Source organism: Corallococcus carmarthensis, from assembly GCF_003611695.1.
Lineage (GTDB): Bacteria > Myxococcota > Myxococcia > Myxococcales > Myxococcaceae > Corallococcus > Corallococcus carmarthensis.
This window is the reverse complement of sequence record NZ_RAWE01000038.1, coordinates 1-56,668: the sequence shown is the minus strand read 5'-3', so window position 1 is coordinate 56,668 and position 56,668 is coordinate 1. Positions and strand designations below refer to the sequence as shown.

The 56,668-nt window shown below is 70.1% G+C and carries 49 protein-coding genes and 1 other RNA gene; 31 read left to right on the top strand and 19 right to left on the bottom strand.

The annotated features are described in order from the left end of the window. Positions 1-3: 3 nt before the first annotated feature. Positions 4-555, bottom strand: a complete 552-nt coding sequence (locus D7X32_RS13510) for a RusA family crossover junction endodeoxyribonuclease (RefSeq protein ID WP_244238993.1) — start codon at positions 553-555, stop codon at positions 4-6. 85 nt (positions 556-640) lie between these two features. Here D7X32_RS13510 and D7X32_RS13505 point away from each other — a divergent pair, with 85 nt between their 5' ends. Further along, the gene (locus D7X32_RS13505; protein ID WP_120602948.1) at positions 641-850 is read left to right on the top strand and encodes a hypothetical protein; all 210 of its coding nucleotides are present in this window, start codon (positions 641-643) and stop codon (positions 848-850) included. 5 nt (positions 851-855) lie between these two features. On the opposite strand, the gene D7X32_RS13500 is transcribed toward D7X32_RS13505, so the two are convergent. Further along, positions 856-1,560 (bottom strand): DNA-methyltransferase, encoded by a 705-nt coding sequence (locus D7X32_RS13500; RefSeq protein ID WP_120602947.1) that lies wholly within the window; start codon positions 1,558-1,560, stop codon positions 856-858. Between the two features lie 118 nt (positions 1,561-1,678). Between D7X32_RS13500 and D7X32_RS13495 the strand changes: the two genes are divergently transcribed. After that, complete coding sequence (locus tag D7X32_RS13495) at positions 1,679-2,017, top strand: hypothetical protein (protein WP_120602958.1); 339 nt, start codon at positions 1,679-1,681, stop codon at positions 2,015-2,017. Positions 2,018-2,335: 318 nt separating this feature from the next. Here D7X32_RS13495 and D7X32_RS13490 read toward each other — a convergent pair whose 3' ends face one another. The 4 genes from D7X32_RS13490 to D7X32_RS13475 all read right to left on the bottom strand — a co-directional run bounded on the left by D7X32_RS13490 (position 2,336) and on the right by D7X32_RS13475 (position 4,434). Further along, positions 2,336-2,527: a hypothetical protein gene (locus D7X32_RS13490; RefSeq protein WP_120602946.1), complete on the bottom strand. Its 192-nt coding sequence runs from the start codon at positions 2,525-2,527 to the stop codon at positions 2,336-2,338. Between the two features lie 38 nt (positions 2,528-2,565). Then, entirely contained in the window at positions 2,566-3,180 is a 615-nt protein-coding gene (locus D7X32_RS13485) for a hypothetical protein (RefSeq protein WP_244238992.1), read from the bottom strand. 52 nt (positions 3,181-3,232) lie between these two features. Beyond that, the gene (locus D7X32_RS13480) at positions 3,233-3,436 is read right to left on the bottom strand and encodes a hypothetical protein (protein WP_147450139.1); all 204 of its coding nucleotides are present in this window, start codon (positions 3,434-3,436) and stop codon (positions 3,233-3,235) included. A gap of 506 nt (positions 3,437-3,942) precedes the next feature. Beyond that, positions 3,943-4,434 carry a C40 family peptidase gene (locus D7X32_RS13475; protein ID WP_244238991.1) on the bottom strand — a complete coding sequence of 164 codons (492 nt, stop codon included), beginning with the start codon at positions 4,432-4,434 and terminating at the stop codon, positions 3,943-3,945. Between the two features lie 179 nt (positions 4,435-4,613). Between D7X32_RS13475 and D7X32_RS44960 the strand changes: the two genes are divergently transcribed. Further along, the gene (locus D7X32_RS44960; RefSeq protein ID WP_147450138.1) at positions 4,614-5,411 is read left to right on the top strand and encodes a hypothetical protein; all 798 of its coding nucleotides are present in this window, start codon (positions 4,614-4,616) and stop codon (positions 5,409-5,411) included. Between the two features lie 97 nt (positions 5,412-5,508). Here D7X32_RS44960 and D7X32_RS13470 read toward each other — a convergent pair whose 3' ends face one another. The 3 genes from D7X32_RS13470 to D7X32_RS13460 all read right to left on the bottom strand — a co-directional run bounded on the left by D7X32_RS13470 (position 5,509) and on the right by D7X32_RS13460 (position 6,665). Beyond that, on the bottom strand, positions 5,509-5,889 hold the full coding sequence (locus D7X32_RS13470) for a hypothetical protein (protein WP_244238990.1): 381 nt from the start codon (positions 5,887-5,889) through the stop codon (positions 5,509-5,511). Positions 5,890-6,180: 291 nt separating this feature from the next. Next, entirely contained in the window at positions 6,181-6,456 is a 276-nt protein-coding gene (locus D7X32_RS13465; protein WP_120602942.1) for a hypothetical protein, read from the bottom strand. Then, complete coding sequence (locus D7X32_RS13460; RefSeq protein ID WP_120602941.1) at positions 6,453-6,665, bottom strand: hypothetical protein; 213 nt, start codon at positions 6,663-6,665, stop codon at positions 6,453-6,455. Before D7X32_RS13460 ends, D7X32_RS13465 begins: the two co-directional genes overlap by 4 nt. A gap of 532 nt (positions 6,666-7,197) precedes the next feature. On the opposite strand from D7X32_RS13460, the gene D7X32_RS45445 reads away from it, so the two are divergent. The 3 genes from D7X32_RS45445 to D7X32_RS13450 all read left to right on the top strand — a co-directional run bounded on the left by D7X32_RS45445 (position 7,198) and on the right by D7X32_RS13450 (position 9,860). Then, positions 7,198-7,344 carry a hypothetical protein gene (locus tag D7X32_RS45445; protein ID WP_158625671.1) on the top strand — a complete coding sequence of 49 codons (147 nt, stop codon included), beginning with the start codon at positions 7,198-7,200 and terminating at the stop codon, positions 7,342-7,344. A gap of 400 nt (positions 7,345-7,744) precedes the next feature. After that, positions 7,745-8,311 (top strand): hypothetical protein, encoded by a 567-nt coding sequence (locus D7X32_RS13455; protein ID WP_120602940.1) that lies wholly within the window; start codon positions 7,745-7,747, stop codon positions 8,309-8,311. A gap of 19 nt (positions 8,312-8,330) precedes the next feature. Continuing rightward, positions 8,331-9,860, top strand: coding sequence for a terminase large subunit domain-containing protein (locus D7X32_RS13450; RefSeq protein WP_120602939.1), 1,530 nt, complete (start codon positions 8,331-8,333; stop codon positions 9,858-9,860). Between the two features lie 2 nt (positions 9,861-9,862). Here the strand turns inward: D7X32_RS13450 and D7X32_RS44955 are convergent, their stop codons facing one another. Next, positions 9,863-10,768, bottom strand: a complete 906-nt coding sequence (locus D7X32_RS44955) for a hypothetical protein (RefSeq protein WP_147450137.1) — start codon at positions 10,766-10,768, stop codon at positions 9,863-9,865. A 92-nt stretch (positions 10,769-10,860) separates the two neighbouring features. Between D7X32_RS44955 and D7X32_RS13445 the strand changes: the two genes are divergently transcribed. The 14 genes from D7X32_RS13445 (at position 10,861) to D7X32_RS13380 (ending at position 24,055) form a co-directional block, all read left to right on the top strand. Then, on the top strand, positions 10,861-12,225 hold the full coding sequence (locus D7X32_RS13445) for a phage portal protein (protein ID WP_120602938.1): 1,365 nt from the start codon (positions 10,861-10,863) through the stop codon (positions 12,223-12,225). Positions 12,226-12,253: 28 nt separating this feature from the next. Beyond that, complete coding sequence (locus D7X32_RS13440; protein ID WP_120602937.1) at positions 12,254-13,330, top strand: HK97 family phage prohead protease; 1,077 nt, start codon at positions 12,254-12,256, stop codon at positions 13,328-13,330. Positions 13,331-13,387: 57 nt separating this feature from the next. Next, positions 13,388-14,593, top strand: a complete 1,206-nt coding sequence (locus D7X32_RS13435) for a phage major capsid protein (RefSeq protein WP_120602936.1) — start codon at positions 13,388-13,390, stop codon at positions 14,591-14,593. A 39-nt stretch (positions 14,594-14,632) separates the two neighbouring features. Then, positions 14,633-15,067: a hypothetical protein gene (locus D7X32_RS13430; RefSeq protein ID WP_120602935.1), complete on the top strand. Its 435-nt coding sequence runs from the start codon at positions 14,633-14,635 to the stop codon at positions 15,065-15,067. Between the two features lie 85 nt (positions 15,068-15,152). Continuing rightward, entirely contained in the window at positions 15,153-15,809 is a 657-nt protein-coding gene (locus D7X32_RS13425; RefSeq protein ID WP_120602934.1) for a hypothetical protein, read from the top strand. Further along, positions 15,809-16,129 carry a hypothetical protein gene (locus D7X32_RS13420; protein ID WP_120602933.1) on the top strand — a complete coding sequence of 107 codons (321 nt, stop codon included), beginning with the start codon at positions 15,809-15,811 and terminating at the stop codon, positions 16,127-16,129. The genes D7X32_RS13425 and D7X32_RS13420 overlap by 1 nt, the downstream gene beginning before the upstream one ends. Beyond that, positions 16,129-16,533 (top strand): minor capsid protein, encoded by a 405-nt coding sequence (locus D7X32_RS13415; RefSeq protein WP_120602932.1) that lies wholly within the window; start codon positions 16,129-16,131, stop codon positions 16,531-16,533. The genes D7X32_RS13420 and D7X32_RS13415 overlap by 1 nt, the downstream gene beginning before the upstream one ends. 41 nt (positions 16,534-16,574) lie before the next feature. Continuing rightward, positions 16,575-17,009: a hypothetical protein gene (locus D7X32_RS13410; RefSeq protein ID WP_244238989.1), complete on the top strand. Its 435-nt coding sequence runs from the start codon at positions 16,575-16,577 to the stop codon at positions 17,007-17,009. Between the two features lie 13 nt (positions 17,010-17,022). Next, positions 17,023-17,481: a phage tail tube protein gene (locus D7X32_RS13405; protein WP_120602930.1), complete on the top strand. Its 459-nt coding sequence runs from the start codon at positions 17,023-17,025 to the stop codon at positions 17,479-17,481. 46 nt (positions 17,482-17,527) lie between these two features. After that, the gene (locus tag D7X32_RS13400; protein ID WP_120602929.1) at positions 17,528-17,920 is read left to right on the top strand and encodes a phage tail protein; all 393 of its coding nucleotides are present in this window, start codon (positions 17,528-17,530) and stop codon (positions 17,918-17,920) included. A gap of 14 nt (positions 17,921-17,934) precedes the next feature. Continuing rightward, positions 17,935-18,156 (top strand): hypothetical protein, encoded by a 222-nt coding sequence (locus D7X32_RS13395; protein ID WP_147450136.1) that lies wholly within the window; start codon positions 17,935-17,937, stop codon positions 18,154-18,156. Between the two features lie 18 nt (positions 18,157-18,174). Continuing rightward, positions 18,175-20,784, top strand: a complete 2,610-nt coding sequence (locus D7X32_RS13390; RefSeq protein ID WP_120602927.1) for a phage tail tape measure protein — start codon at positions 18,175-18,177, stop codon at positions 20,782-20,784. A gap of 27 nt (positions 20,785-20,811) precedes the next feature. Further along, positions 20,812-21,639, top strand: coding sequence for a hypothetical protein (locus D7X32_RS13385; RefSeq protein ID WP_120602926.1), 828 nt, complete (start codon positions 20,812-20,814; stop codon positions 21,637-21,639). Position 21,640: 1 nt separating this feature from the next. After that, positions 21,641-24,055, top strand: coding sequence for a fibronectin type III domain-containing protein (locus D7X32_RS13380; protein ID WP_120602925.1), 2,415 nt, complete (start codon positions 21,641-21,643; stop codon positions 24,053-24,055). A 433-nt stretch (positions 24,056-24,488) separates the two neighbouring features. On the opposite strand, the gene D7X32_RS13375 is transcribed toward D7X32_RS13380, so the two are convergent. Beyond that, positions 24,489-24,710, bottom strand: a complete 222-nt coding sequence (locus D7X32_RS13375; protein WP_120602924.1) for a hypothetical protein — start codon at positions 24,708-24,710, stop codon at positions 24,489-24,491. A 36-nt stretch (positions 24,711-24,746) separates the two neighbouring features. Continuing rightward, positions 24,747-25,031, bottom strand: a complete 285-nt coding sequence (locus tag D7X32_RS13370; protein WP_120602923.1) for a hypothetical protein — start codon at positions 25,029-25,031, stop codon at positions 24,747-24,749. 194 nt (positions 25,032-25,225) lie between these two features. Here D7X32_RS13370 and D7X32_RS13365 point away from each other — a divergent pair, with 194 nt between their 5' ends. Both D7X32_RS13365 and D7X32_RS13360 read left to right on the top strand, forming a co-directional pair. Continuing rightward, positions 25,226-26,047, top strand: a complete 822-nt coding sequence (locus D7X32_RS13365; RefSeq protein WP_147450135.1) for a hypothetical protein — start codon at positions 25,226-25,228, stop codon at positions 26,045-26,047. A gap of 548 nt (positions 26,048-26,595) precedes the next feature. After that, positions 26,596-26,895 (top strand): helix-turn-helix domain-containing protein, encoded by a 300-nt coding sequence (locus D7X32_RS13360; protein WP_120602921.1) that lies wholly within the window; start codon positions 26,596-26,598, stop codon positions 26,893-26,895. Positions 26,896-27,149: 254 nt separating this feature from the next. Here the strand turns inward: D7X32_RS13360 and D7X32_RS13355 are convergent, their stop codons facing one another. Together D7X32_RS13355 and ssrA are read right to left on the bottom strand one after the other, a co-directional pair. Next, positions 27,150-27,698 carry a hypothetical protein gene (locus D7X32_RS13355; protein WP_147450134.1) on the bottom strand — a complete coding sequence of 183 codons (549 nt, stop codon included), beginning with the start codon at positions 27,696-27,698 and terminating at the stop codon, positions 27,150-27,152. Between the two features lie 435 nt (positions 27,699-28,133). Then, positions 28,134-28,497, bottom strand: a transfer-messenger RNA (tmRNA) gene (ssrA, locus tag D7X32_RS13350). A gap of 158 nt (positions 28,498-28,655) precedes the next feature. Here ssrA and D7X32_RS13345 point away from each other — a divergent pair. From D7X32_RS13345 to D7X32_RS13335, 3 genes are all read left to right on the top strand, one after another. Beyond that, a complete protein-coding gene (locus tag D7X32_RS13345) occupies positions 28,656-29,663 on the top strand; it encodes a zinc-dependent alcohol dehydrogenase family protein (protein WP_120602919.1) in 1,008 nt (335 codons plus the stop codon). Positions 29,664-29,770: 107 nt separating this feature from the next. Beyond that, positions 29,771-31,135 (top strand): M16 family metallopeptidase, encoded by a 1,365-nt coding sequence (locus D7X32_RS13340; RefSeq protein ID WP_120602918.1) that lies wholly within the window; start codon positions 29,771-29,773, stop codon positions 31,133-31,135. Next, positions 31,135-32,724: a M16 family metallopeptidase gene (locus D7X32_RS13335; RefSeq protein ID WP_120602917.1), complete on the top strand. Its 1,590-nt coding sequence runs from the start codon at positions 31,135-31,137 to the stop codon at positions 32,722-32,724. The genes D7X32_RS13340 and D7X32_RS13335 overlap by 1 nt, the downstream gene beginning before the upstream one ends. A 21-nt stretch (positions 32,725-32,745) precedes the next feature. Here the strand turns inward: D7X32_RS13335 and D7X32_RS13330 are convergent, their stop codons facing one another. Then, positions 32,746-33,768 (bottom strand): DUF3616 domain-containing protein, encoded by a 1,023-nt coding sequence (locus D7X32_RS13330; protein ID WP_120602916.1) that lies wholly within the window; start codon positions 33,766-33,768, stop codon positions 32,746-32,748. 197 nt (positions 33,769-33,965) lie between these two features. Here D7X32_RS13330 and D7X32_RS13325 point away from each other — a divergent pair, with 197 nt between their 5' ends. Together D7X32_RS13325 and D7X32_RS13320 are read left to right on the top strand one after the other, a co-directional pair. Then, entirely contained in the window at positions 33,966-35,888 is a 1,923-nt protein-coding gene (locus D7X32_RS13325; protein WP_120602915.1) for an OmpA family protein, read from the top strand. A gap of 255 nt (positions 35,889-36,143) precedes the next feature. Beyond that, positions 36,144-49,955, top strand: a complete 13,812-nt coding sequence (locus D7X32_RS13320) for a non-ribosomal peptide synthetase (RefSeq protein ID WP_158625670.1) — start codon at positions 36,144-36,146, stop codon at positions 49,953-49,955. A gap of 39 nt (positions 49,956-49,994) precedes the next feature. Here D7X32_RS13320 and D7X32_RS13315 read toward each other — a convergent pair whose 3' ends face one another. Continuing rightward, on the bottom strand, positions 49,995-50,465 hold the full coding sequence (locus tag D7X32_RS13315; protein ID WP_120602913.1) for an FBP domain-containing protein: 471 nt from the start codon (positions 50,463-50,465) through the stop codon (positions 49,995-49,997). Between the two features lie 136 nt (positions 50,466-50,601). Here D7X32_RS13315 and D7X32_RS13310 point away from each other — a divergent pair, with 136 nt between their 5' ends. The 3 genes from D7X32_RS13310 to trxA all read left to right on the top strand — a co-directional run bounded on the left by D7X32_RS13310 (position 50,602) and on the right by trxA (position 52,712). After that, the gene (locus D7X32_RS13310; protein WP_120602912.1) at positions 50,602-51,291 is read left to right on the top strand and encodes a cadherin repeat domain-containing protein; all 690 of its coding nucleotides are present in this window, start codon (positions 50,602-50,604) and stop codon (positions 51,289-51,291) included. A gap of 87 nt (positions 51,292-51,378) precedes the next feature. Beyond that, positions 51,379-52,260, top strand: a complete 882-nt coding sequence (locus D7X32_RS13305; RefSeq protein WP_208752415.1) for a LysR family transcriptional regulator — start codon at positions 51,379-51,381, stop codon at positions 52,258-52,260. A 125-nt stretch (positions 52,261-52,385) separates the two neighbouring features. Continuing rightward, a complete protein-coding gene (gene trxA / locus D7X32_RS13300; protein WP_120602910.1) occupies positions 52,386-52,712 on the top strand; it encodes a thioredoxin in 327 nt (108 codons plus the stop codon). Positions 52,713-52,715: 3 nt separating this feature from the next. Here trxA and D7X32_RS13295 read toward each other — a convergent pair whose 3' ends face one another. Genes D7X32_RS13295 through D7X32_RS13285 form a run of 3 tightly spaced genes read right to left on the bottom strand, consistent with a single transcriptional unit; the run spans position 52,716 to position 56,218 of the window. Further along, positions 52,716-54,554 carry a DHHA1 domain-containing protein gene (locus D7X32_RS13295; protein ID WP_147450133.1) on the bottom strand — a complete coding sequence of 613 codons (1,839 nt, stop codon included), beginning with the start codon at positions 54,552-54,554 and terminating at the stop codon, positions 52,716-52,718. A gap of 24 nt (positions 54,555-54,578) precedes the next feature. Then, positions 54,579-55,157 (bottom strand): TlpA family protein disulfide reductase, encoded by a 579-nt coding sequence (locus D7X32_RS13290; RefSeq protein ID WP_171446573.1) that lies wholly within the window; start codon positions 55,155-55,157, stop codon positions 54,579-54,581. Next, positions 55,154-56,218 (bottom strand): CFI-box-CTERM domain-containing protein, encoded by a 1,065-nt coding sequence (locus D7X32_RS13285; protein WP_120602908.1) that lies wholly within the window; start codon positions 56,216-56,218, stop codon positions 55,154-55,156. The genes D7X32_RS13290 and D7X32_RS13285 overlap by 4 nt, the downstream gene beginning before the upstream one ends. A gap of 113 nt (positions 56,219-56,331) precedes the next feature. On the opposite strand from D7X32_RS13285, the gene D7X32_RS13280 reads away from it, so the two are divergent. Further along, a complete protein-coding gene (locus tag D7X32_RS13280; RefSeq protein WP_120602907.1) occupies positions 56,332-56,619 on the top strand; it encodes a hypothetical protein in 288 nt (95 codons plus the stop codon). The last annotated feature ends 49 nt before the right edge of the window (positions 56,620-56,668 follow it).

The window sequence follows — 56,668 nt, the reverse complement described above, 5'->3', positions numbered from 1 at the left end:
CGCCTACCCGACAGCGCCACCCACCCGGACCCGCTTCACCGCGGGCGTCGCCAAGTCCGCCAGCCGCTTCCGGGACACCTGCCCCTTCGCCTTCGCCGCGCGGTTCCGGTTCCGAGTGGCCCGCGCCTTCGCGGCCCTCTCCGCCCGGGCCTGCCGGTGTGCGGCGGCTTCCTCCGGCGTGGCGTGCCGCTTCGCCGTGGCCACGAGCTCAACACGAGGCGCCTTCGCGTCGTCCGCGCGCTCCGCGTGGATGGCCACCACCTGCTCGTCATCCAGCCAGGCCAGCCCGTTGAGCGCGTCCCCGAGCACCTTCAGCGTGTTGTCCAGGTCGCCCACGCGGCGCGGGCGGAACGCGGTGAGGGAGAGGCGCACGGGCCCGGCGAGCGGCTGGGCACCGGTGGCCGCCACCAGCCGGGCCACGGTCGCCTTGTAGGCCAGGGCCTCGCCGGAGGGCACCAGTCCGCGGCCCCGGGAGGGCTTCCAGTACGTGTTCGCACTGGGCGGGTACGGCAGCACCAGCCGCACCTCGCACGGCGTTGCGCTACTGCCGCTCACCTGGCACCCGTCGTGTTGTCCATGCCTGGACAGAAGGGGCGGCGCGACGAGTTGGCGGCACGCCTCCTGCTCTTCCCCTGGCCACATGGACACGACGACGAGGGAGGCGCTCGCGAGGCGCCTGGGGCGGGCGGAGCTGGAGTTGCAGCGGGCGCAGCGTGAGTCGGACGGAAGTCCAGCCGCGCGGACACGGCTGGAAGCAGCAAGGATTGAGTACCGCGCGGCCGAGCACCACGCCCAGCAGGTGCTCGGCGCACGCGTGGCGCTGGAGGTTGTGGAGCACCTCAGCGCGTAGGGGACTCAGGCCGCGAGGGACAGGGCGGTGCCAGCCTCCAGTCGGCGGGCGGCGGCCTCGCAGTAGCGCTCCTCGAGCTCCACGCCCACGGCGCGCAGCCCGAGCTGCTGGGCGGCCACCAGCGTCGCCCCGCTGCCGGCGAACGGATCCAGGACGAGTCCGCCCGCGGGGCAGGAGCGCTCCAGCAGGTAGCTCAGCAGGTTGACCGGCTTCTCGGTGGGGTGCGTGCGCGCACGCGCGGGCACCGGCGGGTAGCCATCGAGGACGGCGCCGTGCCGCTTGCCAGCGAGCGCGCGGCGCGTTGGCCCGGCCCCGTGCAACACCACCTCGTAGTCCGGCGCGAAGCTGGCGGCGCAGTCACCCATGCCGCCGCGCGCCTTCCACCACATCAGCGCGCCCTTGATCTTCAGGTGGGCGCTGGCCGCGTCGAAGAAGTCCGGCCAGCTCTCCCAGTGGCAGAAGACGAAGGCGTGCAGGTCCGGCTTCAGCGCGGGGCCCGCAGCCGTGAGCGCCTGGCGGAAGACGCGCATGCCCTGGCGGGAGCCGTCCGCGCGAATGGCGGCGCCGCTCTTCCCCTTGGCCTCGTAGGCCATCCCGTAGGGTGGGTCGGTGAGCAGCACGTCCACGGATTCGGACGGGAGTCCGGCCAGTGCGTCTCGGCAGTCGGCGTGGAACAGGGTGACGGTGTCGGTCTGGAAGTAGGACTTCACTCTGGGGGCCTCGTCGGGGGCGTGGAGCGAGGGTCGCACCACGCGCGCGCGTGGTGCACGAGGGATGCCGCCCCGCCTGTCCCTTGGCTCCCGTGCCCGTGCGTGCGAAGTCCGCCCGGTGCCCACCCACGACAAGACGAAGACGCCCCCGGAGCGGCGCAAGGCGCCCGCTGGGAGCACCGTCCGCATCGACGGACTGCACCTCTCCCGAGCCGCATGGACTCGGGTGGAAGCCCTCGCGGCCCAACTCCGCCGTGCCGGCATCCCGCGCGCCCATCCGTCCGGAGCGCTCGACCTGCTGGTGCTGCATCCGGAGGTGGCCGCCCAGGTCCTGGCCGGCGGCTGCCGCATCTACCTCTGCGCCACCTGCGGCGCGTGGATGGGAGCAGTTGGGGCTATCGCCCACCAGGACGCCCTGCCCAGTCACGAGGTGCAAGGATTCAGCGCGCCATCATAACTCCAAGGACCTTGCAACCTCTGAAAAGATGTGGCATAATCCCCCACGCAGCACCAATAACAACTAACCAATTAGGAGAAGTAATGATTAAAATCAAAGCGAAGTGCGCAGCATGCAGTCAGCCAATCACCGGAAGTTTGGTGAAGGTGTCCGAGAACCGCCGGATGCCTGATGGCTCAATCCTGGTGGTATTCAACTACTACCACCCTGGCCACGAGCCTCAGTAAGCGTAGCGCCTAAAACCAAGACACTAGAGGCCCGCCCGTCACAACGGAGCGGGCCTCATTATTTCTGGACCAGCGCACAACGAAATCTGCGTCACCAGCCGAACGTCCACCGCATGCCGGCGCCGACCATCCGCTCCCGCTGGTTGGCCTCTGCGAAGGCGAAGAGGCCCAGGTCCTGCCGGAGCCTCGCCCCACCCTCTAGGCGCGCGTAGGCGCCCGTGAGGGAAGAGGCACCAGCGGAGGCCTCCAGGTAGCCGGACTTCACCGGCACATCGCTCAGCACCCGCGACAGCCCCGCGGCGACTTCACGCCGCGGGGCATCTAAGGGACCGACGCCACCGCCGCCGTGGCGACCGGCTCCAGCGCGGCGGTGCTGCCGATGGCGCCCAGCGCCAGCTCCAGCGCCTCCGCGCGCACTTTCACGTCGGCCTTCTGCGCGCCGTGGATGGAGGCGAACTCCAGCTTCACCGCCTCCTGCTCCCAGGCCTTCAGCGGGCGCCAGCCATTGGCCTTCAGCCAGGAGTCCGCCACCTCCAGGCCCTTGGCCACCTTGTCGAGGGCGTTCTCCTCCTCGTCCATCGCGGCGAAGTCCTCCACCACATGGAAGGCGTGGAAGGCCACGGTCGCGACGATGCGCTTGCGCTTCGCGGTGAGCCAGGACCATCCCCCCGCGAACAGGCCGAGGATGCCGGTGATCGCGCCGATGCCGATGCCGATGTTGGTGGGCGTGAGCAGCTCCTTCCAGGAGCTACCGCCGGCCCCGGCGGACACCTGGGCCAGGACGGCCGGCGCGGCGTCCAGGGTGGCGAGCGCGACGGGAGCGGAGACGGGGGCCAGCTCCGCGCTGGTGGGCGTGGACGACTGGGCCAGAGCCAGGGGCGCGGTGAGGATGGCCGCGAGCGCGGCGGTGGTGACGATGGTGAGGCGCTTCTTCATGGTGCTGCTCCTGCGTGGTGCGAGTGGGACTGCACCACGCAGAAGGGGCGGCTCAGACGCGCGGCATCCAGTTCCAGCAGCCGTCCATGGGCGCCTCGGTGGCCGCCTGGCGGGCCATGCTCACCGGGAAGGGCAGCGCGTTGGGCGGCTTCACGAGCAGGGCCACGGAGCCGTAGCTGTTGACGACCGTGATGTCCGCCGCGCACACCAGGATGCCGTGCTGGTTGTGGACGGCGCGGCCGATGCTATGTGCCAACGTGGCCATCAGCCAACGGCGCTTCGCCGCCGCTGAACGGCCAAGCGCCTGAAGGAGCGGATCATGCGAACAGCTTCAATCCTGCTGGCTGTCCTAGGTATCCTTGCATTTCAGCCGTCGACCCCAAATTACGGAGCGCCAACGGAGGCCGGCCAGAAGGAAAGCGCCACGTCCGGCCAAGTAGTAGGGGGAGCCTGCACGCCCATCTCATACGCATGCGCACCAGGTAGTGGTGGGTGGCTGGTCTGTAACGCCCAGGGGGCATGGGTATATGGGGGAGATTGTCCTCCAGACACGAGCTGTTGGTTCTATCAGCCCTCCCTGAGCACGTATTGCGTTCCCCAAGGCTTCACACTGCCCTGATTGCAGTAAGCGCTCATGCTGCGCGTTGTTGCGTGCGGGTGGACTGCACGGCACCAGCAGGAAGGGGCGGCGCGGCAACCAGCGCGGATGGTCGCACTGGCCCAGGCGCTTGCCACACAGGCGGCATCGAGGAGGCGAGCCCATCAGGAGACGAAGGGCAGGCGCCGGAAGCCCAGCACGTCCGGCCGGTACGTCACGCGGGTGAAGGCCTTCACCTTCGCGTCATCGCGCGCCGCATCCTCCAGCGTGAGTGTCTTGCTGCCGCCTCCGGACGCGCCCACCACCACGCCCGCGCCTACGTGCACCATGACGTGGTTCGGGTCCACATCGGTCGGCGGGCTGCCGTGCAGCGTCGTGTGGCCCGCGCGGCCGTACAGCACCAGGTCCCCGGGCTGCAGGTCCGCCGCGATCGCCACCGGCACGCACTCCGCCCACAACCGGTCCGTGTTGTGCGTCGCCCGCCAGTCCTTCCCGCCCACCTGGTGGAAGGCCCACGTCACGAGGCCGGAGCAGTCGAAGAGGCGCGCGCCATCCTTCGAGACCAGCGCGCCCTTCGCGCCCCAGCGGTAGGGCGCGTGCATCTGCGCGAGGACGATGGCTAGGAAGGCGGCGCGCTGCGAGGTGATGATGGGCACGGCGGGCTCCGGGGACTTCGGGTGTTCACCGGAGAAGGGGCGCTTTTGGCTCGCACGACTGGCGGCGCTATTCTCGCGAAGCGGCACGCCCATTGACTTGGGATGAATGTGGGGGCTGCGGCCTCCAGCGACCGTTTCAGAGCGCACCCAGCAACCAAACCAACACACAAGGCACCAGATTGAGAACAGAGCCCAACGAAGTCCCAAGCCTCGATACCGTATTTCTTGTCGGCTCTGGCATCGACAAGAATGGATGGGCGCCGGTCCTCTCAGCAATCAACGAGTTCAGACCAGAAGCGCACGTTGGGACTGACCCCGACGCGGCAAACTACTTTTTCGCTACCCACGTCTACCAGAGGCGATTCCTCGAACAGAACAGGCGACATGAAAAGATCGATCAGACCATCAACAACCAGCTGATAACACAGTGGTCGGAATTCGACTTGTCACTAAAAAAGTCCATCTCACGGCACCTTGGCGACGCAACAGAGCGGCGAGAACTGCACCTTCGGAAGGAGTTTGTAGACATTTACAGGAACGGCCATTGGGGAAAGCACATATTCATAACCGCCAACTGGGACATGCTCCTCGAGAAGGATATTTGTTCGCCATCAGCGATTCTGCATATCCATGGAAGCATTGCAAATCCATCGCTCCTTTACCTTCCGAGCGAATGGACAGAAGAGCCGTTCAGGCCGGATGCAGAGCGAGCTGAGATGGCGCTCCGGATCACGACAATGTGGAAATACATTGCAAAGGCTCCAAGGCTCGTCATCTACGGACTGAGTCTCTCTGCGCTCGACGCGGAGCTTGGGCACATCCTGAGCGTTGGTCTCGGTGAGCACAAAAGCGAGAACCCATGCGAAGTGCTCATATATGACTGCGCCACTCAGGTTGAACGGGTGGAACGGCGGGCGCGGATGTTTCTTACAGAGGAGTCAACGGTGCGATTCGAGCGGCACCCGCTCTCGTGCTAGCAAATGGGCCCGTACCCGTATTGCCTGCGAGCCGCTGCGCAATGCGTCTGACTACCCAACACGGGCACGCCCGGCATGGTGCCGACTCGATGGCCTTTCACGGGATGCCAGAGCCCGTGTCCTTGGCCACCGCGTTCGCGGCATGCTGGAGCTGCCGAGAGGTGCGCTCCCCCATCAGTACCGTGACGTGGTTCACCACCTGGTGCAGCTGCGGCCGTGCGGTGCCCATCCAGTCCTCCAGGGCCCGGAGTCGCAGGTCCTGCGTCTGGAGCTTCGCGCCGTGCTCGTTCACCACGCGCAGGTCGGCCTTGATGTCGCGCACGTCCTGCGCCACCGCGGTCAGGGACTGCACGAGCAGCGGCACCTGATCCACGGCGGCTTCGTGCTTCGTCTGCCGGCGTGACAGCAGTCCGTTGAGGAGCGGCACGAGGAGCTGGCTCACGGCCAGGACGAGGACGGCGGCGAACTCAGGACTCATGGGGGGCATGCCCGGACAGAAGGGGCGCCTCCCCGCCGAGGCACGGCTTAACGGATTTCGTAATTCGTGAATCCGAGCCTCAGCCGGGAGCGCGTGGACTGCGAGGCGCGGCGGGCGCCCAGCGCGTCCACGCCCACCGGGACACCGCGCCGGGCGGGCCCGGGACGAGCTCACGGCGCCAGCGCCTGCCGTCCGGACCTCGGTGGAAGCCGCGCGGGAGCGCCACGCCTGCGGGGCATCCTGGCACCGGGCACGGCAGGTCCTCGCGCTCGCGGGGACAGGAGCAGGACGTCACTGCTCGTCGACCTGGCGCGGCGTGGCCTGCTGGTGCCGCCGGCACGCGCGCCACTCCAGGAGCGCCCGAGCCTGCTCCTCCAGCGCGTCGGTGGTGGTGAGCATCGCGGCGGTGAGCACGCCCGCGCCCAGCGCGACGAAGGTGATGGCGATGCGCCAGCCCTCCTCGGCTGGAATGCCGGATGCCCACAGCACCAGGCGCAGGAAGAGGAGGGCCGCCACCGTCGTCACCTGGAACCACGCCAGCCAGAGGACCACGACGAGCGTCTTCATCGCGCGGGCTCGCGGCTCAGCGTCATCACGCAGGCGTCCACCTGAACCACCGATGCCGCCGAGTCCGTGAGCAGTCGCGTGACCGTGGCGATGGCCTCGCGTGTGCCCTGCTCCTGGACCTGCCCCACGGTGCAGTTATCGCCCCATGCGGAATTCACCTTCACCTCGACGACAAGCCGAACCTTCACCGTCGCAGTCGCCTTGCTCATCCGCGGCTCCCCTCATGCTTGGTCATGCCCGGGAGAAGGGGCGCCCATGCCGCGCGACTTCGCCACCGCCCACTGGACTGGAAGTCGGGAGTGCCTCCGGACCAGTCCAACTCGGCGCCAGAGGGACGGCACCCCTGAGTGGACTAGGTCCGGGCACGGGCACCGAAAGTAGTCCACCCACCTGGAGGCGTCCGCGCTGGTCGCGTGCACGGGGCCGACTGACGAAATGAATGCATTCGATGATCGGGCCACCACGCGGAGAGACACCCCTTCCACCCGGGCATGCACGACACCGATGTCCGCCCGCCGCTGGTGCGCCTCATCCAGGCCACGTTCACGGGATGGGGTTGTCCTCCGCGTCGTAGTCGGTGGCACCCAGGCGCTGCCCGCCCGGCCTCATGGGTCGCGCTCCAGCCGGCGCCACCGTTCAATTCGCGGAGCGGTAAGCACAGCACCCACCTGCACAGTATCGGGGCGCCTCGCTAAACGATTAAGCCGAGCGTTCGACCTCTCCCTCGGCAAGGGGTCACACATGAAGATGGCCATCAAGGTCTTGCGGGAAGTCATCCGCGCCGCCAAGAACCTGAACGCACAGCAGATCAACGCCCTCATCGCGCTCTTCCTGACGGTTGCGATGGTGGTCGCGTTCTTCGCGATGCTCGCACACCAGCTCGCGTAGGCCGACAGGCGTGAAGCCGCGCTGGGAGCATCCTGCTGCTCCCAGCGCGGCGAGTGGCGTGCGTGCGCGGGGACTTACGGGCGCATCCAGCGAGGCCGTGACCTACGTAGGTCACGCCGGGGCAGGGGCATGTAGGACAAGGGCACATTACAACCCCATTGAATAGGTGACCCCTCCCCCTGGGGTGGGAAACCCACATCTGCGCCTGCCGGAAGGATTGCTCGGCGCGCTGCAATCCTGCGCTGCGGAAATCTCCCGGAAATCCCCGGCGATCTCTGAGACGACCCCCTGATTTTTTGGGCTCTGCGCGTTCCTGGCGGCCCGCTGGCGCGTCTTCTGCGCTCGCATGTGGGCTCGGGCGCCTCGAAGCGCGCGCGCACTGGCGCCCCTTCTGGAAGGCATGGCCCGCCACCGCGACTCCGGGGCCGAGCGCGAGCCCAACGAGGCCGTGAGTCTCGACCCGCTCCTGAACTACCGGCCCCTGGGCAAGCCCGGGCCGGTGACGACGCTGACGCCCCAGCTCGGCGCGCAGTTGTGCCGGCGCATCGCAGCAGGCGACACCCTGCGCGACGCAGCTGCCGCCGTCGGCACCACGGACACCGTCGTCCAGGGCTGGCGCACGCGCGGCGCGGAGGCCATCGAGCGCGAGACGGAGGACATCTACACGGCGTTCGTCATGGAGTACGAGGCGGCCGCCGCGCACTTCCGCCGCGTCCTCCAAGCAGCCGCGATGGAGAACATCGGCAACCGCGCCTTCAACGACAAGTGGCTGCGCTGGCGCCTGGGGTTGAGCGACCCGAAGAACTTCACCCTGCCTCGCACCGTGGGGACGACCAGTAGCGACGGTGGTGCCTTCGAGCTCGTCACCCCGGAGGAGGCGCAGAAGACGCTGGCTGACCGGCTGGCGCGGTTCCTCGACAACGAGGCCAAGAAGGCGATGCCAGCTCCGGCGGAGGCGGAGGAGTAGCCGCCCCTTCTCGGAGGGCATGGCCAAGGCCGCCGCTGTCACCGCCGGGAAGGACCTGCTCAAGGGCTTGCCCGTCATCCGCCCGGAGACGCACGGCCGGCACTCCGTCCTGGACCGGGTGGCGCTCCAGCTTCGAGCGGAGTTCGGAACCACCGAGGGATTCGCGGACCGGCTCGGCCTCTCCACCCAGGAGCTGCTCGTCCTCTACTACGAACCGGAGTACTCCCTCCGCCCCGCCCAGCAGCCCCCGGACATGGTGTCCGCGGAGTACGCCCGCTGGCGCACCTGGTTCCTCCTCGGTGGGCGCGGCGCCGGCAAGACGCACGCAGGCGCGGCCTCCGTCATCCGCGAGGCGAAGGTGGACCCCGAGGCGCGCATCCTCATCGTCGGCCCGACGTACACGGAGATTCAGAAGAACCAGCTGGAGGGCCCCAGCGGCATCCTCACCCTGGCGCCCCCGTGGTTCCGCCCTGAGCACCTGAAGTCGAAGAAGCAGCTCGTCTTCCCCAACGGCGTGAAGGCCGACTACCTGCCGGCAGCCGACGCGGACAAGTTCCGCGGCTACGGCTACACCTTCGAGTGGCTGGACGAGGTGGTGGCCTGGAAGAAGGACCCCGTCGCCGTCTTCACCGAGTGCGGTCGCGTCGGCCGCGGCACGTCCGCGCGGATGCGGCGGCTGGGGCTCTCCAGCCGCAAGGTCATCACCACCACGCCCGCGCCTACGGAGCTCTTCCGCGAGATTCTCAAGCAGCGCCGGGGCCTCGTCCTCTCGCGCTCCAGCACCTTGGACAACAGCGCCCACCTGGACGACGACTACGCCCTCCAGGCCCTGGACGCAAAGAAGAGCGCCATCGGCCGACGTGAGTTCTACGGCGAGCTGGAGTTCGACCTGGACCCTGCGCTCTTCCGGGGCGTGGACTGGAACGCCTCGCGCGTGAAGCCGAAGGACGCGCCCTCCGTCTTCGACTTCATCGTGGTGGGCCTGGACCCCGCCACCGGCGAGAAGAAGGGCGCGGACATGCACGGCATCGTGGTGGTCGGCGTGCGTCGCGAGGAAGACGGGCGCGATCACGCCTACGTGCTCGCGGACCTCTCACTCAAGAGCCCGGAGCCGGCGGCCTGGGCGAAGAAGGCGGTGGCCGCGCTCAAGGCCTGGGAACTCCACGCGAAGAAGGACAGCTCGGACCGGCCGCGCGCGTGGATTTTCGCGGAGACGAACACGGGCGGCAGCATGGTGACGTCCACCATCCACACCCTGGCGAAGGTGAAGGTGATCACCGAGCGTGCGCGCAACTCGAAGGCGGAGCGCGCGGCCCCCGTCTCCATGCTCGCGGCGGCGGGCCTCGTGCATATGGTGGGCAAGCACGAGAAGCTCGAGGAGCAGCTCGGCAAGTTCACCGGGGCGCCTGGCGGACACGCGCGGGATGACCGCGTGGACGCCATGGTGTGGCCCATCTACAAGCACGTCGTGAAGATGCGTCGGAACATCGGCGCCGCCTCAGAACCTGCGGCTAACTCAGAAGACCCTGAGCAACCCTCTGAGCCGTAGCATCAGGGGCATCCTGGCCCCAAGAGTTCCTTGAGCCCCGTCAGGCGAAAATGAAACATTCCCTTCCCACACATAAACTCACACCGCTGGCGCAAAGTCTTGTCATGTGTAACAAAAACATCGCAATATGCTGACGAGGCTGCCACCCCAGCATCATACCAATCGTTATCATGGCGTTTGAGCATCCCCAGAGATGGATGCCCACTAATTAGTCCAGGCGGAATGATATCAGCAAACATCACCATATTCACAAGCGACGACCATCCCAGAATGGCCTTAAATCGTTTCGGTCTCGCATAAATAGACCGAAGCTGATAGCGCGAGCGCCCATACTTATCCCGAACAAGTCCCGAAACCAGCCAGTCAGGGACTGACGCAACGGTGTATTTCGCCAGCATACTCCCCATGGTTCGAGGAGTAATTTTTTGGTCGCGCCAAATCGACGCAAGCCGCTGCTTGTTTCGGTCAAACATCTCGCGCGCATTACGCTTGTACTCGCGCATTGCCTTGGTGAATACGAACATTCTTCCTGCATCGCGACTCTGTGTTTCCACGGCGGTGCGCAGGTAGTAATAAATCTCATCCACCTCTGGAGACGGCAAATGCAAGGGAGAGTCTATGCCAACTGAAAGTTCACAGAAGGCCAAGCTTTCCCAGCCCCGGGCAATGAAGAACCTTCCCCCCAGTCGCTGGCGCAACTCCAAGATGCGTCGCGCACGGCTCAGCTGATAATGCTCATCATCCATACCTAAGACCTCGGGAAGCGCGGTTAGCGAGATCGAAACCCACCAGTCAAGTTTCGGCGCCATATCCACAAGCAACTCAAGGCACCCCTCATTCTCCAGCACATCTCCGAATGTATTTGTGTCAAATTGCACGTGCATTGCCGCACCATAGCAGAGCGCCACGTGAGCTTCAGCGTGGTCAGTCTGAGTGTGGCTGATGGCATTTTGAGCGTATCCGCCTCGCACGCGGCATGGACCACCCCTTGTCTTAGGGCATGGCCTCTCTCCTCTCCCGCGTCGCCAAAGCGCTCGGCCTCGTGCCGGGCCCGCCTGGCGGCAAGCCGCAGCTCGTCCACGCACTACCCCTCATCAGCTTCAGTCCGCGCCGGGGGAGCCGAGAGGTCCTCCTCGCCTATGAGGAGGACGACTGGCTACGTACCGTGGTGGACACCATCGCCGACGCGGTGGCCACGCCCCAGTGGAAGGCCTTCAAGCGCGTGCGTCCCGGCGAGAAGCGGATGGATCCGCGGTGGAAGTCACTGGACGGGCGGAAGCGCCGCAAGGCGCTGGCCGACTCAACCGCGCGCGGCGAGCTGGTGGAGCTGGATGCCCATGAACTGCTGACGCTGCTGGAGTCGCCGCACCCGCGCTTCCCCGGGCGCGAGTACCGGAAGCTCGCGCAGCTGCACGTGGACTTGGTGGGCGAGGCCTTCCTGGTGCTGCTGCGCGGCGCGGACGGGCGCCCGGTGGGCTGGGAGGTGGTGCCGCCCCACAACGTGACGATGACGCCCGCGCTGGGCCGCCCCGCCTTCTTCATCTCCTACCAGCAGTACCAGGGCTGGGTGCCGGAGTCCGACGTCCTCTGGGCGAAGGCGCTCGCGCCGGCCAATCCCGAGGGGCGCGGCGCCGGGCGAGGCCTTGCGCTGGGCGACAAGCTCGACACCATCGAGGCCATCGACAAGGCGACGAAGGCCACTTTCGAGCGCGGCGGTATCCCCGCCGCCATCGTCGGCCTGGGCAGCAAGAACAACGACGACGGCAGCACCACCGGCGAGGCCGCCGAGGACATGCAGAAGAAGTTTAACGCGGAGTTCCGCGGGCCCGCCAACGCGGGCAAGGTGTGGTTCGCCCCGTCGGACGTGACCCTCGCCCAGGTGCAGGTGAACTACCGCGAGTTGCAGGCGAAGGAGCTCGCGGCCAGCCTGCGCTCCTACGTGCGCCAGGCGTACAGCGTCCCGCCGGAGCTGGTGGGCGACCTCACCTCCAGCAACCGCGCGACGGCGGAGGCCGCGAAGTACCACCTGGCGGAGTACGCGGTGGCGCCGCGCCTGGAGTTCTGGCGCGCGTGGTACCAGCACTGCCTCGTGCCCCTCATCGACCGGGACGTCATCCTCGACTACGAGGACCCGCGTCCGCAGGAGTGGGAGCGCACCTTCCGCGCGATGACGACGCCTCCCACCGAGGGCGTCACCTGGAACGAGTGGCGCCGCTTCGCGAACCTGCCGGAGCTGCCGGAGCTGGAGGGCCAGCGTCCCAAGCCCCTGCCCGGCGCCGGCGGGGGCAACAACGTGGAGTCCGCCGCAGCGAACGCCACGCCCAATCCGCCGCGCGACCGCAGCGGCGAGGAGGACCGCGTGTAGCGACGGGCGCCGCCCCTTCTCCCTGGGCATGCGCAAGCCCAAGTCCATCCGCCAGAAGCTGCTCAGCGCCGCCCCGCCCGCCGAAGGCGCGGCCGGCGCTCCCGTCTTCCGCATCACCTCGCCCAACCTCGACCGGCACGGGGATCGCGTCCTCGCGGTGAAGGCCGACGGCGAGGAGGTGCGCGTGCCGCTGCTGTGGGAGCACAACAGCTGGAGCCCGCCCGTGGGCTTCGCGCGCTGCTACCGCGAGGGCGACGCGTGGGTGATGGCGCCCGTCTTCGATGAGGTGGACGAGCTGTCCAAGACGATTGCCGGCAAGGTGAAGGCGGGCAGCCTGGGCGCGTGCTCCATCGGATTCGTGCCGGTGGAGGAGCCGGTGCCCAACGCCGAGGGCGGCTTCGACTTCCCTCTTGTGGAACTGCTGGAGGTGTCCATCGTCAACGTGCCCGCCAACGCTGACGCGGTGCGCCTGCGCTCGCTCGGCAGCCGCGGCGCGCGCCCGGGCCTGGCCTCGGCCCTCAAGGCGCTCGCCACCAGCCAGGCCGCCCTGCTCGCCGCGCTCAAGTCCGAGGGCGCCGCCCCCGAAGAGGGGCTTGAGGAAGAGAAGGAGCTCGGCGACGCGGGCGACACGGGCGGTGAGCTGACGCCGAAGTCCTTCGCGGAGGGGCTGCTCGCGCACCTCCAGGCGAGCGCGCAACTCGCCGCCGACTTCCTCGCGGCGGGCCTCGAGGACGGCGTCCTGGTGCCGCTCGCGGAGGCGGTGGGCGCCAACCTCGCTGCGGACATCGCCTCGCTCCAGGAGTGGCTCGCCGGCGGCGAGGAGCAGGCCGCCAGCGAGGACGAGCCCGGAGACGAGGAGCCCGACGAGGTAGCCGCCGACGACGCGGAGGCGAAGGGCGAGGACGCGGAGCCGGACGAAGGCGAAGAGCTGCCCGACGAGGAGGCCGCGTCCGAGGCGGAGAGGGAGGACGTGGAAGAGGAGCCCGACGAGGAGGAGGCCAAGGCGCTCCGGCTCCGCGTCCGCAAGCACCTCGGCTTCACCGCCGCCCAGGCCGCCGCCCTCTCCGGCCGCGAGCTGCGCGAGTACTCCGCCCTCGCCGCGTAGGCCGCCCCTTCTCTCCTTCGACCCCCGCAGTCCCTTTCCGACTTCCGGAGCCACACCATGAAGAACAAGACGAAGCCGAAGCCCGGCACCACGGCCGCCACTCCGCCCGCAGCGCCTGCCCTCCCCGAGTCCCTCCAGCGCGCGGTGGACGCGGCCGCCGTGAAGGCTGCCGAGGCCGCCATCGCCTCGCGTCCCAACCCCGTCGCCCCGGGCCCGGTGACGTCCGGCGCGAAGGACCTGCAGATGGATCCGCCCGAGGGCCGCACCGCGCAGGCCCGCCTGGGCGTCCTCATCAAGGCCAACTACGTCCGGAGCGCCGAGCGGCTCGGCATCGCGAACCGGCCGGGCCTGGAGAAGCTCAAGGCCTACGTGGAGCGCTGCAAGTCGGTGGGCGTCTTCGGCAGCATCTTCGAGCAGGGCGGCGCCCTCTACTCGCGCGAGACGCGCTCCGAGGAAGTCATCGAGCTGCTGCGCGAGGACGCCATCCTCCTGGCGGCCGGCGCGCGCACCGTCTCCGGCTACGGCGGCAAGTTCACCATCGGCCGCATCAACCAGGGCCCCACCGTCTACTGGGTGGGCGAGTCCCAGGCGCCGGAGAAGTCCGACGTGAAGACGGGCACCGTCGAGCTGGGCGCGCACAAGGCCATGGCCCTGGTGCCCATGTCCAATGACTTGATGCGCCTGGGCAACAGCACCGCCTCCGCCGACGTGGGCCGCGAGGTGACGCAGGCCATGGCGCTGGAGACGGACCTGGCGGGCCTCTACGGCAAGGGCGCGAAGAAGCCCACCGGCATCTTCGAGCTGGTGCCCAACGCCAGCAAGAATGCCATCACCGGCACGACGGCGGAGAACATCCGCAACGACCTGAAGCTCAAGCTCATCAAGCCGATTCTGGCCTCGAAGCTGAAGCTGGCGGGCAACCTGCCCTTCTACTTCATGGACTCGGCCAACCACCTCTACCTCTCGGAGCTGCGCGACAGCGCGGGCTACGTCTTCCCGGGCCTCCAGGACTTCGAGAATCCGCGCCTCAACGGCTTCCCGGTGAAGGTGACGGAGTCACTGGCGGGCAAGGAGCACATCGGCTTCGGCCTGGCGGCGCAGCTGTACTACGGCGAGGCCTCGGCCATGGACGTGACGGTGGGCGAGTCCACCGGCGACTTCGAGGCGGACCAGATGACGCTGCGGGCGGTGTGGGAGGGCGACTGGGCCCTGCGCCACCGGCAGGCCTTCGCCTTCCTCACGGGCGCCAACTACGGCGGGTAGTCCGCGCGCCGCCTCTCCAACCTCAACCAGGACAGCCCCATGCACCCGACGCGCAATAACATCGGCGCCTTCATCCACGCGGCCAACCTCTCGCATGCCCCGGCGGCCAACGCCGCGGGCACGCGCAACGGCGCCGCCTTCGCCTTCGGCACCTACCGCAGCCTCGTCCTCTCCGTCGTCACGGGCGCGGCCGCCAACGGCCCCAGCTCCTTCACCGCCACGTACAAGATGCAGACGAGCGCCGACGGCACCACGTGGACGGATGCGAAGAACCGTGACGGCGCCGCCGTCAGCCTCACCGTCACCACCGCGAGCACCGCCGCGGAGCTGGACGTGGACCTCCAGGAGGTGGTGCCGGCCGCGCATGACCGGCTCCGCTTCGTGGAGACGGTGGACCTCACCGGCGGCGCCACACCCACGCTGCTGATCGGCGCCACCGTCATCTTCGGCGGTGGCCAGACGCTTCCCGTGTAGCGGCGGGCACGCCCTCCCCTCCCGTGCCTGCTCGGGCCGGGGCGGCCTCGCGCCGCCCCGGCCCTCTTTCTGCCCCGAGGTGCCTATGCCTGCCGTCGAGGACCTGCTCACCGCCGCCCAGCTGCCCGCCACCGTGCGCGACGCGGCCGACCCCGAGCGCCTGCCGCTGCTCATCACCGCCGCGTCCCTGACGCTGGCCGCGCACGTGGGCTACCCGCTTCACCGGCGCATGGGCGTGGTGGAGTCGGTGGCCAGCGCGGGCGGGCGCTACCTCTGGCTGCGCTCCGGGGGCGTGCGCCAGGTGACGCGCGTGGAGGTGTGCGGCGTGGAGCTGCCGGCCGCCGCGTACGCGCTGGAGTCCGCCGTCATGGGCCGGGTGCTGGCGCGCGGCGAGGCGTGGCCCTTCACCGGCCGCTACTCGCCCGGCGTCTCCTCCACCCCGCTGCACGTGGAGGACACGGGCGAGCTCGTCGTCACCTACGACGCGGGCTGGGTGACGCCCGGCCAGGCCGCCCTGGACACCGCGCTGCAGGTGGACCTGCCGGCGGACCTCCAGCTGGCGGCGCAGATGGTGGTGGGCGCGCTGGTGCACGGGGACGGCGCCGAGGAGGCCGTCTCCGAGTCCATTGGCGGCACCTCCCTGACGCGCGCCACGGACGAAGACGGGCAGCTGCCGGCGGTGCCCGCCCGCGCGCGGCGCCTGGTGGCCCGGTACCGCCGCCCGCGCCAGGGAGCGGCGTGATGCTGCTGGGCCACCGCCTCAAGCAGCGCTTCGGCCTGGCGCGGCTGCTGGGCGTCAACGACCGCGGGCAGGAGGACTTCTCCGCGCCCACCGAGCACGCCTGCCGCTACGAGGGCAGCACGAAGCGCCTCGTCACCTCCGACGGCACCGACGCCACTTCGGAGGCCGTCCTCTTCACCACGGTGGAGGTGAAGCCCGGGGATGCCCTCTGGCTGCCGGGCACCACGCCGGGCGACCTCAACACGCGGCGCCGGCCGCTGCGTGTCACCCCGTGCCCCAACATCCGCGGGGAGACGGACCACTACGAGGTGTACGTCTGATGGGTGCCGAGCTGCACGACGTCGAGCTGCACGTGGTCCAGGTGCTGGACGCGGCCGCGCTGGGCGTCTCCCGGACGTCGTCCCCGCCCAGCCTCTACACGGGCCCCCTGCCCGCCACCGCGCCGCCCCAGGCGGTGGCCGTGCGCGAGGTGCCGGGCGACGCGCCCGAGGACTACCTGGGCACGGGGCGCAGCTACCTCCAGCCGGACGTCCAGGTGCTGGTGCGCGGCCTCACGTACCTGGAGGCCCAGGCCCTGGCCCGGCGCTGCTGGAGCGCGCTGCACCTGGCCGCCGTGCCCAGCTACGTCTCCTGCCGCGCGCAGGGGCAGCCCGCGTACCTGGGCGAGGACGGCAACCACCGCCACCGCTTCGTCTTCACCATCACCCTCAGCTATGCGGCCTGACGCCGGACGGCCACCCCTTCTCATGGGACATGCCCGTCCGCGTGAAGCTCGACCTCGCCCCGCTCCTCAAGCTGCGCCAGCAGCCGCAGCGCGTGCTGCGCAAGCTGGAGAAGCCCTGTTACGCGACCGTGCGCCACGCGCTGGACCTCTCCCTGTTCGACGTGCCGCGCGGGGACCGCTCCGTCGAGTACGACGAGCACGGGAACGAGATGCCTTCGGAGCGCCCGCTCGCGGAGACCGGCTTCCTGGACGGGCCCGAGTACCACCTGGACCGGCGCCTCTCCGTCACCTGGGTGGCGGGCTATGCGCACCACGCCGCCGGCGCCATCCATGAGGGCGTGCATTGGGACCGGGACATCGTCAACCCGGAGCCGCACTTCCTCAAGAAGGCCTTCCGCCGCAGCCGCACCATCGGCCGCAAGGGTGTGAAGGCGGCCCTTGAGCAGGCTTTGAAAGAGATGTTCCCCCCGAAGTGAAAGGAATTGAGTCATGGCTGGAGAGCCCGAAGTCCTCTACGCGCAGCGCATCCACTTCACCGCCACGCCCACGGCCACCCTCGTGAACCTGGAGGACGGCACCGTCGAGGCGCCCGCCACCGAGTTGGACGGCATCAGCGAGTGCAGCGTCGCCACGGCCGTCGACAGCGTGGACGCGAACTACTTCGGCAGCGACGGATTCAAGCGCAACCTCGCCACGCTGCGCGGCCTCACCCTCAACGTCAGCGGGCACCGCATCAAGGGCAACGCCGCGCAGGACTTGATGGAGACGCACATGCTCTCCGGGCAGGTGGGCTACCTGCACGTCATCAAGGACGAGGACGCGACCGCCGGCCAGCGCGGGGTGCGGTACGCGGTGAGGGTCATGTCCTTCGACAGCGGCGGCCCGTCCTCCGACGTGGACAAGCTGACGTGCTCGCTCACCGGCCAGGGCGCCCCCGTCAAGGTGTAGCCGCCCCTTCTGTTCCACCGCAGGACTCTTCTCGGAGAAGACAGACATGAGCGAGACACCCGTCTACCGCAAGCCCATTGGCACCGCCCGGAAGTTCATCAAGCGCCTCGTCATCGACGGCGCCGACTACGACCTCTGCGAGCCGTCGGCCGGAGACAAGACCCTGGTGCTGAAGCTGAGCAAGGAGGCTGGGGAGATCGACGCGGACCGCAACCCCACCAGCGAGGACGCCGGCATCTACTTCCTGGCCCGCGTCGCCATCGCCTGCCTGTACCACCCGGGCGGGCGGCGCCGCGTCTTCGAACTGGGCAGCCGGGAGGACCTCGAGGCCGTGAAGCTGGAGCCGTGGCTCCTCGACTCCGCGACGGCGTTCACGTCCAGCTTCGGCGGCAAGACGGTGGAGGAGGAAAAGGGAAACTCCGAAGCCACCCCGAGCTGAATGCCATCTACGGGGTGGCGAAGATGATGCACCGCTCGCCGGCAGAGGTGAGCACCTGGCCCTGGTCCGACATCGTGCGCCTGCTCGCGTACAGCGAGCTGGAGCGCGAAGAGTTCGACCGCCGCGTCCAGAACCCTCAGCACTCCGCCGCGTCGCCCACCCGGGCGCATGCGAGCGGCCCTACCACCAACACCACCGTCTACCGCTTCGGCCCGAGGCCCGCGCCGAAGCGGTAGCAGTCCTGGAGTCATGCCGTGGCCCTGAAGGTTGGAGACCTCTACGTCGCCGTCACCGCGACCATCGGCGAGGCCGTGGCGTCGCTGGGCAAGCTCGTGAAGCACGCGGAGAAGGTCACCAAGCAGGTGAAGGAGGCGACCGAGCCCATCGGGAACATCGGTGCCGTCGTCGCCGCGGGCATCGCCGCCGCCGTTGCGGCCGCCGCCGAATCCAATGCGGCGATGAAAGAGCAGACCGAGCACATCAAGGCGCTGCTCATCACGCTCGCCGCCGAACTCGGGGACCTCTTCGCGCCCCTGGTGAAGAAGGTCGCCCACGTCATCGAGCAGGTGGTGGCGAAGCTCCAATCCCTCTCGCCCGAAACGAAGCGAGGAGTGGCCAGCATGGCCGCGTGGGTGGCCGGGATGGGCCTCGGCATCGGCGCCGTGGGCAAGCTGGCGGGGACCATGGAGGGCCTCTTCAAGGGGTTCGGCATCTTCCTGGAGATGAGCAAGTCCGTCCTGCCCGTCTTCACCCATCTGGGCGTGGGCGCGGGCAAGGCCCTTCAGTCCCTCCAAGCGCTGGCGCAGGTGGACATCGGCAAGGCGCTGGCCGGCATGAAGTCCGGCGTCGGAGGGCTGGGCTCCGCAGTGGCGGACTTCACAACGTCCGTCCCGTCCCTCCTCGGCAGCGTTGGGCGGATGGCCGTCAGCTTCGCGGCTGCCGCCATCCCCATCCTGGCCGTCGTCGCCGCGCTTGCGGGCATCGCTCTGCTCGTCGGAAGCGTCTACAAGTCATGGGGGGACATCAAGTACCTGGCCAAGGAGGCCTGGAGCTCGATGGCCCAGTCCGTCTCCGAGATGATGGCTGGCCTGAGCGACCTGGGCACGAGGCTAGCGAACATCTTCCGCCTCGCCTTCAGCGCAGTGGCTGGAACTGTCGAGGCCATGGTGGACCGCTCTCTCGACTTCGTCGCCTTCCTGGTGCGAGGTACCGCCCGCATCCTCCGTCCCATTGCCGAGGCAGCCAAGATGCACGGCATCGCGGGCGCGCTGCGGCCGATGGAGGACCTCACGGGGAAGAAGCTCAAGGAGGACATCAAGGCCGCGTTGGGCGCCGTCAAGTCTGCCGCCACCGAGGGTCTCGACAAGGCGACGTCGGAGTTGAACAAGGGGGCCGTGCTCCTGGCGACGAAGGCTGCCGACGGGGCGAAGGAGGCTGCGGGAGCCGTAAAGGACACGGTGGGCTTCGGGCTGGAGCACGCCACCTCTGGCATCAAGGACCTGGTCGCGGCGGTCCTCAACTCGAAGACGGTGGAGGAGTGGACGGGCAAGATGAGCGAGCTGAAGTCCCTGCTCGACTCGCTCTTCGACGGGGACGCCAAAGCAAAGCTGCGCGCAGCGGACGATAATGGGATTGAGGTGTCTGCCGCAGGGCACAAGGGAACAGAGCATTTCGCGGAGCGCCTGCGCGGCGGGTTGGGCTCTCCGGCCATGGCAGCCTACGCCAAGCTGATGGAGGACAACGCCAAGGCCCTCGCTGAGTCCATTCGCAAGGCCGCCGAGGAAGCCGCCGCCGCTGCAGCTGCTGCGAAGGCGGACCTGCTCTACGGATTCCTCGGACGCCTCGGGGAAATCAGCGGCATCATCGACTCCGCGAAGAAGGGGTTCGAGGCCGGCGGATGGTGGGGCGCGCTCCTGGCTGCCATCGGAGAGCTGGTGATGGGATCCGACGAAATGGCCGAGGCCATCGATGTCCTCAACGGCATCATCAAGATGTTGAAGGACCTCTTCGGCGCCGCCGCCACCGGCCTCGACACCGTCATGGGCGCGGTCGGCTACCTGGTGTCCGTGGTCGTGGAGGTCGTGCAGCCGACGATGGAGGCGATGGGCGAGGCGATGGAGTCCATCGCTCCCATCATCGTCCTGGTGGGCATGGTGCTGAGGATGCTCGCGCCCGCGTTTCAAGCAGTGGGCAAGGCGACGGCGTGGCTCCTCGACAACGTCCTCAAGGGCCTATTCCAGGTGTTGCGCTACGTGGCCATCGCCATCCTCTACGTCATCAAGGGCCTGGGCTCCGCGTGGAACGGCATCGTCAGCGCGGTGCAGTGGGTGTTCAGGAAGCTGGGCGACATCAGCATCCTGGGCGCGCATCCGCTGGGCTTCCTCAAGGGGTGGGCCAATTCGATGGAGTCCGCGAAGGTGGACACGGAGTCCCTGGCTCGGAGCATCCAGGAACTGGAGGGCCTGACGTGGGACGCGGCCATGGCCAAGGCGAAGGAGACGGCCGAAGTGTTGAAAAACCGCGATGCCCTTGAGGACGTGAACGAGGCGCTCACCAACGTGCCTGACTTGTGGAAGGTGGCCCTCCGGCGCTTCGACTCGCAGGACGAGCAGGACGGGCCGAACACGTCCACCGGGGGCGCCGCGCCGGCGCCGTCCACGCCTCCGCCGTCGCCCTCGGGTGGGGACACGGTGACGGCGCCGGAGACGTCGCGCGCTTCGCCGCTCGGCTTCATCTTCAACATCACTGGCTTCGACATCGAAGAGGCCATGGAGGAGGCCCAGAAGCGCGCCGAGGACATTCAGCGGCGCTTCGGCATCCGTCTCTACGGGACGACGGCCCCCGTCTCTTCCCGGTACACGTAGCGCCTGGCCCGCCCCTTCTCATGGGGCATGGCCTATCTCACCCTCAGCGGCATCGAGGTGCGGTGCTCAGCCGCCAAGGGACTCACGCAGAAGCCCACTCTGCTGGGCCCGCGTGTGCGGACGTTCCGCGGCTGGGCGCAGAGCGGTGCCCGGGCGCGCGTCTACACCTGGTCCGCCGGCACGCCACTCATGCCGATGACCGAAGCGCAGGCGCTGCGCCGCCTCATCGACGGCGACGGGCACAGCTGGGACTTCGCGGCGGCGACCGTCAACGCCTTCACCTCTAGCAAGGGGCTGGTGGCTTCCAGCCTCAACGGCGTGCCACAGGCGGGCACCGCCATCGCAGGACGCTGGGGCTATGGCGCAATGTTTCTGAACCCCGGCGAGGAAGTGGCGTGGGTGGTAGGCGCCCGCCCGGACTGCACCGTCGGCTTCTGGGTTCGCGCCGGTGTTTCTGGTCCATGGAGTCACGTTGTCGCGCGCTTCCAGCCCGACGTCCTCCACATCAACGGCAGCGAGCTGGGCATCGTCGATGACATGGAGGGCGAGGTGGGGCTCTTCGTCTCGATTGGCGAAGGCGTGCTGACCGTGAGCGCCGCAGCCGACGTCGCTGTGAGCGACCTCATCTATTTGCCTTACACGGTGCCGGCCGCGTGGGTGCCCCAGTGGGCCACCGCGACGGCGCCCTTCGGCCCGTTGCCGTACCACACCGCGGCGGGCACCGGACTGCCCGGGCCCTGCCGCGTGCTGGGCCAGGCGGGTGACGCGCAGGCGGTGGAGTACGACGAGGACGGCGCGCGGGTGCAGGGCCAGTACATGGATTTCGAGTTGATGCAGCAACCGGAAGACATCTGACATGCGCTCCCTCTCCGCGGCTGACGCCGCCGCCATCTCCTGTCCCGCAGGCTTCGCCTCGCACCTGCGCGTGCTCGTGCAGCGCGGCGCCACGTGGACGGACCTCTCCACGCTCCTGGCCGGGGACTACCTGCTGGGCGCGAGCTGGTCGTACAGCATCGAGGCGCCGGTGTCCGATGCCACCGTCACCGTCGTCCGCAACGGGCCCGACGGGAAGCGCCTCAGCCTCTCACCGCTGGTCGTGGGCAGCGCTCACAACACGGCGGGCGGCACCTTCCAGCCGCTGATTCGCGAGGGTGCGTATCTCCGCATCGAGGTGGCGACGGTGCCGTTGGACACGCGCCGCGCGCACGTGCCCAGCGGCAGCTGGCGCGAGGTGTGGCGCGGCCGCATCGACGAGGTGGACGCGGGCGGGGACGAACTGCGCGTCACCGGGCGCGACCTCGGCGGGCTGCTACAGGACACCTGGGCGGAGGTGGAGCGCCAGTACGGCAGCACCGCCGGCACGCCCGTCCAGTCCGTCATCCAGTCCATCCTCAACGACAACGGCATGAGCAGCTACGGGCTCTACACGCCCGTGAACCCGAGCAGCGTGCGCGGGCCCTACATCCAGAAGCGGGAGCCGCTCCTGGATGCGGTGCGCTTCTTGGCGGGGCAGATTGGCTGGGACGTGCGCATGCGCTGGCGCGAGGACGCGGGCGCTTTCGCGCTCACCCTCTGGTCGCCGGACCGGCTGACGGACACGCCCGTGGCCACCTTCGGCCCGGACAACGTGCTGGAGCTGGGCGAGCTGAAGCGCAACCTGGAGCACATCCGCAACGTGGTGGAGGTCGTCTACTCCGACAAGGCCGACAAGGACGCCACCGGCACGAAGAAGCGCAAGACGGTGACGGCGACCAGCGCCACCAGCGTCGCGCTCTACGGACGCCGGTGGATGCAGGTGGCGGAGGGCGCGTCCTCGCTCATCGACACCCAGGCGGAGGCGCAGCGTCTGGCGGACGCGGCCATCGCGGACTTGTCCGAGTCGGCGCTCAGCATGTCGCCGACGCTGCCGGGCATTCACTGGTACCTCCAGGAGGCGGACCTGGTGCAGGTGCTGCCGGATGGCGTGCACTTCGACGCGGCCCAGCGCCTGGGCATCGTCTCCGCTGACTTCGAGTGCGCGACCAACGGCGAGGCACGGACGACGCTCCATCTCCAAGGGCGCCCCAGCACGAGCCGCGCGGAGTGGATGGAGCGCGACGCGCGTCCTGGCGTCGCGCCGTCCGCTCCCTTCACGGGGCCGGCGGCGCCGAGCGGGTTGACGGTGACGAACACCGTCAACGGCTTCAGCCTCGCGTGGACCCCCGCGGCGGACGGCACGCCCTGGGACTCCTACGAGCTGCACATCAGCAGCTCGCCCAGCTTCACGCCGTCGGCGGCCACGTACCGGGCGAACAGCCGTGCCACGCGCTTCGAGGTGGCTGACCTGGTGGCGGGCCGTGCGTATTACGCACGCGTCATCCCTCGCGATGTGAAGGGCAACGCGGGCCCGACCAGCTCGGAGGTAACGCTGGCGCCCAGGTACGTCGCGCCGTCCATGCTCCTGCCCACCGTGACGTACGCCATCCTGCCGCTCAACGCGGACTTCGAGGCGCTCAGCAACCCCGACTCGCCGCCGGATGGCTGGGGTGTCTCGGGTGGCGTGTGGAACGTGGACGCATTCGATGGAGCTGGAGGCTCCGCCATCTACTCCGGTGTCCGCTCCGTCTGGCTCGCGCCCACGCTGGCGGCGACGCTGCTGGCGTCGCAGGTGTTTGCCATCCGCCCCGGGGACCTGATTGCCGCCAGTGCGATGGTGCGAGGGGGGAGCGAGTCGATTTCAAACCCCACGTTCAAAGGCATCCTGCTCATCCGCTGGCTGACCGATACGTTCGGGTTCGCCGGGGCCGTGGTCGTGGACGAGCTCCAGCTCAACGGCAGCTCGTGGCAGGAGCTGGGCCGCGGCGTCACGATGACGGCGCCAGGCACTGCCCGGTATGCGCAGCTCTTCGTCGGCAAGAGCACCGCGCAGGCGTACACCTGCCACGTGGACTCGGCGCGAGTGACGTTCCAGCCTCGCCCACCGGACTATCAGCAAGCGGTAATGATTGCCGCCTCTGGCTGGGTAGGTGTCGGCGCTCCGCGAAACCCGAACTTCTACAAGAACATCGCCGGGGACGTCGTCCTGGGAGGCGCGATGCGGTCCGGCACCATGGGGAGCGCGGCCTTCGTGCTGCCGGTCGGCTACCGCCCCCTCAATGAGCAGCACCTGCTGGTGGACTGCGGCACCCTCTTCGGCCGCGTGCGCGTCACCTCCGACGGCGCCGTGACGCCCATCTCCGGCAGCACGTCAGAGTTCAACCTCGACGGCGTGAGGTTCCGCCAGGAGGCGTGAGGATTACTCCCGAATTTCAGTCACTCGCCCATCGCGGAAGGTCACCAGCTTCTCGCCCGCGCACTGAACGGGTTGGTTGCCCTCGGTTAGGAACTCGCGGACGCGACGTGGGCACTTCGAGCAATACATCCATCGAGCCTTCTGTCCTTCGGCGGTTGTCTCGGTTTTGGACTCACAGGGCTTCCCCCACGAAGCGCGAACTGCATCCTGTGGCATGCCAACCTCGACACGCCGCAGCCTGACGGCCTGCAGCTCCTCAAACGAGACATCGGTGCGCTTGAGGTACTTGGAGCGTTCGCTCGGCCGACACGACATCACGCAGCAACCGACAGCCAGTACAGCAACGACTACCACAACGCGGGACATGCCCCCTCCAGGCGAAGAGTGCCCAGCCGTAGCACGGCCCCTGTCCTCTTTGGCACCTGACAAGCGTTCAGCCGTCATGCAGTCCCAGGCTGCACACCCGGCCGTAGCTCATGACGAAGGTCGGGCCGCCGCAGGTGGGGCAGAGCTCCTCGGGGGGTAGCTCGCGCGGCGGCGGAGGGCTCGGGTCGGCCTTGCCCTGGATCCGGGCGAGGTCGCGCAGGTAGTCCGCGCGGACCTGCCGGTGACGCTGCAGCTCGGGTGACGGCTTCCTGGGTCGGCGGTGACGCATCAGCCCTCCTCCGCAGAGGAAGGGGCGACGCCGGATCTACCGCCGCTTCTTCTCCCGGGCCGCGAGGGCTTCCTCCAGCAGCCGGACCGCAACCTCGTCGGGCCCGAGCCGTTCGCTGGCCGCCAGCGAACGCACAGTGTCGGAATGCTTCGAGAGGCAGTCGTACACGCTGAAGCCTAGGAGCATCGCCTTGACGCGGGCGCTGTTAACGGAGCGCAGCCGCTCCGCTTCCTTCATGGCCTTCGCGCGCTCACCAAGAGAGGCAGGGGCGCGCATGCTGAACTGGTCGTCGAACTTCTCTTCTTCGGGCTCGAACAGCATCGGCACCTCCGTATGCGGGCGCCATTTGTATCCCCATCTGAATCCCACTCGCAACCCAAGCCTCTTGACCTGAATCCCGTATGGGATACATTTTGGCGTGTTCGGTCCCTCGGAGAGGATCCGACCACCACGACATCAGGCGACCACGCGCGAGGCGGCATATGCGGCAGGCGGAGAATATCTGGCGGGGCCCGGTGTCGGTGTCCTTGCGCAGTGGGGGCAGCAACACGAAGGCCTCGCGCGCGGGAAGCCATGAGCGACCGCTCGACATCATCATCCGCCGTTACCGGCGCATCCTGCTGGGCCGCCTATACCAGGTGCGCGACGCGAAGACGGGCGCCCCGTCGCTCGACCTCCATGCCACGGGACGGAACCCGGACTTCCACCCGGACGTGGACGTGGACATGGTCGTCTCCGCGCGAGCAGCTACGGAGGATGCGCCCTCGCGCGTCCGTGTCCGGCTGGCCAACGTGTCGGAGGACGCATCCGACGCGGACGTGGCGCGCGTCGCGGAGGGCGCCTTGAGCCTCGCCAAGGCGATGGTGCAGTCCACCTGCACGCGCAGCGAACTGGCCGCCACCATGGCGCACCTTCGCGCCCCAGCTCGGCCCCGCGGTCCCATCCTGCGCTCGCGCAGGCACTGGAGGAGAGCCCGGCGGGTGCTCGCACGGACCTGGAGCAACACGCTGACGAGCGGCTACGTATCCGTCGTCCTCGCGGGCGCCGCCATCCTGGGCTCCATCATGATGCCGAGCGGAGCCTCGGGGCCGACGCCGGCGCGACCACCGCACGTGCCCATTGGCCTCGTTCTCGCGGCCTCGACGCCTGATGCGCCCGAAATGTCGATTGAGGTCCCAAAGCGCCCACTCAAGGGCCAGAAGACGAAAGACTGCGACCCCGATGCCAGCGAGCGACTGATCAACGGGGCGTGTTGGGTTGCCACCGACCGACAAGCTCCGTGCGGCGACAAGCAGTATGAGCACAAGGGCAAGTGCTACCGCCCCGCCGGCATGTAGTGCGCCCGTCTTCCGCGAGATGCCCACTTGCGCGGCTGCCTGACTGGTGTTACCCCTTTTGAGGTATTGCGTAGTTCCAGCGGTCCGCTGAAGCAGTGACCTAAGCGGTGGATCGCCTCCCAAATCGAGCTTGGCCTCCGCCTTCGTGCGGCCGGCTACCAGAAAAGGCCGGTGCACCCGAGTGATGTCGGGACACCCGCCCTCCGGTGCTCCGTCGGCGTTTCTTAGGTCCGTCGGCGGAGCACCTCTTTGTTTCTGGGTGGGGTTCGCATGGGTCACGCAGGGCACGACGACCATCCCAACGCCAACGCCAGCCCCAGCGTCTCGGCATCCGTGCCGTCTCGCGAGCGAGACGCATGTCTCTTCATGAGACGACCTGACATCAGTGCCCTTCTGCACGCCGCTGGCGCGGGAGTTGCTCAACGCGCGCGTGGCTGGGAGCACGCCAATGCCTGCGAACAGCTGCGGACGAGGCTTCGACCTCTAGGGTCGTTGCTCATCTTCTCGACCTATCATCTTGTTCAGTATCGTCCGAGCGGGGGAGTTCGATGACCGAAGTACAGCTGGAGAGCATCATCCGGAGGGTGCTCCGCGAGGAGTTGAGCGCTGCCCCCGGGACAACAGGAGACCTCCTCACCGTTACCCAGGCCGCCGCGCTCGTGAGCTACGGCGTCACCAGCATTCGTCGATGGCTCCGCGACGGGACACTGAAGCGGTACGGCGAGGGCCGCAACGTGAGGGTCAGTCGGCGACAACTCTTGGAGGTGATGGCACGGGAGCCTGGAGAGGCGACGTCCGACGTCGATATTGAACGGCTGGCGGACAAGGCGCTCGGGCGGGCCGGCTGATGAGCGGGGAGATCTACCAGCGCGCCGACTCCCCTTTCTGGTGGGTCTGGTTCTACGACGCCACAGGTGTTCGCAGGTACAAGTCCTCCAAGAGCAAGGACGAAACGGTGGCGCGCAAGCTGCTGGCGACCATTGAACGGAAGGTGCGCGCGGAGAAGGAGAGCGGACTCGCGGGTGCGGGCTTGGGTCCCATCACCGTCCGGCGGTACGCCGAGCGCTGGCTGAACGAGCGACGGGCGAGGGGGGTTGCCTCCTCAGACTCCGACGAAGACCGCCTGCAGCACGCGCTCCCACTCATCGGCGACATGCTCCTGAGTGAGGTGCGGCCCAGGCATGTCCTTCAGCTCGTCCGAGCGCTGGAGGCCAAAAAGACTGTGCAGGGCAAGAGGAAGCTCGCCCCTCGCACCATCCTGCACATCTACGGTGCGCTGCGGGTGATGTTCAGCGACGCACTCACGGAGGAGCTCATCGCGGCGACGCCGTGCGTTCTGAAGCAGCGCCGCGGGGAACTGCCGAAGAAGCTGGACCGAGACCCGACGTGGCGTCGAGAAGCGGTGTTCACGCGCGAAGAAGTGCTGATGCTTGTCACTGACCAGCGCCTCCCGGAGCGGCACCGCGTCCTCTACGCGCTGGAGAACCTGGGCGGCCTGCGGGTCAACGAAATCAGCCCGCGGCGGTGGCGCGACTACCTGCCCGGCACCACCCCGCTGGGCAAGCTCGTCGTGGACACCAGCTATGCCTCGAAGCGGAAGGTGCTGAAGGCGGCGACGAAGACGGGCGTGGTGCGCGAGGTGCCCGTCCACCCTGCCCTGGCGCAACTCCTAGCGGCCTGGCACGCGGAGGGGTGGGCACGGCAGTACGGCCGCCCGCCGGAACCCGAGGACTTCATCGTCCCGTCCGTGGATGGCGGGCTGCTCAGCTCGTCCTCCAGCTACAAGCGCCTCTTGGAGGACCTCGAACTGTTGGGCCTGCGCCGCCGCCGGCAGCACGATGCCCGTCGGACGTTCATCTCCCTGGCAATTGGGGATGGAGCGCGGAAGGAGCTGCTCCGCTGGGTCACCCACGGGCCCGAAGGCGACATCGTGGATGCCTACACCACGCCGCCCTGGCACGTGCTGTGCGAGCAGGTCGCGATGCTCAAGCTCACCCTCCCCGAGGGGCTGCTGCCCTCGGGGAGCGCGGTCGCTGTTACGTCGGTGTTACGTCAGGAGAAACACTCAATGGATACGGCAACTTCTATGTGGAGGCGGAGGGAATCGAACCCTCGTCCGAAAGCCGTCGGCTCTTTGACCCTACGTGCGTAGTCCGCGATTTGCTACGTCACCTGGACTCCCACGGACGGGATTCCCGATGCCGGTCCTGGAAAGATCTCGCCGCCTCGGGCCCAGGCACCCTTGGCAGCCAGTCCGCATTATGACGGCCCATCCCCACCCCACGGACCGAGAGCAGGGGGACCGCGCACTAGAGACTGCTAGTTAGGCAGCCAGCGCGAGCTCAACGTTGTCGTTGGCTTTTGTGTTGTTGTCGGCGGTTTTACGAGCACCCAACAAGCTCGGCACGCGTCTCGAACGTCATTGCCCCCGTCGAAGCCAGGTCGCCCCCGGTTCGATGTACGTCATGCGGCCACCGCTGCTCCGCACTCGACCTACATTAACCGCTGAACGCCCCCCGTCAATCCTCCTGAATGCACGGAGGTCGCTCCGGCAACATCCCCCTCCCTGCCTGCCCCACGGGCAGCCCCTCCTTCCGGAGTCACACCCATGCAGGCGTACGAGCTCCAGCACACCACCGGCTCCTCCAGCTGGAACCTCGTGGAGACGCCCCAGCCCCAACCGGGCCCCGGCCAGGCGCTCGTCCGCATCCACGCCGTCTCCCTCAACTACCGCGACCTCATCATCGCCCGCGGCACCTACCCGGGCCTGAAGCTCCCGCTCATCCCCTGCTCCGACGGCGCCGGACAGGTCGTCGCCGTGGGCCACGGCGTCACCCGCGTGAAGGTCGGCGACCGCGTGTCCCCCACCTTCTTCCAGGTCTGGACCGACGGTGAACGCACCCCGGAGAAGGTCGCCCACGCGCTCGGCGGCGGCATCCCCGGCGTCCTGTCGGAGTACGTCTGCCTGGACGCCGAAGGGCTCGTCGTCCTCCCCGACTGGCTCTCCTACGAGGAGGGGGCCACCCTCCCTTGTGCCGCCGTCACCGCCTGGAACGCGCTCGTCCCCCAGGGCGGCCTCAAGGCCGGGCAGACCGTGCTCGCGCAGGGCACCGGCGGCGTGTCCATCTTCGCCCTCCAGTTCGCCCGCCTCCTCGGCGCCCGCGTCCTCATCACCTCCAGCCAGGACGCCAAGCTCCAACGCGCGAAGCAGCTGGGCGCGGACGGGCTCATCAACTACCGCCAGACGCCGGACTGGGAGAAGGCCGTGCTCACCCTCACCGGCGGCCAGGGCGTGGACCATGTGCTGGAGGTGGGCGGCGCGGGCACGCTGCCCCGCTCCGTCGAGGCCACGAAGGAGGGCGGCCACATCGCGCTCATCGGCCTGCTCACCGGCGCTCCCGGCAAGCCGGACATCCGCACCACCAGCACCCGGCACCTGCGCGTCGTCAGCACCTACGTGGGCAGCCGCGAGATGTTCGAGGACATGCTCAAGGCCATGACGCAGGAGAAGACCCGGCCCGTCATCGACCGCGTCTTCCCCTTCACCCAGGCCCGCGAGGCCCTGCGCCACATGGAGTCCGGCGGCCACTTCGGGAAGATCGTCATCACCGTGTGAGGCGCGGCTCTGGTGCGCAGGTGACACGCGCTTTCAGAAAGCCTCCCCCACCCGGCCTACCTCCGGCGTAACGTCCCGCGCTTTCCCGGCACCGAAAGGGTCCGCGCATGCGCCGCCTGTTGCCCCTCCTGCTGCTGCTCCTGATGCCGGTGCTTCCGGCGTCCGCCGAGCCGCCTCCAGACGCCTCCCGCTTCTTCCCCTACACGCTGAACACGACGCGCCTGCCCAACGGGCTCACCGTGGTGCGCGTGCCGTTCAACTCGCCCGGCATCGTCGCGTACGTCACCGCCGTGCGCGTGGGTTCGCGCAACGAGGTGGAGCCCGGCCGCACCGGCTTCGCCCACTTCTTCGAACACATGATGTTCAAGGGCACGAAGGCGAACCCGGAGGGCCAGCGCGAGCGCATCCTCGGCGGCTACGGCTTCGACGACAACGCGTTCACCACCGACGACATCACCGTGTACCAGGTGTACGGCCCCACCGCCGGCCTGGAGAAGCTCATCGCGCTGGAGGCGGACCGCTTCCAGAACCTGGAGTACTCCGAGCCCGCCTTCCAGACGGAGGCGCTCGCGGTCCTGGGCGAGTACCACAAGAACGCCGCCGGCCCGGACCTCAAGCTGGAGGAGTCCCTGGCGAAGACGGCCTTCACGCGCCACACGTACCAGCACACCACGCTGGGCTTCTACGAGGACATCCAGGCCATGCCCAAGGCGTACGCGTACAGCCGCTCGTTCTTCGAGCGCTGGTACACGCCCGCCAACACCACGCTCTTCATCGTCGGTGACTTCAACGACGCGCAGGTGGTCTCCCAGGTGACCCAGGCCTACGGCGGCTGGACGCGCCAGCCCACCAACGTCACCATCCCCACCGAGCCCCCGCAGACGAAGGCCCGCTCCGTCCACGTGGACTGGCCGCAGCCCACCCAGCCCCGCCACGTGCTCGCGTGGCACACGCCCGCCGCCCGCGCGGACACGGCCGACGCCGCCATCCAGTCCATCCTCGCCGAGTACCTCGTGGGCGACACCAGCCCCGCGTACAAGGAGCTGGTGCTGGAGAAGCAGTACGTGGAGTCGCTGAACGTCTACAACACGCCCCACCGCGACCCGTACCTCTTCCCCATCGACGCCACCCTCCAGGACGAGCAGCACCGCGCCGCCGTGGACGCCGTGCTGCGCCGCGAGGTGAAGGCCGTGGCCGGCGCCCCAGTGGATGGCGCGCGCTTGAAGGCCATCCAGGACCACCTGCGCTACGGCCTCTTGATGGACCTGGAGACGCCGCGCGACGTGGCCATCGACCTGGCCCTCTACGCGGGCGTGATGGGCCGCCCCGACGCGCTCGCCAGCTACCTGAAGATGCTGGGCAGCGTGACGCCCCAGCAGATCACCCTGTTCGCGAGGAAGTACCTCGAGGACACCAACCTCACCGTCCTCACCCTCACCCCCAAGGCCACCGCCGCCGGAGGGACGCCGTGATGAAGACCCGCGCTACCGTGTCGCTCGTCCTGGCCGCCGCGCTGTCCCTGGCCGGCTGCGCCCACAAGCCCCATCCGGAACCCCCGCCACAGAACCCGCCCGGGGAGCCCGTGCCGCCCGAGCCGGGCGGCGTGCCCGCGGTGCCGCTGAAGCAGCCGCAGCCGATGCAGTTGGTCGTGCAGGCCCGGCCGGACACGCCGATCGTCAGCGTGCGGCTCGTCTTCCACACGGGCTCCATCGACGACCCGAAGGGCAAGGAGGGACTCACCGCCCTCACCGCGAAGCTGATGGCGGAGGGCGGCACGCAGAGGCTCACCGCCGCGCAGCTGCTGGAAGCGCTCTACCCCATGGCCGCCGAGCTCAAGGTCGTCACCGACAAGGAGATGACCACCCTCTCCGGCCGCGTCCACCAGGACTTCCTGCCCGCGTTCCTGCTGCTCTTCACGGACACGCTGATTCAGCCGCGCTTCGACCCCGCGGAGTTCGAGCGCCTGCGCGCCAACGCGCTCAACGCCGTACGCAACGGCCTGCGCAGCGAGGACGACGAGACGCTCGGCAAGGTGGGCCTGGACGCGCTGCTCTACGCGGGGCACCCGTACGCCCACTACACCGGCGGCACCGTGCAGGGGCTCCAGTCCCTCACGCTGGAGGACGTGAAGGCGCACGCGCGCCGCGTCTTCACGCAGGACCGGCTGGTCATCGGGCTGGCGGGCCCGGTGGACGCGAACATCCAGCAGACCGTCACCACGCGCCTCTCCGCGCTGCCCGCCACGGGAGCGCCCCGGGTGGAGCTGCCCACCGTGAAGTCGTCCGCGGGGCGCACGCTCATCCTCCAGAAGCCCACGCTCTCCACCGCCGTGAGCATGGGCTTCGTCACGCCGCTGCGCCGGGGCGACCCGGACTTCTTCCCGGTGGCGTTCGCGCTGTCGAACCTGGGGGAGCACCGCCAGTTCATCGGCGTGCTCTTCAACGAGCTGCGCGAACAGCGCGGCCTCAACTACGGCGACTACGCCTACGTCGAGCACTTCATCGAGGACCGGGGTAACGGCACGTTCAACCGCACCAACCTGGTGCGCACGCAGCAGGACATCTCCCTCTGGCTGCGCCCCGTGGTGCCCGCCAACGGCGTGTTCGCCACGCGCGGCGCGGTGTACTTCCTGGAGCGGATGTCGAAGGAGCCGCTCAGCCCGGAGCGCTTCAACCTGGTGCGCGGCTTCCTCCAGGGCTACTCGCGCCTGTGGGAGCAGACCGACCAGCGCCGGCTGGGCTACGCCATCGACTCGCTCTACTACGGCACGCCGAACTTCCTGGATGCCTACCGCGACGCGCTGACGCAGATGACGCCGGAGTCCGTGCAGGCCGCCGTGCGCCGGCAGCTCCAGTCGGAGAAGCTGGCGTTCGTGTTCGTCACGGAGGACGCACAGGGGCTGGCGCAGAAGCTGAAGTCCGGCGCGCCCTCGCCCATCACCTACGCGTCACCCAAGCCGCCGGAGCTGCTCAAGCTGGATGAAACCATCATCCAGCAGAAGCTGCCGGTGCGTCCGGACGCCATCCAGGTCGCCCCGGCCGCGGAGTTCATGGAGCGCTGAAGTCCGCGCCCCTTCCGGCGCTCAGGGGCTTTCCGGCAACGCCGTCCACACGCCGCGGAAGCGCTTGAGCGCCGGATCCTTCTGGCGCTTGCACTCCACCCCGTCCACCCGCACGGTGCCGTCGTCGCTGAGCAGCAGGATGTCGCCCGACGTGTCCGGCGTGAAGAACGCCTCCGGGTTCACGCCCGACAGGTCCACCGACGTCACCGGCACCGGCGCGTCGTCCCCGCCCTTCCAGGTGAACAGCCGCGAGCGGGCCTCGGAAGCAGTGGCCCCCGCGATGATCAGATAGCGCCCCCGCCACGACGACAGCGAGCGGATGCCCAGCCCGCCCAGCTCCAGCAGCCGGGGCGGCCCGAAGCGCGCGGGCACGCCGTCGCGCACCACCGCCTCCGGGTTCAGGAGCGGCACCACCAGCGCCTTGCCTTGCGTCAGCGGGCTCCGGAAACCAATCAGCATCCCGGGCGCGTCCAGCATCGCCGTCAGCCCTTCGATGTTGAGGCCTCCGGGCTCCTTGGGCGGCAGCGGCTCCGCCTGCGTGAGCCCGTGCGGCGCGAGCTGGGGATCCGCGAGCAGGTCCTCCAAGAGCTGCGTGTACGGCTGCCCGACGACCTGGACGTGCTCGGGGTCTTCCACGCCCGTGGCGAAGAAGCGCAGGCGCGCGGGCTGCTTCTTGCCGGCGCTGTTGCGGCCATGCGACGTGAGCCAGAAGGCCAGGTTGCCCAACCGCGAGCCCGCTTCGATGTCCGTCTCCGGTGCCTTCTTCTTCACCGGCAATTCGAGCGACGGCGACAGGTCCACCGTGCGCAGCGGACGGCCCCCCTTCCGCGCATCGTAGACGCGCAGGATGTTGTCCTCGTCGTCCGCCACGACGAACAGGCCCTGGCCCAGCTCCACCGCGCCGGACGCGTCGCAGCTTCCTTCGAAGATGACCGTGCCTTCGGGCGCCGCGGCCTTCGCGGCCAGCGCGTCGCGCCGCACGTTCGCCTCGCGGGTGCCACAGCCCGCCACCAGGACACAGCCCCACACGAGCCACCGGTTCATGGCCCTTCTTCTCGCTGCTCGCACGGCGTCACGCGCGCCGGGAAACCGGTGGCCCTGCGCGAAGTGTGTCGTAGCGGACAGGATGCGCGGCGGATCCGCGGGCGCTCGGGGTTTGTAGAAATGGCATGAGGCTGTAGCACGCACGCCGAGGGTGGCTTTTCTTCCGGCGGGGGGAGGTGGGTGCTAAGAGCCTCGGTATGCAATGCCCCGACTCCGAACATGTTTCGTGGAGCCGGTCCGCGTGCGGCGCGGCCCTGCGACTCGCGGTCCTGGGCCTGCTGCTCACCACGGCAGCGGCCCACGCCCAACCCGACCCCTTCTCCCGAGGCTTCGACGCGGTCCCCGTGAAGCCCACGGCCGCGCAGTCGAGCGGCATCGCGCTGGAAGGCGCCACCGTGGAACCGGTGGGCAGCTACCGGGGCGCGCTGCTGCTGGACTTCAACTGGCGCATCCTCGCCCTCAAGCTGGGTGACGAGAAGCTGGGGGACCTGATCCCCTACCGGCTGGACGCGCACGTGCTGTTCGCCTACCAGCTGCTGGAGCGGTTGGAGCTGGGCGTGGACCTGCCGTTCACGCTCGTGCAGGGCGACAACTTCTCGCTGCTGGGGGACGCGCTGAACTCGCCGGACTTCCCCGGCGCCGCGGGCGTCAGCAGCACCACGCTGGGCGACATCCGCGTGCTGCCGCGCGTGAGCCTGCTGAACCCGGACCGCTTCCCGCTGGGGCTCGCGTTGGTGGCGGAGGTGCGGCTGCCCACCGGCAGCGCCCAGAGCTTCACGGGTGAAAGCGGCGTGGTGTTCGCCCCGCGCCTGGCCGTGGAGAAGAAGCTGGGCCCCGTGCGCGTGCTGGGCAACGCGGGCGTGCTGGTGCGCCCCGCGGCGCAGTACCTCAACCTGCGCGTGGACGACGAGCTGACGCTGGGCGCGGGCGGCATCGTGGACCTGCCGGACATCAGCCGGCTGCGCGAGGTGAAGGCCACCGCGGAAATGCACCTGCGCACGCCGCTGGCGCGCCCCTTCAACTTCGACCAGGCGGATTCGCTCAAGTCGCCGTGGGAGCTGCTGGTGGGCGCCCGCGCGAAGGTGTGGGGCGACTGGGGCGTGGAGCTGGACGTGGGCCGCGGCCTCAACGTCACCACCGGCTACGGCCGCGAGGCCCTGCGCGTCATGCTGGCGCTGCGCTACGACAAGACCTTCAAGGACGAGGGGCCGGATTCGGACGGCGACGGCGTGCCCGACGTGCGCGACCGCTGCCCCACGCAGCCCGAGGACAAGGACGACTTCGAGGACCAGGACGGCTGCCCGGATCCGGACAACGACGGCGACGGCGTGGCGGACGGCGACGACGCGTGCCCCAGCAAGCCCGGCCCGAAGGAGAACAAGGGCTGCCCGCCGGAGTCGGAGAAGGACACCGACGGCGACGGCGTCATCGACCCGTTGGACAAGTGCCCCACGGTGCCCGGCCTGAAGGACTTCGACGGCTGCCCGGACACGGACTTCGACGAAATTCCGGACGGCGAGGACGACTGCCCCGACGTGGCCGGCCCGCCGGAGAACAACGGCTGCCCGTACGACGCCCCGCCCTACGTGGTGGTGGAGTCGGACCGCATCCGCATCAAGGGCAACATCCTCTTCGAGACCAACTCCGCGGTCATCCAGAAGCAGTCGTACCCGCTGCTGGACGAGGTGGCGACGGTGCTCGTGAAGAACCCCACGCTGGGGCCGGTGCAGATTGAAGGGCACACGGACAACAAGGGTTCGCGCACGCTGAACATGGACCTGTCCAACCGGCGCGCGAAGTCGGTGCTCGACTACCTGGTGAAGAAGGGCATCGACCGCAAGCGCCTCACGTCGCAGGGCTTCGGGTTCGACCGGCCCATCACCACCAATGACACGGCCCTGGGCCGCGCGAAGAACCGGCGCGTGGACTTCAAGCTCGTGAAGTCGGAGATCGAAACCGGACCGAAGGAGACGATCGTGCCCCACGGCCAGCCGCCTCCGCCCGGCACCGAGCCGGTCCCCGGACCGGGCACGCCTCCCGCGACTCCCGAGCCTGGCACCGGCACGCCGCCGAAGCCCCCGGCCACGCCGGACGCGGGCACGCCGGCGGGCAAGAAGTAACGCGGTCCATTGGGACGGCCCGGAGCACGGGCCGTCCCCAATCATTGCCTTTGTTTATTTGTGGGGTGGCTGGAGGCCTGGGGCAAAAAGCCCCGTTTCGAGGCCTCGTCACCCGGCCGCACGACGCGTCCTGTCGAGTGCGCCGCGTCGAAATATTCGGGAATAACTCCGAGGGTCGCTTTTACCCAGTGCCCCCTGTTCGCGGGCTATTCTCAATACATGAGGACATTTGAAACGGAAGGTAATGGCGCGGGGATGACCCCGGAGCAGAAGCGCGCGCGTCTGGCGGAGCTGCTGCGCACCAAGGTCCGCCCCACGCATGCGCCCGTGTCCTTCAGCCAGGAGCGCATGTGGTTCCAGGACCGGCTGAGCCCTGGCAGCGCCGCCTTCAACATCCCGGTCCGCGTGCGGTTCTCCGGGGTGCTCGACGCGGCCGTGCTGCACGCCAGCCTCCAGGCGCTGGTGCGGCGTCACGCGCCGCTGCGCACCACCTTCGTCGAGCAGGACGGCCGGCCCCAGCAGCACATCACGCCCACCCTGGACCTGGCGCTCCCCGTGGTGGACCTCCAGTCGCTGCCCGCCGCGGAGCGTGAGGCCGAGGCCTCGCGGTTGATCACGGACGAGGCGCGCCAGCCGTTCGACCTGGAGAAGGGGCCGCTGCTGCGCACCGTGCTGTACCGGCTGGATGCGCTGGAGCACGTGCTGCTGCTCAAGCTGCACCACATCATCACGGACGGCTGGTCCATGGGCGTGCTGGTGCGGGAGCTGAGCGCGCTGTACCCGGCGCTCGCGGAAGGACAGCCTTCACCGCTGTCACCGCTGCCCATGCAGTACGCGGACTATGCCGCCTGGCAGCGCGAGTTCCTGCGAGGCGAGGTGCTGGACTCGCACCTGGGCTGGTGGCGGGAGCGGTTGGATCCGGACGCGGTGCTGGAGCTGCCCACCGACAGGCCCCGCCCCGCGGTCCTCTCCGGGCGGGGTGCCCGCATCAACGCGGTGCTGCCCGTCGCGCTGGTGGACGCGCTCAAGGCGCTCGCGCGCGCGGAGGGCAACACGCTCTTTGGCGTGCTGCTGGCGGGCTTCCAGGTGCTGCTGTCGCGCTACAGCGGCCAGCAGGACGTGGTGGTGGGCACCTCCGTGGCCGGCCGGGGCCGCGCGGAGCTGGAAGGGCTCATCGGCCTGTTCACCAACTACCTGGCCTTGCGCACGGACCTGTCCGGCCAGCCGTCGTTCCGCGAGCTGCTCGGCCGCGTGCGGGAGACGACGCTGGAGGCGTACGCGCACCAGGAGGTGCCCTTCGAGAAGCTGGTGGACGCGCTGAAGCCGGAGCGCCAGCTGAGCATCAACCCCCTCTTCCAGGTCGCGCTGACGCTGCAGAACGCGCCCCTGCCGCCGCTGCGGCTGCCGGGGCTCGTGCTGGACGCGCAGCCGGTGGACAACCGCACCAGCAAGACGGACCTGTCGCTCATCGCCATGGAGGTGCCCCAGGGCATGCGCCTCACGGCGGAGTACAACACGGACCTCTTCGACCCCGGCTCCATCCAGCGGCTGCTCGCGCACCTGCGCACGCTGCTGGAGGGCGCGGTCGCGGATCCGGACCGGCGCGTTTCCGAGCTGCCGCTGATGGACCCGGCCGAAGCGATGCGGGTCCAGCGGGAGTGGGCCGGGAACACCGCGCCCTTCCCGGAGGACTGCTGCCTGCACACGCTCTTCGAAGCGCAGGCGCGGCGGACGCCCGGGGCCGTGGCCGTGCAGTTCCAGGGGCAGTCGCTCACGTACGCGCAGCTGGACGCCCGCGCCAACCAGCTCGCGCACGCGCTGCGGCGCCGGGGCGTGGGACCGGAGGCCCGGGTGGCCTTGAGCGTGGAGCGCTCGCTCGACGTCGCCGTGGGGCTGCTGGGCATCCTCAAGGCGGGCGGTGCCTGGGTGCCCGTGGATCCGATGCTGCCTCGCGAGCGGCTGGCCTTCATGCTGGAGGACAGCGGCGCCACCGTGCTGGTGACGCAGGCTCCGCTGCTGGAGCGCTTCCCGGAGGCGCACCGCGCGCGTGCGCTGTGCCTCGACGTGGAGCGGGAGGATCTCGCGGGGGAGAGCGTCCTGGCTCCGGCTTCCGGCGTGGGGCCCCGGAATCTCGCGTACGTGCTCTACACCTCGGGCAGCACGGGCACGCCCAAGGGGACCGCCATCGAACACCGTGGCGTCTGCAACCTGGTGGCACACGAGGCCACGGCCTACGGCATCGGGCCGGGCAGCCGCGTCCTCCAGTTCGCCAGCCTCTCGTTCGACCTGTCGGTGGAGGAGATCTTCACCACGCTGTGCGGTGGCGCGACGCTGGTGCTGGCGCCGCTGGAGGACCTGATGCCCGGCGAGCCGCTGCGCAAGCTGCTGCGCGACGAGGCCCTCACCGTCATCAGCCTCACGCCGGCGACGCTCGCGGCCACGGCCCCGGAGGGGCTGCCCGCGCTGCGGACCGTCATCTCGGGCGGTGAGGCGCTGCCCCCGGAGGTGGTGGCGCGGTGGGCGCCGGGCCGCGTGTTCCTCAACACGTACGGCCCCACGGAAGCCACCGTCATGGCCACGCTCACCGGGTGCACGGCGGACGGACGCGTGCCCTCCATCGGCCGGCCGCTGGCCAACGTGCGTGCCTACGTGTTGGATGCCCGGGGCGGGCTCGTGCCCGTGGGCGTGAAGGGCGAGCTGCACCTGGGCGGCGTGGGCGTGGCTCGCGGCTACGCGGGGAGGCCCACGCTGACGGCGGAGCGCTTCGTGCCGGATGCCTTCTCCGGCGAGGCAGGCGCACGGCTGTACCGCACGGGCGACGTGGTGCGCTGGCGCGAGGACGGCACGCTGGAGTTCGTGGGCCGCGTGGACGCGCAGGTGAAGGTGCGCGGCTTCCGCATCGAGCTGGGCGAAGTGGAGGCCGCGCTGGCGAAGCTGCCCCCGGTGAGGGACGCGGTGGTGGTGGCGCGCGAGGACGGGCCCGGTGGCAAGCGGCTGGTGGGCTACGTCGTGCTGCGTGACGGGGTCACCGCCAACGGCCCCGGACTGCGCGCGGCCCTCAAGGACGCGCTGCCCGAATACATGGTGCCGTCCGCGGTGGTGGTGCTGACCGCGCTTCCGCTCACGACCAACGGCAAGGTGGACCGCAAGGCGCTGCCCGCTCCGGACCTGGCGGGGAGTGACCCTCGCGAGTACGTCGCGCCACGCACGCCCACCGAGCAGCGCCTGGCGGGGCTGTGGCAGGACCTGCTCGGCGTCGCGCGCGTCGGGGCGAATGATCACTTCTTCGACCTGGGAGGCCATTCGCTGTTGGCCACGCAGGCGCTCAGCCGGATCCGTCAGACCTTCGCGGTGGAGCTGCCCCTCCGGCGCCTGTTCGAATCTCCCACGCTGGAGGCCGTGGCCCGGCTCATCGACGAGGCGCTCGCGGGCAAGGGGCAACCGGTCCCCGCACCGCACAAGCCGCGAGAGGTCCGCGCGCGGGCCGTGCCCACGGTTCCGCTGGAGGACGTCGCGCGTGAGTGGGAGGCCCGCGCCGCCGCGCAGCCCCGCGACACCGGGGTCCCCTTCACGGCCGAGCTGCGCCAGCGGGTGCTGGTGGATTGGAACGCGACGGCGGCCGAGTACCCGCGCGACGCCACGCTGCCGGACGTGTTCTCACAGGTGGTGGCACGCTTCCCGGAGAAGGTCGCCGTCGAGTTCGGCGAGGCGCACCTCACCTACCGGCAGTTGGACGAGCGCGCCAACCAGCTCGCGTGGCACCTGCGCTCGCTGGGCGTGGCCACCGACTCGCGCGTGGCCGTGGCGCTGGAGCGCTCGCTGGAGCTGGTCGTCTCCCTCGTCGCCATCCTCAAGGCCGGCGCGGCCTACGTGCCGCTGGATCCGGCCTACCCTCGCGCGCGTCTGGCCGCGATGGTGGAGGACGCCCGGCCCCACGTCCTCCTCACCACTCGCGCGCTGCTGCCGAACCTGCCTCACGAGGCCCTGCGGCCCGTCGTGCTGGAGGAGCTGTCCCTCGACGCGCTGCACGCGCACGCACCACCGAGCAGCGCCCTGCCCCAGAGCCTCGCGTACATCGACTTCACCTCCGGCTCCACCGGCAGGCCCAAGGGGGTCGGCACGCCCCACGCCGCGGTGCTGCGCACCCTCTTCGGCGTCGACTACGCCCGCTTCGGGCCCGACGAGACGCTGTTGATGATGGCGCCGCTCGCCTTCGACGCCTCCACCTTCGAAGTCTGGGGCGCGCTGCTGCATGGCGCGAAGCTGGCCGTCTTCCCGCCGCACCCTCCGACGGATCCGCACGAACTGGAGCAGGTGCTCCTCCGCCACGGCGTGACGACGCTGTGGCTCACCGCGGGCTTCTTCACCCAGCTGGTGGACTCGCACCTGCCCGCGCTGCGCTCCTTGCGCCAGGTGCTCACCGGGGGCGACGTCATCTCCGCTCCCCACGTGCGCCGCGTGCTGGAGCAACTGGGTGTCCCCGTCACCGCTTTCTATGGGCCGACGGAGACCACCGTCTTCGCCACCAGCCACCGCTTCACGCAGGCCTCGCAGGTGGGTGCTTCCGTCCCGCTGGGGCGCCCGCACAGCAACATGCGGCTCTACGTGCTGGATGCCTCCGGCCAGCCCGTGCCTCCAGGGATCCAGGGCGAGCTGTTCATCGGTGGAGACGGGCTCGCACGCGGCTACGTGGGCCAGCCCGCGCTCACCGCGGAGCGCTTCGTCCCCGACGTGTTCTCCACGACTCCCGGCGCGCGCCTCTACCGCACCGGCGACCTGGGGCGGTGGCGCGAGGACGGCGTGCTGGAGTTCCTGGGCCGCGCGGACGCGCAGGTGAAGGTGCGTGGCTTCCGCATCGAGCTGGCCGAAATCGAGGCCGCGCTCCTCGCCCATCCTGATGTGCGCGAGGCCGTCGTCATGGCCCGCGAGGACGTGCCCGGTGACAAGCGCCTGGTCGCCTACGTCGTCGCTCCCGAGTCCCTGGACGTCGCCGAACTGCGCCCGTTCCTCAAGCAGCGGCTGCCGGACTACATGCTGCCCTCCGCCGTGGGCCGGCTGGACGCGCTGCCCCTCACCGCCAACGGCAAGGTGGACCGCAAGGCCCTCCCCGCACCCTCCACGTTCCAGACCCGCGCCCGGACGCGCCCGCCGCGCACGGACACCGAGCGGCTCATCACGACGCTCTGGGAAGAGGTCCTCCAGACGGGCACGGTCGGCGCCGAGGACAACTTCTTCGACCTGGGCGGCAACTCGCTCAGCGCCACGCAGATCCTCTCGCGCATCCGGCGCGCGTCGCAGGCGGAGCTGTCCATCGCGGACTTCTTCGCTGCCCCCACCGTGGAAGCCATCGCCCGCCGCCTGGAGTCCCAGGGCCCGGTGCGCCCCGCGCTGCCGGTGCCAGCGCTCAAGCCGGTGCCGCGCGACGACGGGCTGCCCCTGTCCTTCGCCCAGCAGCGGCTGTGGTTCTTCGCGAAGCTGGAGCCCGACAGCACCGCGTACAACCTCCCCTTCGTCATGCGGCTCGAAGGCGCGCTGGACGTGCCCGCGCTCGCACGCGGCCTGCGCGACCTGCTCCAGCGCCACGAATCCCTGCGCACCACCTTCCGTGAGCAGGCCTCCGGCCCTGTCCAGATCATCACCCCCTCCCCCACGTTGCCCGCGGGATGGATGGACCTGAGCGCCTGGCCCGACGCCGAGCACGCACTCGGCGCCATCCTCGACGACGAGGCCCGGCAGGTCTTCAACCTGGAAGCCGGTCCGCTCTGGCGCGTCCTCCTGGTGCGCATGAGCGCGCAGCACCACCTGCTGCTGCTGACCATGCACCACGTCATCTCCGACGCGTGGTCCATGGGCGTGCTGCTCCAGGAACTGACCACGCTGTACGCCGCCCACTCCGAGGGCCGCACTCCGCACCTCCAGCCCCTGCCCGTGCAGTACGCGGACTTCTCCGTCTGGCAGCGCCACTGGCTGCGCGACGAGGCGCTGGGGTCCCAGCTCGGCTGGTGGCGCCAGCAACTCCACGGCGCACCGAAGGCGCTGGAGCTGCCCACGGACAGGCCCCGCCCCGCGGTGCAGACCTTCCGTGGCGCGGTGGTGCCCTTCCAGTTCCCGCGCGAGCTGTCGGACGCGATGCAGGCGCTCTGCCGGAGCGAGGGCGTCACGCCCTCCATGGTGGTGCTGGCCGCGTTCCAGGTGCTGCTCTCGCGCTACAGCGGCCAGGAGGACGTCTGCGTGGGCTCGCCCATCGCCGGCCGCAATCAAGCGGAGCTGGAGGGGCTCATCGGCTTCTTCGTCAACACGCTGGTGCTGCGCACGAAGCTGGACGGCGACCCGAGCTTCCGGGAGCTGCTCGCCCGCGTCCGCGACGTGGCCCTGGGCGCGTATGCCCATCAGGACGTGCCCTTCGAGAAGCTGGTGGAGGCGCTCCGGCCGGAGCGGGATCCGCGCCGCACGCCGCTCTTCCAGGTGATGCTCGCGTACCAGAACGCGCCCATGCCGGAGACGCTGGGCACGGGCCTGCGCCTGCACCCGCTGGAGCCCCGGGGCGGCACGGCGAAGTTCGACCTCACCCTGGCCCTGAACGACACCGCCGACGGGCTGAAGGGCCTGCTCGAATACAACACCGACCTCTTCGACGCCGCGACCGCCAGCCGCATGGTGGGGCACCTGCGCGCATTGCTGGCCGGAGCCCTCCACGCACCGGAGCGCCGCCTCTCCGCGCTGCCCATGCTCACGCTGGAGGAGCGCGGGCTGCTGCTGCACAGCTGGAGCGAGCCCGGCGCCGCCACGGCGGAGGATGCGTCCCTGCACGGACTCCTCCAGGCGCAGGCCCGGCTCCATCCCGGCGTGGCCGCCTTCGAGCACGAGGGCCACACGCTGAGCTGGGCGGAGGCGTACCGGCGGGCCCGGGAGGTCCTCCGGGCGCTGCGCGGACGGGGCGTGGTGGCGCTGCCGCCCCCGCCGCCCCTCGTCCCCGTCACGCGCACGGGTCCGCTGCCGCTGTCCTTCGCCCAGCAGCGGCTGTGGCTCGTGGACCAGCTGGATCCGGACAGCGCCGCCTACAACCTCTTCCTGGCCCTGCGCGTGGAAGGCGCGCTGGACGTGACCGCGTTGGAGAAGTCCTTCGCCGCGCTCATCGCCCGCCACGAATCCCTGCGCACCGTCTTCGTCTCGCGGGAAGGCGAGCCCGTCCAGGTCATCCTCCCCACGCTGCCCTTCGCGCTGGAGGTGATGGACCTGGGCGCGGTCTCCGACGAGGCCGTGACACAGCGGTTGCAAGAGGAGGCCCTGCGCCCGTTCGACCTGGAGCGCGGCCCCCTGCTGCGCGCGGCGCTGCTGCGGCTGGACCCCGGGACGCACGTGCTGTGGCTGAACATGCACCACATCGTCTCCGACGGGTGGTCCATGGGCGTGCTCGTGCGGGAGCTGACCGCGCTCTACGGCGCCCATGTCTCGGGGCTGCCTTCGCCGCTGCCGCCCCTGGCCGTCCAGTACGTCGACTTCGCGGCGTGGCAGCGCGCGTGGCTGAAGGACGAGGTGCTGGAGCACCACCTGGCCTACTGGCGCCGTCAGCTCGCCGGCGTGCCGCCGCTGCTGGAGCTGCCCACGGACAGGCCGCGTCCGCGCATCCTGTCGCCCATGGGTTCCCAGGTGCCCGTGGCGTTGCCGGAGGCGCTGTCTCAGGCCCTCCAGGCGCTGTGTCAGCGCGAGGGCGCCACGCTCTTCATGGGCCTGATGTCGGCATGGCAGACGCTGCTCTCCCGCTACGCGGGCCAGGAGGACATCACCGTCGGGTCGCCCATCGCCGGGCGCACGCATGGCGACACGGAGGGGCTCATCGGCTTCTTCGTGAACACGCTGGTGTTGCGCACGCACGTCGACCCGAAGGCCACCTTCCGCCAGCTGCTGGGCCAGGTGCGCGCCACCACGCTCGCGGCCTACGAGCACCAGGACGCGCCCTTCGAGAAGCTGGTGGAGGAGCTGCAGCCCCAGCGCAGCCTGAGCCACTCGCCCCTCTTCCAGGTCGTGCTCGCCCTGCAGAACGCGCCGACGCAACCCCTGTCGCTGCCCGGCGGCTCCGCGCCCCTGCGCCTGCTGCCCCTGGAGCGGGAGGAGCGGACCACCCAGTTCGACCTGACGCTGGCCCTGGCCCCGGCGCCTCGGGGGCTTCAGGGCGCGCTGAGCTACCGCACGGACCTGTTCGAAGCCGCCACCGTCACCCGGATGGTGGAGCACCTGCGCGTGCTGCTGGAAGGCGCGGTGGCGGCGCCGGACGCAGCCGTGGGCCTGCTGCCCCTGCTCACGCCCGCGGAGCGTCACCAGGTGCTGGTGACCTGGAACGCGTCGCGGGCCGGGTTCCCGCGCGACGCGACGATTCCCCGCCTCTTCGAAGCGCAGGCCCGGCGCACGCCGGAGGCCATCGCGGTGGTGAGCGGTGAACAGCGGCTGACATACCGGCAGCTGGAGCTCCAGGCGAACCAGCTGGCGCACCGGCTGCGCAAGCTGGGCGTGGGCCCCGAGTCGCGCGTGGGCCTGTGCGTGGAGCGCACGGCGGACGTGCTGGTGGGCACGCTGGGCATCCTCAAGGCGGGCGGCGCGTACGTGCCGCTGGACCCGAGCTACCCGAAGGAGCGCCTGGGCTGGCTGCTGGAGGACGCGAAGGGGCCGGCCCTGGTGGTGCATTCGCACCTGCTGGAGTTCCTGCCCGCCTTCACCGCGCAGGCGGTGTGTCTGGACGCGGACGCGGACCTGGCTGGGGAGCCGTCCACGGTGCCCACGGTGGAGCTCCACCCGCGGAACGTGGCGTACCTCATCTACACGTCCGGCAGCACGGGGCGCCCCAAGGGCGTGGCGGTGACCCACCGCAACGCGGTGGCGTTCCTGACGTGGGCCACCGAGACGTTCACGGAGGAGGAGACGCGGGCGGTGCTCGCGGCGACGAGCCTCAACTTCGACCTGTCCGTGTTCGAGCTCTTCGCTCCGCTGGTGAGGGGCGGCAGCGTGGTGGTGGTCCAGAACGCGCTGGCCCTGGCCGAGGCGAAGCCGGACGCCGGGGTCACGCTGATCAACACGGTGCCGTCCGCGATGGCGCAGCTGGTGAAGCTGGGCGCGGTGCCGCCCACGGTGCGGGTCGTCAACCTCGCGGGCGAGGCGCTGCCGGAGACGCTGGCGAAGGCCGTGTACGCGGTGCCCACGGTGAAGAAGCTCTACAACCTGTACGGCCCGTCGGAGGACACGACGTACTCGACGGTGTCGCTGGTGGGACGGCAGGAGGTGCCGAACATCGGCCGGCCGCTCGCCAACACGCGGGCGTACGTGCTGGACAGGGACCTGCAACCGGTGCCGGTGGGCGTGGCGGGAGAGCTGTACCTGGCGGGCGAAGGCCAGGCGCGCGGCTACCTGCTGAGGCCGGAGCTGACCGCGGAGCGGTTCCTGCCGGAGGTCTACGGCCCGGAAGGCAGCCGCATGTACCGCACGGGAGACCGGGTGCGGTACCGGGCGGACGGCGTGCTGGAGTACCTGGGCCGGGTGGACTTCCAGGTGAAGGTGCGCGGCTTCCGCGTCGAGCTGGGCGAAGTGGAGTCCGCGCTGCGCCAGCAGGAGGCGGTGAAGGAAGCGGTGGTGGTGGCGAGGGGTGAGGGCGCGGAGAAGCAGCTCATCGCCTACGTGGCGCCGAAGGCCGGCGCGACGCTGGAAGGAAAGACGCTGAAGGCCCGCCTGCGTCTGCGGTTGCCGGAGTACATGGTGCCGGGGACGGTGGTGGTGCTGGATTCGCTGCCGCTCAACGCCAACGGCAAGGTGGACCGCAAGGCACTGCCGGAACCGGAAGCGCCTGCCTCCACCAGCACGTACGAAGCGCCGCGCACGGAGATGGAAGCGAAGCTGGCGGCCATCTGGGCGCAGGTGCTGCGGGTGCCACGGGTGGGCGTGAAGGACGACTTCTTCGCCCTGGGCGGACACTCGCTGCTGGCCACCCAGGTGGTCTCGCGGATCCGCACGGAGACCGGCGTGGCGTTGCCGCTGCGCGCGCTGTTCGAAGCGCCTTCCGTGGAGTCGCTCGCCTCGCGCATCGAGGGCGCCTCGCGGCCCCGGTGGACCGAGCGGCGTCCGCCGCTGGTGCCCGTTCCCCGCACCGGCCCGCTGCCGCTGTCCTTCGCGCAGCAGCGCCTGTGGTTCCTCGACCGGCTCCAACCGGGAAGCGTCCACTACAACATCCCCGCGGCCCTCCAGCTCGACGGGCCGTTGGACGCCGAGGCGCTGTCGCGGGTCCTCCAGGAGCTCGTCCACCGTCACGAAGCCCTGCGCACCACGTTCCACGCACGCGAGGACGGCGAGCCCTTCCAGCACCCGCATCCGCACGCGGTGCTGAGCGTGCCCCTGGTGGAGCTGCGCCACCTGCCGGAGGCGGAGCAGGCCGTGGAGGTCCGCCGGCTGACCAGGGAGGAAGCGCGGACGCCCTTCGACCTGGCGCGCGCGCCCCTGATGCGCGCCACGCTGCTGCGCCTGTCCGAGCAGCGCCACGTGCTGCTCGTCACGTTGCACCACATCGTTTCGGACGGCTGGTCCAACCGCGTCCTCGTCGAGGAACTGGGAGCGCTCCATGCGGCGTTCTCGCGAGGGCAGCCTTCGCCCTTGCGGTCCCTCCCGCTCCAGTACGCGGACTACGCCGCGTGGCAGCGGGACTGGCTCCAGGGGGAGGTGCTGGAGCAGCAGGTGGGGTGGTGGCGGCAGCAGCTTTCCGGGATGCCTCATGCGCTGGAGCTGCCCACGGACAAGCCTCGCCCGGCCGTGCAGACCTACCGGGGCGCGCGGGTGCCCGTGCGCCTGCCGCAGGCGGTCTCGCGGGGGCTCAAGGCCCTCTGCCAGCAGGAGGTCGGCACCCCGTTCATGGCGCTGTTGGCGCTCTGGCAGGTCCTGCTGGCCCTCTGCTCCGGACAGGAGGACTTCGCCGTCGGCTCGCCCATCGCGGGCCGTGAGCAGGAGGAGCTGGAGGGGCTCGTCGGATTCTTCGTCAACACGCTGGCGCTGCGCGCCCACGTGGACCGCCGCGAGTCCTTCCGCCAGCTGCTGCGCCGGGTGAAGGAGGTCGCGCTGGGGGCCTACGCCCATCAGGACGTGCCCTTCGAGCGGCTGGTGGAGGCGCTGAAGCCTGCTCGCGACCCAAGCCGGGGGCCGCTGTTCCAGGTCCTCTTCACCCTGCAGGACACCGCACCGCGTTCCACGCGCACGGAGGCCCTGACGTTGCACGCGATGGACGTGGAGGACAGCACGGCCAAGTTCGACCTGGAGTTGAGCCTGGCGGAGTCCCCCGAAGGATTCGTGGGAACCCTGGGCTTCAACACCGACCTGTTCGAGCCACACACGGCCCATCGCATGGCGGAGCGCCTCCGCACGTTGGCGGAGGCACTCGTGGCCCGGCCCGAGGCGCCCCTGGCGTCGCTGTCCCTGATGACGGAAGCGGAGCGCCAGCGGGTGCTGGTGGAGTGGAACGCGACGGCGGCCGAGTACCCGCGCGACGCCACGCTGCCGGAGGTGTTCTCGCAGGTGGTGGCCCGCTTCCCGGAGAAGGTCGCCGTCGAGTTCGGTGACGCGCACCTCACCTACCGGCAGTTGGATGAGCGCGCCAACCAGCTCGCGTGGCACCTGCGCTCGCTGGGCGTGGGCACCGACTCGCGCGTGGCCCTGGCCCTGGAGCGCTCGCTGGAGCTGGTCGTCTCCCTCGTCGCCATCCTCAAGGCCGGCGCGGCCTACGTGCCGCTGGATCCGGCCTACCCTCGCGCGCGCTTGGCCGCGATGGTGGAGGACGCCCGGCCCCATGTCCTCCTCACCACTCGCGCCCTGCTGCCGAACCTGCCTCACGAGGACCTGCGGCCCGTCGTGCTGGAGGAGCTGTCCCTGGATGCGCTGCCCTCGCATGCGCCGCCTTCGAGAGCCCTGCCCCAGAGCCTCGCGTACATCGACTTCACCTCCGGCTCCACTGGCAGGCCCAAGGGGGTCGGCACGCCTCACGCCGCGGTGCTGCGCACCCTCTTCGGCGTCGACTACGCCCGCTTCGGGCCTGACGAGACGCTGCTGATGATGGCGCCCCTCGCCTTCGACGCCTCCACCTTCGAAGTCTGGGGCGCGCTGCTGCATGGCGCGAAGCTGGCCGTCTTCCCGCCCCACCCTCCAACGGATCCGCATGAGCTGGAGCAGGTGCTCCTCCGCCACGGCGTGACAACGCTGTGGCTCACCGCGGGCCTCTTCACCCAGCTGGTGGATTCGCACCTGCCCGCGCTACGCTCCCTGCGCCAGGTGCTCACCGGGGGCGACGTCATCTCCGCTCCCCACGTGCGCCGGGTGCTGGAGCAACTGGGCCTCCCCGTCACCGCCGGCTATGGCCCCACGGAGACCACCGTCTTCGCCACCAGCCACCGCTTCACGCACGCCTCGCAGGTGGGCGCCAGCGTCCCGCTGGGGCGCCCCCTGGGCAACACGCGGGTGTACGTGCTGGACGCCTCCGGCCAGCCCCTGCCTGCTGGCGTCCAGGGTGAGGTCTACGTGGGCGGCGACGGGCTCGCTCGCGGCTACGTGAGCCAGCCCGCGCTCACCGCGGAGCGCTTCGTCCCCGACGCGTTCTCCACGACTCCCGGCGCGCGCCTCTACCGCACCGGCGACCTCGGCCGCTGGCGCGAGGACGGCGTGCTGGAGTTCCTGGGCCGCGCGGACGCGCAGGTGAAGGTGCGGGGCTTCCGCGTCGAGCTGCCCGAAATCGAGGCCGCGCTCCTCACCCACCCGGCGGTGCGCGAGGCCGTCGTCCTGGCCCGCGAGGACGTGCCCGGCGACAAGCGGCTCGTGGCCTACGTCGTCGCGCCCGAGTCCCTGGACGTCGCCGAACTGCGCCCGTTCCTCAAGCAGCGGCTGCCGGATTTCCTGGTGCCCTCCGCCGTGATGGCGCTGGACGCCCTGCCCCTCACCGCCAACGGCAAGGTGGACCGCCAGGCGCTCCCCGCCCCAGAGACCGCCGCGTCCGGAAGCCACGTCGCGCCCCGCACGCCGCTCGAGGAGCAACTGGCCTCGTCCTTCGCGGAGGTGCTGCGCTTGCCTCGCGTCAGCATCACCGACAACTTCTTCGACCTGGGCGGTCACTCCCTGCTGGCCCTGCGGCTGGTCTCCTCCATCCGCGCGCACACCGGGCACCTGCTGCCCATGGCGGCCCTCTTCCAGCACGGCACCGTCGAGCAGCTGGCGCGGCGGCTCCAGCAGGCGCACCCCTCGCGCCCCTCCAACATCGTGCGGCTGGCGGAGGGCACGGAGGGCGTGCGTCCCCTCTTCCTCGTCCACGGCGGCGGCGGTGGCGTGCTGGGCTATTCCGATCTCGTCCGCCAGTTGGGCCACGACCGGCCCGTCCACGGGCTGTCCGCGCCGGGCCTGGAGGGCGGCGTCCTGCCTCCCGCTTCCGTCGAGGCGCTGGCGCACGACTACCTCTCCCAGGTTCGCACCGTGCAGCCCCGGGGGCCGTACCTGCTGGGCGGTTGGTCCTTCGGCGGACTCGTGGCCCTGGAGATGGCGCGTCAGCTCCAGGCCCTGGGTGAGCGGGTGGATTTGCTGGCCCTGATGGACTCCACCGTGCCCATGCCCCAACCGCGTCCCCAGGCGGATCCGCTCGGCCTGCTGGCGCTCTTCGGACAGACGCTCGGCCTGCGCTGGCAGGACCTGTCCCTGGACCTGGAACGGCTGCGGGCCATGGAGGAGCGCGAACGCCTCGCGTACCTCCTGGGCCGGCTCCAGGGGACGCCCGCGCACGACCTCGGGCTGGACCTGGAGGGCGCCGAGCACCTCTTCGCCGTGCACACGCGGCTCTACGAGGCCCAGCGCACCTACGTGCCCTCCGGTGGCTACTCGGGGCCCACGCTCCTGTTCCGGGCCACCGTGGGACCGGCCGCTTCCGAGGAGCCCTCCTGGAGCACGTGGCTCACGGGGCCCGTGACCGCGTACGACGTTCCGGGGGACCACTACACGATGCTGAGCGCGCCGCACGCCTCCAGCGTGGCGGAGCCGCTGCGCCAGCACCTGCGGACGCTGTAGCGCGAAGGAGCGCGGGCCCGGACACACGGGCCCGCCTCCTCATTCCTCCGCGCCAGGCTCCAGGCCCAGCGCTTCGTGCGCGAAGCGCGCCATGCGCTCGATGAGCCGCGCCTTGTCGTCCAGGACGCTGCGGCCGGACCGGTCCGCCAGGGCCTCCAACCGCTCACCGCAGCGCAGGTCCAGGCAGACGATCACACCCACCCGCCGCTTCGAGTCCACATCCGTGGTGAGCAGACCGACCTCCGCGCCAGTGGGCGTCATGCACCAGTCACACATCTTGGGCGCCAGGGTCGGGTCACCCTGCTGATCACGGCGGAAGGCGATGCCCGTGGGGGTCTTGCCCCCGGGGGCGACGAACACGAGGAAGACGCGCACGCCGTACGGATCCACCCAGGCGAGGTAGTCCCGGACGAAGAGCGGGAGCCGGGTGCCCTTGGGCAGCTCGACGTACTTGCGATCCCTGGAGCGGAACGCGCGCAGCAACTCTTTCTCTGACTCGATTCGGAACATGGCGCTCTCTGATGGCCTGCCTTCAAGAACATCCTGAACGTGCGTCAGCCTGATTTTGTCCAACCCCTCCGGACACTGGGTTGAAATCACCACCGCATGCCAGCTTGCCGGGCACTCTCGTTCAGAGGATCCCCCCATGCACGCTTCCCCGCGGCTCCTGCTGGCCCTGCTGTTCATCGGGTCTGGAGTCATCGCCTGTGGCGATGATGCCTCTCCCACTCCCAACCAGTCCCCCACCGTGAGCGACACCGTCGCCGCGCCCGCGTCGCTGGTCGCCGGGACGACCGGCACGTTCACCATCACCGCGAGTGATCCGGATGGCGACCCGCTGAACTATACGTGGACGCAGCTCACCCCGGGCACACCCGGCACCTGGGTGGGCGGCACCACCGGCGCGAGCGCGGAGTGGTATTCACCCGTCGTGGCCACGCAGAGCGAGTTCACCTTCTCCGTGAGCGTCACGGATGGCGTGAACCCGCCCGTGGTGCGGACCGTCACCCTGCCCGTGTCGGTGCCCCGCTACGGCGCGGACGTCCAGTCCGTATGGAGCTCCGTGCAATGCACGGGCTGCCACGGCAAGGCCGGCAACCTGAGCCTCGCGGCGGACACCAGCCACGCCAGCCTGATCAACGTCACCGCCAAGGCCTGCGGCACGCTCCATCGCGTCGCGCCCGGCGACCCGGACAACTCGGCGCTCGTGCGGAAGCTGGAAGGCACGGCGTGCGGAGACCGCATGCCCACGGGCAAGCCGGAGTACTTCGATCAGCACCCGGGCCTGAACGTGCTGATCCGCTCGTGGATCCTCGCGGGCGCGGCCAACGACTGACGCCGGAAGGACACGGCGGGCTCGCGCCCATCCGGGCCGGGGCATAGGCTGGCCCTCGTGGCCGCGAACCCGCCCCTGCTGGACGACATGGTCCTCTTCGCGGAGGTGGTGGCGACGGCCAGCATCACCTCCGCGGCGGAGCGCCTGGGCCTGCGCAAGTCCACGGTGAGCCGCCGGCTGGCCGCCCTGGAGGAGCGCCTGGGCATCCGGCTGCTCGAGCGCAACACGCGCAGGCTCCGCCTCACCGAAGCCGGCCGCGAGTACCACGCGCACTGCGCACGGCTGGTCGCCGAGGCCCGCGAGGTGAACGCGGCCGTGAGCGAATCGCGCGGCACGCCCCAGGGCACGCTGCGCATCGCGACGTTGTCCCTGCTGGGTGAGCTGCTCACGCCCGTCATCGCGGAGCTGCTCCTGCACCAGCCCCGGCTGCGCGTGGAGGTGTCGCTCGCGCAGACGCACGTGGACCTCATCGCGGAGGAGTACGACCTGGCGCTGCGCACCGGGCCGCTCGCGGATTCGTCGTTGATGGCGCGCAGGCTCGGACGCGTGCGCACGGGCTACTACGCCAGCCCCACCTACCTCGGCCGCCACGGCACGCCCCGGACGCCCGAAGCGCTGACGGCCCACGAGTGCATCCTCCTGGCCGAGTCCGGCACCGACGAGGTGTGGTTCTTCGGCGAGGGCAGGAGCGCGCGCACGGTGCCGGTGACGGGCCGCCTGCGAGTGCCGAGCGAGCGCGCGGGCCAGGCGGCGGCACGCGCGGGCCTGGGCATCGTGCGGCTCGCGGCCTCGCTGGTGGCGGACGACGTACGCGCGGGGTTGCTCATCCCCGTGCTCGCGGCGGACACGCCCCCGGGCCTGCCCATCTTCGCCGTCTACCCGAGCAGCCGGCAGCTCCCGCTCAAGGTGCGCGCCTTCCTGAAGCTCTTGTCCGCGCGCGGCGCCGCGCTCCCGTGGGAGGAGGAATAGGGCTCCTGGCGGAACAATGCGTCCCGCGAGGGGTGCTCGTGCCCGCCACCGCCCGCGATTACATCCCGTGGACACGAGGCGCGGCCCAGGCGAAGGCCCGCGCCCTTCACGCAAGGATGGGGCACATGGCTGGCAACGTCATCGAGCTGGGCGACGCGGACTTTCAACGCGAGGTGCTGGAGTCGCAGGAGCCGGTGCTGGTGGACTTCACCGCCACCTGGTGCCCGCCGTGCCGGGTCATCGCGCCGGTCATCGACTCGCTGGCCGCCGAGTACAAGGGCCGGATGAAGATGGCCAAGCTCAACGTGGACGACCACCCCCGGACGCCCGAGCAGTACGGCATCCGCGCGATGCCCACCCTGCTCTTCTTCAAGGGCGGGAAGGTGGTGAAGCAGGTCGTGGGCGCCGTGCCCCGGGCGAAGCTGGAAGAGGCCGTGCGCCAGGTGCTGTGACGCTCAGCCCACGCCGCCGGACGGCACCGGGCCCGCGAGCCGCGACTCCACGAAGCGCCGGGTCGCGGCGAGCGCCGCGTCGATGCCGTCCGCGCGCGAGCCGCCGCCCCACGCCACCTCCGGCGAGCCGCCGCCCTTGCCCTCCACGCAGGGCGCCGCCTGGGCCATGAGCTGGCCCGCGTCCACGCCCTGGCCGCGAAGCGCGTCGCTGGCGGCCGTCACCAGCACCACCTTGCCGCCGCGCGTGGCGGTGAGCACCACGCCCACGCTGCCCGCCGCCTGCCGCAGCGCCTCCACCAGCGCCTTGAGGTGCGGGGCCGGAAGCTCGCCCAGGTGCGCGGCGACGAGCATCGTCTCCCCCCACCGCGTCGCGTCCTGGAGCAGCCGCCGGGCCTGGTCCGCGGGGGACTCGCTCGCGGGCGCCACGGCCGGCGCGGGCTTGCGGCGCGCGTCCTGCTCCAGCCGCGTCAGCCGCTCGCGCAGCGCCACCACGCGAGGCATGGGCTGGGGCCAGTTGTGCAGGGCCTGCGACAGCGGCGCCAGTTCGCGCAGCCGGTCCTCCCCCTCCTGCCGGGCGGCGGACTCCAGCGACGCCTCCAGCGCGTCCACCTGCTCGCGCAGCGCCCGGGCCGCTTCGCGCGGCGTCTGGCCCGTGGGCGGCGTGAAGGGCAGCGTCAGCGGACCGAAGCCGACGGCGGCGTCACCGTCGATCTTCTTCAGCATGGCGTTAGCGGCCGGCCGCACTCCGCCGTTGACGTAGCGCTGCAACGTGCGCCACGCATACTGGCGGAAGCCCGACAGGTGCTTCACGTGGAAGGCGCTCCAGCGGGGCACCGGCTGCGAGCCGCGCAGGCTCTTGAACGGATCCGCGCCCGGCCCCAGCTCGATGGTGAGCCCCACCTCCAGCGCGTCCTGCATGAGCCGGTGCACCAGCCCGCGGTACAGGCCCAGCTCCTGCGGCAGCGACAGGTCGTAGCCGAACAGGGGGGACCAGACGACGTCGTCGCTGACGTGCGTGGCGTAGAAGCCATCCACGCGCCCGTCCTTCACCGCGAGCCGGTACTGGAAGATCCCCTCGCGCAGCGTCCACGCGAAGAACTCCTCCGTGAAGTCGAGCGTGGAGTGGTACTTGTCCGCGTTGAGCGACCGGTACAGCTCCCGCAGCCGCGGCGCGCAGCCGGGCAGCTCCCGCCCGTCCACGACGCGGTAGCCCGCGGCCTCCAGCAGCCGCCCGTCGCGGCGCCGGTTCTCCCGCACCTGCCGGCTGACGTCCTGCGTGGGCAGCGTCATGCGCGTGTGCGCCGCGTAGACGAAGCCGTAGTCCCGCGCGGCCAGCGTGTTGAGCAGGGGCGACGCGCTCGCCGGGTTGATGGCGGGGAACACGATGGCGTGCCCGGGGAAGTGCTCCGCCAGGAAGGCCGTGAGGCGCTCCACCTGCGCCTCATCGAGGCTCACGTGCAGGTTTCGCAGCACCAGCCAGTGGTCCACGTAGACGCACTTGTCGATGCGCGCCGCCTTCAGCATCGCGCCCAGCGTGCGCATGGCCCCGCGCATCACCACCGCGCGCGCCGCGCCGTACGTCTCCGCCGTCACGGCCGCCACCGGCAGGCCGATGTAGCGCACCCAGGTGGAGTGCATCGGGGAGTTGCCGTACTCCGCTTCGTTGATGGCCAGCGGGATGCGCAGGTCGTCCATCGCCACCAGCCGCAAGGTGGTGCGGTCGGAGAGGAAGGCGGTGCTGCCGCGCTTCATCACCGGGACGAAGTAGTCGCGCGCGAGCCGGGCCTGGGGCGTCTGGGGCCAGGAGCACGCGTCGACCGTGTCCGCGTCGTAGAGGATCATGCCCTCCACTCTACCGCTTTCACTCTACCGCTTGAGGGCGCGCTCGATGCGGCGGCGGAGGCCGTCCTCGGACAGCATGCCGCGCTGCGCGTCGATGACCTTGCCGTCGCGGTCCAGGAAGTAGAGCGTGGGCAGCGCATTCACCTCGAAGGCGCGCGCCACGTTGTCGTCCGCGTACACGACGTAGGGCCGCAGCTCCGGCTGGAAGCGCTGGAGGAAGTAGTCCACCTCCTGCGGCGCCGTCGCGCCGTCGTCCCGGCTGGCCGCCACGAAGACGAGCCCCTGGGACTCGTACTCCTTGGCCAGCTTCACCAGCGAGGGCATCTCCTCGCGGCACGGCGGGCACCAGGTCGCCCAGAAGTCGAGCATCACCACCCGACCCTTCAGGTCCGACAGCGCCAGCGAGCCGCCCTCGTGCTTCGTCAGCTGGAAGGACGGCGGCGACACCCCGTCCGGCACCAGCCGCGCCCGCTGCGCCTCGCGCACGCCCAGGAACGCCAGCGCCGCCAGGCCCAGCACCGCCACCACCGACAGTGCCGTCTTGGCCTTGTCCCCGCGCGCGCCCGGTGGCGGCGTCCCTTCCGTCCCAGCCTGCTGTGTCATCCGCGTTCCTTCCGTGTCAGGCGGCCGTGCACCCGCGTCAGGGCCCAGCGCACCCCGGACCGCACCCGCGGCCGGCGAACCACCCACGCCGCCAGCGGAGGGCCCCAGTGATAGTACCCGTCGATGAACCCCTGGCCGAGCCGGCTCTTCCGGAGCACGTCGTCGCGGAAGGCCCGGAACGCCACCAGCTCCGGCGCCCCCTCGCCAAAGGCCGCCGTCACCACGAAGCACGACGACGCGGGGCTCACCCACATCAGCTTCCCGTTGGTGAGGTTCACCACGACCTTCAGCTCGCGCTGCTCCGTGTAGAGGAAGGCCAAGAGGTCGCGCCGGGCCGCCGGGAACTCCTGTCCGCCGGCCTCCTCGAAGTCGATGCGCGTGGAGACGGCGCTGCCCACCTCATCCACCGTGAAGCGGTAGCGCCTGGAGCTGCGCCGGTGCTCCACCTCCAGCCCCTTCAGCTCGCCGAAGTAGGCCAGGAAGGGCACCCGGCACGCCGGGCAGACGAAGCGGTGGTAGGCGTGCGTCGGGATGAACGCGTAGTCCCCCATGCGCTTGCAGCCCGTGTTGGGGCACACCAGCTTCACGGTCGCCTGGGCCGCGTTGCGAGGGTCGTAGCGGGACAGGCCGGAGGCCTTGTCGAACACCGGCGGCGGCCGCGACGGCGGCCCCACCATCTGCCGCGTGGGGTGCGCGGCCCGCTCCAGCTCCTGGGCCCGGCGCCACGCCAGCTCCGCCGCCTCCAGCCGGCCGTCCGCGGTGTGCACCAGCGCCTCCGCGTGCGCTCGCAGGGCCGCCACCAACCGGTCCACCAGCGGCGACACCGCCGACTCGCGGGCCACGGCGAAGGCCTCCGCCAGCACCCGCTCCATCTCCGGCAGCAGCGCCTGGGCCGCCTTGCGCGACGGGTCCTCCGCGCGCCGGTACACCGGGGGCTCCGGCAGTTTCGCGAACAACGCCGAGGCGGAGGCCCGCACGCGCTCCAGCGCCGCGTCCCCCCGCCCCACGTCCAATCCCGCCGCCCGCGTCTGGGCGGCCCTGATGAGTTCTTCGGGCTGCAAGCCCGTGGACCTTAAGGGTCCCCACGTCCCCTGTCAGCGACTCCCTCGGGCCCGGTCAGGAAACTCGCCATGCCCCCGGGGGCGATGTAAGACGACGTAGGAGGATGTGAATCATGGGCGTGTTGAAGTTCCTGGTCTGGACGACCTGCGCGGTGGGACTCGGCGTCTTCCTGGCGCGGGGCAACGTGGACGGCCGTTCGCCGCTGGAGCACATGGAGCGCACCTGGAAGCGCTCGATGAACCCCTCCACGGTGGACAGGGTGAAGGGCCGCGTGGGGGACGCGCTGGAGGACGCGAAGGACGCCGTGTCCCAGAAGTCCGCCAACGCCGCGGGCCCGCGCGAGCGCATCACCGCCGAGGACCGGGCGGCCATCGACAACATCATCGCCAAGAAGAAGTAGACGCCGCACCGCGGGGCCCGTTGCTGATCGCAGGCCTCCCCCTTCCGCC

What these genes read in the sequence shown, in the direction of transcription:
- D7X32_RS13505 (WP_120602948.1), top strand. Translation starts at nt 641, where the DNA reads ATGGACACGACGACGAGGGAGGCGCTCGCGAGGCGCCTGGGGCGGGCG.
- D7X32_RS13485 (WP_244238992.1), bottom strand. Translation starts at nt 3,180, where the DNA reads ATGAAGAAGCGCCTCACCATCGTCACCACCGCCGCGCTCGCGGCCATC.
- D7X32_RS13470 (WP_244238990.1), bottom strand. Translation starts at nt 5,889, where the DNA reads ATGAGTCCTGAGTTCGCCGCCGTCCTCGTCCTGGCCGTGAGCCAGCTC.
- D7X32_RS13465 (WP_120602942.1), bottom strand. Translation starts at nt 6,456, where the DNA reads ATGAAGACGCTCGTCGTGGTCCTCTGGCTGGCGTGGTTCCAGGTGACG.
- D7X32_RS13460 (WP_120602941.1), bottom strand. Translation starts at nt 6,665, where the DNA reads ATGAGCAAGGCGACTGCGACGGTGAAGGTTCGGCTTGTCGTCGAGGTG.
- D7X32_RS45445 (WP_158625671.1), top strand. Translation starts at nt 7,198, where the DNA reads ATGAAGATGGCCATCAAGGTCTTGCGGGAAGTCATCCGCGCCGCCAAG.
- D7X32_RS13455 (WP_120602940.1), top strand. Translation starts at nt 7,745, where the DNA reads ATGGCCCGCCACCGCGACTCCGGGGCCGAGCGCGAGCCCAACGAGGCC.
- D7X32_RS13450 (WP_120602939.1), top strand. Translation starts at nt 8,331, where the DNA reads ATGGCCAAGGCCGCCGCTGTCACCGCCGGGAAGGACCTGCTCAAGGGC.
- D7X32_RS13445 (WP_120602938.1), top strand. Translation starts at nt 10,861, where the DNA reads ATGGCCTCTCTCCTCTCCCGCGTCGCCAAAGCGCTCGGCCTCGTGCCG.
- D7X32_RS13440 (WP_120602937.1), top strand. Translation starts at nt 12,254, where the DNA reads ATGCGCAAGCCCAAGTCCATCCGCCAGAAGCTGCTCAGCGCCGCCCCG.
- D7X32_RS13435 (WP_120602936.1), top strand. Translation starts at nt 13,388, where the DNA reads ATGAAGAACAAGACGAAGCCGAAGCCCGGCACCACGGCCGCCACTCCG.
- D7X32_RS13430 (WP_120602935.1), top strand. Translation starts at nt 14,633, where the DNA reads ATGCACCCGACGCGCAATAACATCGGCGCCTTCATCCACGCGGCCAAC.
- D7X32_RS13425 (WP_120602934.1), top strand. Translation starts at nt 15,153, where the DNA reads ATGCCTGCCGTCGAGGACCTGCTCACCGCCGCCCAGCTGCCCGCCACC.
- D7X32_RS13420 (WP_120602933.1), top strand. Translation starts at nt 15,809, where the DNA reads ATGCTGCTGGGCCACCGCCTCAAGCAGCGCTTCGGCCTGGCGCGGCTG.
- D7X32_RS13415 (WP_120602932.1), top strand. Translation starts at nt 16,129, where the DNA reads ATGGGTGCCGAGCTGCACGACGTCGAGCTGCACGTGGTCCAGGTGCTG.
- D7X32_RS13405 (WP_120602930.1), top strand. Translation starts at nt 17,023, where the DNA reads ATGGCTGGAGAGCCCGAAGTCCTCTACGCGCAGCGCATCCACTTCACC.
- D7X32_RS13400 (WP_120602929.1), top strand. Translation starts at nt 17,528, where the DNA reads ATGAGCGAGACACCCGTCTACCGCAAGCCCATTGGCACCGCCCGGAAG.
- D7X32_RS13385 (WP_120602926.1), top strand. Translation starts at nt 20,812, where the DNA reads ATGGCCTATCTCACCCTCAGCGGCATCGAGGTGCGGTGCTCAGCCGCC.
- D7X32_RS13380 (WP_120602925.1), top strand. Translation starts at nt 21,641, where the DNA reads ATGCGCTCCCTCTCCGCGGCTGACGCCGCCGCCATCTCCTGTCCCGCA.
- D7X32_RS13375 (WP_120602924.1), bottom strand. Translation starts at nt 24,710, where the DNA reads ATGCGTCACCGCCGACCCAGGAAGCCGTCACCCGAGCTGCAGCGTCAC.
- D7X32_RS13370 (WP_120602923.1), bottom strand. Translation starts at nt 25,031, where the DNA reads ATGCTGTTCGAGCCCGAAGAAGAGAAGTTCGACGACCAGTTCAGCATG.
- D7X32_RS13360 (WP_120602921.1), top strand. Translation starts at nt 26,596, where the DNA reads ATGACCGAAGTACAGCTGGAGAGCATCATCCGGAGGGTGCTCCGCGAG.
- D7X32_RS13345 (WP_120602919.1), top strand. Translation starts at nt 28,656, where the DNA reads ATGCAGGCGTACGAGCTCCAGCACACCACCGGCTCCTCCAGCTGGAAC.
- D7X32_RS13340 (WP_120602918.1), top strand. Translation starts at nt 29,771, where the DNA reads ATGCGCCGCCTGTTGCCCCTCCTGCTGCTGCTCCTGATGCCGGTGCTT.
- D7X32_RS13335 (WP_120602917.1), top strand. Translation starts at nt 31,135, where the DNA reads ATGAAGACCCGCGCTACCGTGTCGCTCGTCCTGGCCGCCGCGCTGTCC.
- D7X32_RS13330 (WP_120602916.1), bottom strand. Translation starts at nt 33,768, where the DNA reads ATGAACCGGTGGCTCGTGTGGGGCTGTGTCCTGGTGGCGGGCTGTGGC.
- D7X32_RS13325 (WP_120602915.1), top strand. Translation starts at nt 33,966, where the DNA reads ATGCAATGCCCCGACTCCGAACATGTTTCGTGGAGCCGGTCCGCGTGC.
- D7X32_RS13320 (WP_158625670.1), top strand. Translation starts at nt 36,144, where the DNA reads ATGACCCCGGAGCAGAAGCGCGCGCGTCTGGCGGAGCTGCTGCGCACC.
- D7X32_RS13315 (WP_120602913.1), bottom strand. Translation starts at nt 50,465, where the DNA reads ATGTTCCGAATCGAGTCAGAGAAAGAGTTGCTGCGCGCGTTCCGCTCC.
- D7X32_RS13310 (WP_120602912.1), top strand. Translation starts at nt 50,602, where the DNA reads ATGCACGCTTCCCCGCGGCTCCTGCTGGCCCTGCTGTTCATCGGGTCT.
- D7X32_RS13305 (WP_208752415.1), top strand. Translation starts at nt 51,379, where the DNA reads ATGGTCCTCTTCGCGGAGGTGGTGGCGACGGCCAGCATCACCTCCGCG.
- trxA (WP_120602910.1), top strand. Translation starts at nt 52,386, where the DNA reads ATGGCTGGCAACGTCATCGAGCTGGGCGACGCGGACTTTCAACGCGAG.
- D7X32_RS13295 (WP_147450133.1), bottom strand. Translation starts at nt 54,554, where the DNA reads ATGATCCTCTACGACGCGGACACGGTCGACGCGTGCTCCTGGCCCCAG.
- D7X32_RS13290 (WP_171446573.1), bottom strand. Translation starts at nt 55,157, where the DNA reads ATGACACAGCAGGCTGGGACGGAAGGGACGCCGCCACCGGGCGCGCGC.
- D7X32_RS13280 (WP_120602907.1), top strand. Translation starts at nt 56,332, where the DNA reads ATGGGCGTGTTGAAGTTCCTGGTCTGGACGACCTGCGCGGTGGGACTC.